Origin of the sequence: Sphingobium sp. LMA1-1-1.1, assembly GCF_040676365.1 — a bacterium.
GTDB lineage: Bacteria > Pseudomonadota > Alphaproteobacteria > Sphingomonadales > Sphingomonadaceae > Sphingobium.
In genome coordinates this window covers 54,408-109,485 of the sequence record NZ_JBEGHS010000074.1, presented here as the reverse complement: position 1 = coordinate 109,485, position 55,078 = coordinate 54,408, and the positions used below count along the sequence as shown (strand labels likewise).

The following is a 55,078-nucleotide window of genomic DNA, read 5'->3' as shown; positions in this document are numbered from 1 at the left end:
CCCTGCCCATGATGCAGCATCCCGCCCGGCGCGAACGCCTCCCGCAATCCCCGGATCAGCCGGTCGGCATAGCCCGCCTTGGTCGGTCCCACGGCGTCGCCGTTCCACTCGCCCGCATCGCCACCATCTTCGGCGACGAAGGTCGGCTCGCCCCCGGTCGTCAGCCGCACGTCCTGCGCTTGCAAGTCGGCATCGACCTGCGCGCCCAGCGCCATCACCGCGTCCCAGCGCGCGTCGGTGAAGGGCTTGGTGATCCGCACCGCCTCGGCAATGCGGCTCACCCCCATGGAGAAATGGAAATCGACCTCCGCCGGCTCGGCCATGCCGGTGATCGGCGCGGCGGAGCGGTAATGCGGCGTCGCGCACAGCGGAATATGCCCTTCGCCCGCGAACATCCCCGATGTCGCATCCAGCGCCACCCAGCCCGCGCCCGGCACATAGGCCTCGGCCCAGGCATGCAGGTCGACCACGTCCTGCGAAACCCCCTTCGGCCCCTCCAGCGGCTCGACATCGGCCACTAGTTGGATCGAATAGCCCGACACGAAGCGCGCCGCAAAACCCAGACGTCGCAGCAGTTGCACCAGCAGCCAGGCCGAATCCCGGCACGATCCGGTGCCGATCTCCAGCGTTTCCTCGGGCGACTGCACCCCGGCCTCCATCCGGATCACATAGCCCACCTGGCTCTGGAGCCGCCGGTTCACCTCGACCAGAAAGTCGATGGTCCGTCCCTCATAGCCCCTGTGGCTCTCCACCAGCGCATCGAACAGCGGCCCCTGGTCCTCCAGGTCGAAATAGGCGGCCAGGTCGGTCTTCAACTGCTCGTCATAGGCGAAGGGATAGTCCTCCGCATAAGGCTCCACGAAAAAATCGAAGGGATTGATGATGTCGAGATCGGCCAGCAGGTCGACCTCGACCGAGAAATGATCGATCGGATCGGGAAAGACGATCCGTGCCAGCCAGTTGCCATGCGGGTCCTGCTGCCAGTTGAGGAAATGCCCGGAAGGCTCGATCTTCAACGCATAGTTGGGGATTTTCGTCCGGCTGTGGGGCGCGGGCCGCAAGCGGATCACCTGCGGCCCGAGCCGGATCGGCCGGCTGTAGCGGTAGGATGTCAGGTGGTGGAGCGCGGCCTTCAGCATGAAGGCGATGAAACGCCACCCCCTGCTGCAATGCAATATGGAATCGTTTCGACAGCGCAGATTCTGGGGCGGCTTTCGACCTCACCGGACAGGATCGGCCGGATCGCTCTAGGGAACAAGGTCGATCCGCTCGGCATCCGGCAACACCGCGTCCAGCAGGAGCGAGCGATGACAGGCTGCCGCATCCCGCTCGAAGCACAGCACGGCGACCGGCTGCTCGGCCGCCATCTCCGCCAGTTGCGCCGCCTGCACCATCGCTTCGGGCAGTTCCAATTGCCCGGCATAGATTTCCGCCAGCCGCTGATGCTGCCCCTTGCGCGCCGCTTCCCGCCCGGCGGCGGGCGTTCCCAGCGCCTTCAACCCGACATAGTCGATCCCCGCCTCCCGCAGCCCGGCGGCAAGGATATTCTTCGAAAAACCCGGACGCCGCGACAGGGGAACCGCCCGCACGTCGGCCAGCATCGTGACCCCCGCCGCGCGCAGGGCCGCGATCACCTCGTCCTGCGTCGCGCCCTCATAGCCGATGGTGAAGATTCGCATGCCCCACAGGATACCGCGTTCCTGCGCAGGCAGGAACCCGGTCCCGCCGCCGGCCCAGCTTTCCCGACCTGCCGTTCAGCCGTCATCCTCCTCGGCCTGCTCCATCATCTCCATGAAGTCCCGCGCCGCATCCCGGTCCGCCGGGTCCTCGAACGCCTCGTCCAGATCGGGCGCAGCCCCCAGCAGGAACATCAGCGACCATAGGGCAAAGCGCCGCCGCTGGTCGGTCTCCAGCCCGAAATCGACGCGCATATGCTCGATCCCCGCCGCCAGCGCATCGGGCGTCAGCGCCTCCACCTCGCGCACCCCGAAATAGCGGTGCAATTGATCATCGAAATTCATGCCACCGCCTCCGGCAAGCCCCAGTCGATCGCCCCGCGTCCCTTCTCCTCCAGAAAGGCGTTGGCCTGCGAAAAATGCCTGCACCCCAGAAAGCCGTTATGCGCGGAAAGGGGGGAGGGGTGCGCCGCCTTCAGCACCAGATGCCGGCTGCGGTCGACAAACTCCGCCTTGCGCTGCGCATAGGCGCCCCACAGCAGGAACACCACCGGCTCCGCCTGCTGGTTGACCAGCCGGATGATCGCGTCGGTGAACCGTTCCCAGCCGCGCTTCTGGTGCGAGGCCGCCTTGCCCATCTCCACCGTCAGCACGCTGTTCAGCAGCAGCACGCCCTGCCGCGCCCAATGTTCCAGAAAGCCGTGGTGCGGCGGCGACAGGCCCAGGTCGCTCTGCAATTCCTTGTAGATGTTGACCAGGGAGGGCGGCGTGCGCACCCCCGGCCTCACCGAAAAGCACAGGCCATGCGCCTGCCCCTCGCCATGATAGGGGTCCTGCCCCAGCACCACGACCTTCACCTTGTCCAGCGGCGTCAGGTCCAGCGCCCGGAAATATTCGCTGCCCCTGGGAAAGACGCGCTTGCCCTGCGCCTTCTCCTCCTGAAGAAAGCGCTTCAGCTCCTGCATATAGGGGCTCGTGAATTCGTCGAGCAGCGGCGCGCGCCAGCTCTCGTCCAGCCTGATGGTGTCGTTCATGGCCCGGCGTGATGAACCGTCGGGCGAACCGCTGTCAACGCCTGGCACTTGCCCTTCTCCCGCGAATCGGGAAAAGAGGGCGCATGCCGCGCCTTCGTACCAAGCTGATCGCCTTCCTGGGGCTGTTCCTCGCCCCGCTGCCCACCGCCGACGCCTTCGGCCCCCGGCCCAATCCGGTCCAGCAGAGCGCCGAAGCCCGGCTGATGGCCGAATTCGCCCGCTTCGCGACGCTGACCGACGGCACCGTCGGCATCGCCGTGCGCGACCTCGGCACGGGCGAGACGCTCGCCTATAATGGCGATACGTTGTTCCCGATGGCCAGCACCTACAAGGTGGCGGTCGCGGCGAAGATCCTCTCGCTGCTGGACGCCGGCAGCCTCAGCCTGGAGGAACAACTGCCCCGGCTCGGCCGGCCTGTGCCGGTGCGCACCCTGCTGGAAATGAGCCTGACGCTCAGCGACAATGATGCGACCGACGCCCTGGTCGCCCGCGCCGGCGGCCCGCAGGCGGTGAACGACTGGGTCCATGCCGCGGGGATCAAGGGGCTTCGCGTCGACAGCAACACGCGTGACCTGCTCGCCCGCGCCAAGGTGCCCGGCACCGGCTTTGGTGATGAGGCCGCGATGGAATCGGGCCTTTCCTCCGCGCAGCGCGACGCGCGGGACATGCCCAATATCGGTTTTGCCGCCGATCCCCGCGACACCGCCACGCCGCGGGCGATGGACGACCTGCTGGGCGCGATCCGCCAGGGCCGGGTGCTCCAGCCGCAGACGAGCGCGCTGATGCTGTCGATCATGGAACGGTGCAAGACGGGCAAGGCGCGGCTGCGCGCCATGCTGCCGCCGGGCACGCGCATCGCGCACAAGACCGGGACGCTGAACGGCCTCGGCAACGACACGGGCATCGTGACCCTTCCGGACGGGCGCATGTTCGTCATCACCGTCTTCGTGATGAAGGATCACAGGGGGCATGAGATGCGCGACCGCATCATGGCCGAAGCGGCGCGGGCCGCCTATGATTATTTCCTGTTTGCCCCCGATCGGCACACGGCCTGACGCATCGATCTTAACTTCCATCATTTTTCCCATTACCCTTCGGCACCGGCAGGAGGGGATACGATGCAGGGAAAGGCGGCGGATTTCCGGGATTTTTGGCTCTATTATCTCCAGGAACATGCCCATGCGGGCACGCGGGCGATGCACTATGCCGGCACCAGCCTGACCGTGGCCCTGCTCGCCGCGCTGCCGGTTGCCGGGAAATGGTGGATGGTCGCCGCCATGCCCCTGGCGGGCTATGGCTTTGCCTGGATCGGCCACAGCCTGATCGAACATAATCGCCCGGCGACCTTCCGCTATCCGCTCTGGTCGCTGCGCGCCGACTTCACGATGTGGTTTCGTTTCCTCACCGGTCACATGGGTCGTGACCTCAGGCGTGCCGGCGTCCGCCCGGACGGCACCATCGATCCCGCCTTGCGCCGCGAACTCTGATCCCTCTGGCCAAATCCCTCCGCCCAGCCTCGCCGCTTGACCCCGACCGCCGCTCTGCCAAAAGGGGCCTCGCAATGGCCCTCACCGCCCAGTTCACTGGCCAATTCACTGGCCAATTCACCGGCCTCCCCGACCTGGCCAGTCTCGCGCCCCGCTGGCAGGCGCTGGAATCGCGCGCCGCCGCCAGCTTCTTCCTTGGCTGGACCTGGACCGGCGCCTGGCTGGAAAGCTATGCCGTCCGCCCCGAACTGCTCGCCGTCACCGACGGCCAGGGACAGGATATCGCGCTCGCCCTGTTCGGCCACAGCATGCAGCCCCGCCTGCTGGGCCGCAGCGCCACGCTGTCGCTCAACCAGTCCGGCGACGCCTCGGCCGACCGTCCCTTCATCGAATATAACGGCCTGCTGATCGAAGCGGGCAGGGAAGGGGAGGCGACCGAGGCCGTCCTTCGGGCGCTGCAGGGCCGCAATGACTGGCGCACCCTCCGCCTCGGCGGCATCGCCCCCGACGCGCCGCTCCTGAAAATCCCCGCCCGCCGCAGGACCCGCCTCGACCGCTCCCCGGTCTATCAGGTCGACCTGGAAGCCGTGCGCGCCGCCGATTATCTGTCGCTGCTCAGTGCCAACAGCCGCGGCCAGATCCGCCGCGCCCTCAAGGATCATGGCGGCGCGCTCCCGGCCATCGCCCGGGCCATGCCGGCCGACATCGAACCCTGGCTGGAGGAAATGCGCGCCCTCAACGCGGGCCGCCATGCCGACAATGCCTGGGACGACCCCGCCTTCCGCCGCTTCGCCGCCGCGCTCGCAACCCGAAGCGAAGCGGTCGAACTGCTCCGCTTCACCGATGGCGAAGGGGTGGTCGGCCTGCTGCTGAACTTCCTCCACGACGGTACGGCGATGAACTACCAGTCCGCCTTCGCCGCCCCGCGCAGCGGGAAGGACAAGCCCGGACTGCTCTGCCACGCCGCTGCCGTCGACCATTATGCCGCGCGCGGCCTTGCGCTTTACTCCCTGCTCGCCGGCAAGGACCGTTACAAGCAAAGCCTCGCCACCTGCGAGGAGGCGCTCGAATGGTGGCAGGTCGACCGCTTCAGCCCCCGTCTGGAGGCCGAAGCCGCACTCCGGAAAATCCTCAGACGCCCAGCTTGCGCATGATCCGATAGGCGATCCGCCGCATGCCCTGCGCCTCCGGCCGCGCCCCGATCCGCCCGACCGGCAGCCTGCGCCGCCGCAACAAGCCGTTCAGGCTGTGCAGCTCACCCTCCGCCACGCTCCGGTCCGACCGCCAGGTGACGGACAGGCTCACCGACACGGCCGGTCCGTTCTCCACGAAATGCGGCGCCTTCACCGGCACATGGATCGCGTCGCCCGGCAACAGCGTCACCGCCATGCCCCGGTCGCGAAACGCGTCCCGCCAGTCCAGATTGCGATGCCCCCCGGCATGAAAGGCCTCGCTCTGCACCGCCGGCACCAGTTCCTCGTCCCCCGCCGGGAAGACCGTCATGGTCTTCTCCCCCCGGATCTGGAGCAGGATATTATGCTCCGGGTCCATGTGGAACGGCGTCACGCTTCCCGGCGAGGACAGGAATATGAACGCCTCCCGATGCAGCATCGGCCCGGTTTCCCGCTCCACGATCGGCGCCAGCTCCGCCAGCGCCCGGTCCAGCAGCGCGCCATAATCGGCATCGCACTCGACATTCTTCAGCACCGCCCAACTGCCGTTGGTCTCGATGGTCCGGATGGTCTCGCCCAGCGTCAGCCCGTTGGAGGGCGTATCCTCCGGCCGCACCCCCAGGGGCAGCTTGCCCAGATTATATTCCACACGGTCGGCAGGCATGCGCTCCGCCAGCCCGGCCAGCGCCTCCAGCGTCAGCAGCGCATGCCCCGCCAACCCATGGCCCAGCTTCGTCGCCCGGTCGGGATAGGCAGCGGCAAAGGCCGTCCGCGCATCTTCCGAAAACACCGCCGCCTCGATGGCGCTCACCGCATTCATATCTGCTCCTCAATCCTGGCCCTTCAGGCGGCGCCCCAGCGCCTCGACCCCGTTCGCCAGCGCAAAGGCAATGCTCCGCCCCGGCCCGCGCAGCGCGATGCGATATTGCGCGATCGTCCGTCGCTCGGCCCACAGGCTGTCGATCATCGGATGGTCCGCCGCCGCGCAGCTATCCATCCATCCCATGCCCGGATCGCCCAGCACGGCCTGCAGGTTGGCGATCTCGATCAGCACGCCCGGCGAAAAGCGCCCCAGCGTCTCGTCAAAGGCGATCTTGAAGGAAAAAGCCCCCTCGCCATGCCGGAAATTGACCAGCATCGCGATCGCCCGTCCATCCAGGTCCATGCGCAGGAAATGCAGCCGCCCATTTTCGAACGCCGCCGCGCAGGCCGCGCGGAAGAAGGCCGCATCCTCGTCCCGGCAGGCGAGCGCCGATCCCTCGGCCCCCTTCCAGCCGGCAGCCTCCAGCGCCAGAAATTCCCCGCACCACGCGGCCAGCTCCGCCCCGTCGCCCAGCAACCGGCTCTCGACCCGGCCCATCTCGGCCAGCCGTTTCTGCAGGCGGCGCAATTCCTTGCGCTTCTTCGCCCGCACATGGGTTTCCCAATAGGCGTCGGCATCCAGTTCCGACCGCAGCATCGCCCGGTCATGACGATGCACCTCGCGCCGCCCGCGCCGCTGCTCCACGCACAGCGCCTCCAGCGCCGCCGCATTCGCCCCCGCCGCGTCCAGCCCGCGCAGATGCAGGAAGGCCGGCGCCCACGCCGCCCTGTCCAACTGCCCCAGCAATTCCCGCCAGGCCGCCACTTCGTCCCCCCGCCGGATCAACGGCGCGCCGAAGAAGCAGTGATCGTGCATCCAGTTGGTGACGCAGCGCAGCGGCAAGCGCCCGTGCCGCGCCGAAATCGCCACCGGCATCAGCCCGATCAGTTCGCCGTCCCGCTGCGCCTCCAGCACGCGGACGGTCGCGCCGCCCGCCAGGTGATCCAGCGCCGCGCACAGCATGTCGGGGATATAGAAGGCATTGGCCTCCGCCGCCGCGTCCGCCAGCACGGACCAGCGCGCACGCTGGTCCAGCGTCTCGACGCGCGCATTCGCCATTGCAGGATGGGAAGCCATGTCCATGCCCTGGCCTTAGCCGCCAATGATTAGGGAATGGCTAATCCGGAAGGACGACCGCTGCATGAGGCGGATCGCGCTCAAGCGAACATTAAAAAGCTTTCACTTGAACAATCGGGCGCGCGGTATCAGTTGACCGTCAGGCGGCGTTCGCGCCGTCCGATCCGCAATCTCCTTCCTTGAGGGACCAATGCCTGACAACGACCCTAGTCGAAGGACCGTCCCTCTGGGGGAGCTGGCGAACTGAAACGACTTCAGCTCACCGGCGCCGGCTCAGAGGGCACGGTCGCAAGAGGTGAGTCATGAACGCAGCAATCCGCTTTCTCGCCGCGCCGTTCCGCCGCGCGCACCATGTCCGCGACGTCAACCAGGTCTTTGACGAGCGCCTGACCTTTGGCGAGCGCCTCGCCGATCGCGTGGCTGCCGTCGGCGGCTCCTGGAGCTTCATCATCGGCTTCGGCCTGTTCCTGGTGGCGTGGGCCCTATTGAACACGGTCGTCCTTGTGGGTCATGCCTTTGATCCCTTCCCCTTCATCTTCCTGAACCTGATGCTCTCGATGCTCGCCGCATTGCAGGCGCCGATCATCATGATGAGCCAGAACCGGCAGGCGGCGAAGGACCGGCTCGACGCGCGCCTGGACTATGAGACGAATATTCGCGCCGAAGCGCAGATCGCGAACCTGCACGACAAGATCGACCTGCTCCTGGGCATGGCCGGCGAACCGACCGGACATCAGGCCGGCCAGGACCGCGCTGTCTGACGTCCGCACTCCATCCGTTCCCAGCCCCGCTTCCCGGCCCGCGCCCCAGGGGGCCGCAATCCGCCCTGCATCACAGGCCAGCATCACAGGCCAGCAATTTTAGCCACTATCACGAACCTTATGGGGAAAGCCCTTTACATCGCTTCCCGGATTGTCTGTGAAAGACTCCGACGCCAGGCAAGGACAGGAACCCGCAACCCATGACAATCCTCGTGACCGGCGCGGCCGGCTTCATCGGCATGGCCGTTGCGGACCGCCTGCTCGCACAGGGCCGGGCGGTCTTCGGCATCGACAATATGAACGACTATTATCCGGTTTCGCTCAAGCGTGACCGGATCGCCGCCCTGCAGGAGCGTCACGGCCGCCTGTTCACCTTCGCGGAGCTGGACTTTGCCGACATGGACGCGCTCCAGGTCGCGCTGCACGACCATCCCGTCGATGCGATCATCCATCTGGGCGCGCAGGCGGGCGTGCGCTATTCGCTGATCAACCCCCATGCCTATGTCCGCTCCAACCTGGCGGGCCATGTCAACATGCTGGAGGTGGCGCGGGAACGGCGGGTGCGGCACCTGGTCTACGCCTCCTCCTCCTCGGTCTATGGCGGCAATGACACGCTGCCCTTCCGGGTGGAGGACCGGGCCGATCATCCCGTCTCGCTCTATGCCGCGACCAAGCGGGCGGATGAATTGATGAGCGAGACCTACGCCCATCTCTTCCGCATTCCCATGACCGGCCTGCGCTTCTTCACCGTCTACGGCCCCTGGGGCCGCCCCGACATGGCGATGTGGATCTTCACCTCCAGGATCCTGTCGGGCCAGCCGATTCCCGTCTTCAACCATGGCCGGATGCAGCGCGACTTCACCTATATCGACGACATCGTCAGCGGCGTGGTCGGCTGCCTCGACCACGCGCCGGAGGATGACGGCGCGGCCAAGGCGGGGGGAAGCCGCTCGCCGCACCGGCTCTACAATATCGGCAACAACCGGCCGGAGGAGCTGATGCACCTCATCTCGGTCCTGGAGGATGCCTGCGGACGAAAGGCGGAGGTTGATTTCCAGCCGATGCAGCCCGGCGATGTTCCGGCGACCTTCGCTGATATCAGCGCAATCGCGCAGGACATCGGCTTTGCGCCGACCACCGGCATCGAAGTGGGGGTTCCCCGCTTCGTCGACTGGTATCGCGCCTATCATGGCTGATCATGGCGCAATGCAGCAGGGCGCGCCATAACTGCCTGTCGATCAAAAGGTTCCTCCATCCACCGAATAATTTGGCAACTCGTCGCTTTTCCATCCATTGTGGAGTTAATGGCGCGCAAATCATCATTCGCGCTTGCGAAATCGTTTGCCAATATTAGGGGAAGGAGCCTATTCCCGCAGCCGGGTACCGGTCATTCCGGATCGGTCGGGTCGCGAATGAGGTAGGACGGGACACCTTGGGAGGGTGGATCGTCACCGCTGTCGTCAGTCGGGAAAAGCCGGCGATGATGGCGGAAAAAAGGGCTTACGCGTGTCGACAGTAACGAAGATCGTGCCATTTGGCTCAGGCGGGCGCATTGCTGAAACAGCGCGCCGTACATTATCCATCGCTGCCGAAGGGCTGAGCGCCCTGGAAAACCAGTTCGACGACCGGGAATTTTCCGCGACCTTCCTGCGAATGGTCGGCGTGATCATGAGCGTGCGCGGCCGCCTGATCGTCACGGGCATGGGAAAGAGCGGCATCGTCGCGCGCAAGATGACCGCGACGCTGACCTCCACCGGCACGCCCGCCATCTTCCTGCATCCCGCCGATGCGGGTCATGGCGACCTTGGCATGGTGACGCCGGACGATGTCGTGCTGATGCTGTCCCATTCCGGCGAGTCCAACGAACTCGGCCCGATCATCCAATATTGCAAGCGGTTCGCGATCCCGCTGCTGGGCATGACGGCGCGTCCGCACAGCACCGTTGCGGCGTCGTCGGACATCTGCATGCTGATGCCCGACGTGAAGGAGGCCTGCCCCAATTCGCTGGCGCCCACCACCTCCACCACGATCCAGATGGCGTTCGGCGACGCGCTCGCCATCGCGCTCATGGAAATGCGCGGCTTCTCGGCGGACGATTTCCATAAATTCCACCCCAATGGCCGGCTCGGCGCGCAACTTGTGAAGGTGCGCGAACTCATGGCGTCCGGGCAAAACGTGCCGCGGGTGGAGGAGGACGCCTCCCTGCTCGACGCCACCATCGAAATGACCCGCGCCCGCCTGGGCGGCACGGCGGTCGTCACCGCCCAGGGCGAACTGATCGGCGCCTTCACCGATGGCGACCTGCGCCGCACCGTCACCGGCACCCGTCACATGAATGAGCCGGTGGGCCGCTACATGACGGTTCAGCCCGTCTCGGTCGGCCCGGAAGAACTGGCTTCCGAAGCGCTCCGCCAGATGCACGACCATAATATCACGCTGCTCTTCGTCTGCGAAAAGGGCCGTCTGGTCGGCGCCCTCCACATGCACGACCTGCTCCACGCGGGCGTCGCCTGACCAGCACCGGTGCCCCGGGAACGACCGCGCGCCCGCTCAGGCAAGGACCTGGTTTCGCCCTCAGGCTGCTGCGTCGGCTTGCTCGAAGCGCCGGGGCGACTTCCGGTCCGATCGGACCAGATCGCCGCTCCGGGTTGCTGCTTTCCCCCAACTTCTCGTCCAGGGATCGGCTCGGATCCTTTGGAAACCGCTCCAGCTATTTGAACCGATGACCATTTCCACGCTTGTCGTCATTCCCGCCCGCGCCGGCTCGTCCCGCCTGCCGCGCAAGCCGTTGCGCTTCATAGCCGGCCGCACGCTGTTGCACCGGACCATCGCCATGGCCCGCGCCGCCACGGCTGGCCTTCCGGACACCCAATTGCTCGTCGCCACCGATGACCAGGAAATCGCGGCCCACGCCCGCGCCGCGGGTTGCGACGCCGTCCTGACGGACAGCGCCATCGCCACCGGCTCCGGCCGCGCCCTGGCCGCCGCCCGCCAGTGCGAAACGCCGCCCCGCTTCATCGTCAATCTTCAGGGCGACAGCCCCTTCCAGCCGGAAGGCGCGCTGCGCGCCGTCATCGCCGCGCTGGAGGCGGGGGCAGCGGTCGCCACCCCGGTCATCGCACTCGACTGGCCTGCGCTCGATGCCCTGCGCGATCACAAGACGCGCTCGCCCTTCAGCGGCACCACCTGTGCCCGCGCGCCCGACGGCCGCGCCCTCTGGTTCTCGAAAACCATCATCCCCGCCATCCGCGATGAGCAGGCCCTGCGCCAAAGCCAGCCGCTTTCCCCGGTCTGGCGCCATGTCGGCCTCTATGGCTACACGCTCGACGCGCTGACCCGCTTCGAAGCCACGCCCCCCACGGCGCTGGAAAATCTCGAGGGGCTCGAACAGCTTCGCCTCCTCGAACTGGGCATCCCCGTCACGACCGTCCCGGTATCCCCGCCGCTCTTCGACAGCTCCGGCATCGACACCGAAGCCGACATCGCCCGCGTGGAGGCGCTCATCGCGACCCACGGCGATCCGGTTCCTCCCCTGGCGCCCTGATCCATGCGCCGCATCTTCATCATCCGCCACGGCAACACCTTCGAAAGCAGCGCCGATGCCCGGCGCATCGGCGCGCGCACCGACATTCCGCTGGTGGAAAGCGGCCACGCCCAGGCCGCCCGTCTCGGCGCCTGGTTCGCGGCCCAGGCTTTCCCGATCCGCCGCCTCCACAGCAGCCCGCTGCTCCGCGCCCGGCAAACCGCCGCCAGCATCGCCGCCGCCACCGGCCACGCCATGGACGGCCCGCTCCTTTGGCTCAACGAGATCGACCACGGCCCCGACGAAGGCCAGGCCGAAGCGCAGGTTCTCGCGCGACTGGGCGCCGAAGCCCTCGCTGCCTGGGACGAACAGGGCATCCCGCCCCGGGACTGGACCGTGGATGCGCCATCCCGCCTGACCGCCTGGAAACACTGGTTCGCGCAGGAAGGGGAGGGCGCCGACCTCCTCGTCACCAGCAACGGCGCCGCCCGCTTCGCGCTCCTGGCGCTGGGCCTGCCGCTCGCCAGCCTGAAGCTCCGCACCGGCGCCTTCGGAGAGCTGGCGATCGACGAAGCCGGCGTCCCCCAACTCATCCAATGGGACAACCGCCCCTAGGACGGATCGACACCATGAGTGGAAACGCTCTGGATTCCGTGTTTGCCGCGATTTCTTAACCAGCGATCGGTTCCGAATGCTTGGAAATCGCTCCAGGGAAACGTCATCCCCAGCGGAGGGCCCGCAGATCCGTCACTCTTTCCGCTGCGGCACCGTGAACGTGCCCGACACGCGCCCGCCCGACGCCCCGCCGGAAACGCCCGAGCTGCCACCACCCGCAGCCCGCCCGTCCACGGTCGATCGCCCGCTGGTCAGGTCGATCACCAGCCGCCCGCCGGTCAGCCGGTTCGTCCCCTGCGTCAGCGACACATTGCCCAGCATGGTGATCAGCTTGCTGTTGAGGTCGTAGATCGCGACATTGCCCTTCGCCGTCTGGTCCGCCTTGCGCACCACGACATTGCCGGACGCATCGATCCGGTCGATCTCCACGCCATTGGCTCCGGCCGCATTTCCCGGCTGGTTCCGGTAAGCCACCGTCATGCGCGCCGCATTCAGCGTCATGCCGGCCTGCGTCACCTCGACATTGCCGGACACCACGACGCGGTCGGCGCGGTCCTGCACCTCGATCCTGTCGGCGGTGAAGTTGACCGGCGCATTGCTGTCATGGTTCCTCAACACCTGGGCATCCGCCCCCGCATAAAGGAGGCCCGCCGCGCCCAGCGTACCCAGCGACAGCAGAAGAAGGGGCTTTCTCATCACCTTTGCCCTTTGAGACCATTTTGTTCGATACGCAAGCTCGCCCGCCCGTTCAGCGTTACCGTCCGCTGATTGAGGTCGGCCTCCAGATGGTCGCCGCTGAACGTCCCGATCGGTATCCGCCCGTCGACCCGCCCCGCGCTCTGCATCCGCCGCGTCGTGAGGTCCACGCCCACGTCCCGCGTGGTCAGCCGGTATCCGCCCTCCGACTGGAACTGCACCGGCCCGTCAATGGCGACCCGCTCGGTATCCATGTCGTACCGCCCCTTCTGCGCCCGCAGCAGCGCCTGCCCGTCGGACAGCAATATCCGCGCCGACATGTCGTTGAGGTCGACGATCGGCTCGCGCGAACTCTTCTGCACCGCCGACCCGGCCCGCAGGGAAAAGGGCTGCCCCTTGCTGTCCTCCCCGCGATAGAGCGCCTCGGTCACGCGCATCCGCTCCTTCGCCACCTCGACCTTGTTCTTGTCGAGCACGAAGCTGACCTTGTCCCCCCCGGTAAAGGGCGCCGTCGCCAGCATCGCCGCCAGCACGCCCACCGACACCGGCAACCAGTTCTTGAGCAGCCCGACCAGCCGGTCATGGCTCCCCCCCGGCCGCGCCCAGTGCCGGCGCACATTGCGTTGCTGATCGGCCTGAATCGACATGGGTTTAGCCCTCACATATGCGCGAAGATGTCGATCTCCGGCCATCCCGCCAGGTCCAGCTTGGCCCGGTGCGGCAGGAAATCGAAACAGGCCTGCGCCAGTTCCATCCGCCCCTCGCGCACCAGCCTCTTGTCCAGCTCGGCCTTCAACGCATGCAGGTACCTGACGTCCGACGCCGCATAATCCTTCTGCGCGTCGGACAGCGCGGGCGCGCCCCAGTCGCTCGACTGCTGCTGCTTGCTGATCTCCTGCCCCAGCATCTCGCGCACCAGTTCCTTCAGGCCATGCCTGTCGGTATAGGTCCGCACCAGCCGCGACGCGATCTTGGTGCAATAGACGGGCGCTGCCACCACGCCCAGATAATGGCGGATCGCCGCAATGTCGAAACGCCCGAAATGATAGAGCTTCAGCCGCGCCGGATCGGCCAGCACCGCGCGCAGGTTCGGCGCGGCATAATCGCTGCCGGGCGAAAAGCGCACCAGATGCTCGTCGCCCTTCCCGTCGCTGATCTGCACCAGGCACAGCCGGTCGCGTGGCGTGATCAGCCCCATGGTTTCGGTGTCGACGGCGATCGGGCCGGGGGCCAGGACGCCCTCGGGCAGATCCTCTTCGTGGAAATATACGGTCATGATTCTTCCTCTATGGCCAAAGCGGCCGGTTCGCAATCGCCCCTTGGCGACCGGGAACGAAAGGCGCCCATTCCCTCCCGGACCGGCGAATTTGACGCCTTTTGCCAGCCTCAAAAATCATTCGCCTGTCCCTGAAAAGTTGATATAGTGATTCCCAAACCGCGTACTGGCGGTGGATTCTGCATGTCATTCGCCCGACATGTTTGTCCGGTTTAGTCTGGGGCGAAGCGAAAGTGACCAACAGGGCATGAGTTTTGATAGAGGTCGCCGCGGCGGGCGCGGCAAGGACAAGCGCGACGGTTTCGGCGACGACAGTTTCTATGGTGGTGATCGCGGCGGTTTTGGCGGTGGTTTCGATCGTGGTGGTTTCGGTGGTGATCGTGGCGGCTTCGGCGGTGGCGACCGCTTTGGCGGCGGCGGCGGCGGTTTCGGCGGTGATCGCGGCGGCTTCGGCGGCGGCGGCGGTGGTGGTCGCGGCGGCTTCGGCGGCGGCGGCGGTGGTGGTTTCGGCGGCGGTGGCCGCGGCATGCCCGCCCAGGTCGTCGGCGAAGGCACCGGCGTCGTAAAATTCTTCAACGGTCAGAAGGGCTTTGGCTTCATCGTCCGTGACGATGGCGGCGAAGACGTGTTCGTCCACATCAGCGCCGTTGAGCAGGCGGGCCTGACCGGCCTCGCCGAAGGCCAGCCGCTCGGCTTCACCCTGGTGGATCGCGGCGGCAAGGTGTCGGCCACCGATCTCAAGATCGAGGGCGAACCGCTCCCCGTCACTGATCGTCCCCGCGAACCGCGCGAACCCCGCGCCGGTGGCTTCGGCGATCGTCCGGGCGGCGGCGACCGCGGCCCGCAGCGCCAGCTTACCGGCGAACGCGCCAGCGGCACGGTCAAGTTCTTCAACGCCATGAAGGGCTTCGGCTTCATCCAGCGCGACGACGGCCAGCCCGACGCGTTCGTTCATATCAGCGCAGTGGAACGCGCCGGCATGAGCGCCCTGAATGAAGGCGATCGCCTCGACTTCGAACTGGAAGTCGACCGCCGCGGCAAATATGCGGCCGTCAACCTTCAGACGAAGGCCGACTAAAAACAGCCCGCCCGCTTTCGCGGAGAGGATAAAAGGGGTCGCCTGCCCGGCGGCCCCTTTTTTGTTTGTGTCTTAAACATAAATGCGGGGCAGCTTTGCGCCAATTGTTGCCATTCAACTCAAATTCTCCCGCGTTCGGAATCGGACATTCAAATTATGACCGGGGCCGGAAGGAGAATAGCAAGCTCCGGGCAGCTGCCTTGGGATACCCTCAAGCACTGCGTGATTATAAAGTGAATCAGGTATGGGATTTCGTGCTGAGGCGGTATGCGTGACAGATGGCGACAGATAGCGATAACGATTGGCGGGACAAAGACGAGGCAGGCAAGGTGCGCGCGCGGTTCGATTTCGAGATCGAGCCAATTCGATCAGATAGAACAGACCAGACCGTAACCGTCCGCGTTCAGCCCAGCAGGCGGCGTTATTCGATAGTAGAAGTGAACGGTGAACGTCACTATCTCGACAAATTCCTTCGCGTGATAATTCCAGAAGAAGCCGTTAAGGAAATGGCCGTCGCGCAGTTCGGCGGCTTGCCCATGATTTACAATCCACCGTCCATTGAATCCGCCCGCGAATATGCTTCTGTAAGACACGGTGCGATCGCCGCCGAGCTTCGCGGTGGAAGTTACGTCGCGCCGACAGAGAAGGCGCGCCCGCAATCGCAACTCTCATTTGCAGGAGGCACGCGCTTCCTTACCTTTCTATCCGTGGATATTTGCGGAAGCAGCGGCCTGCGTCGCCGCAATCCCGAAGCCTTCGAGCGCGCATACGACATTTTTTTGAGGGAGCTTGCCACCTCCGTCGGTCACTTTCACGGTGCGATCCTCAAGACGACTGGCGACGGCTTCATCGCCACCATCGACAGCGAGGGCTACACGACCCAATGTGACAATACCGTCGATCTTGGGCTTACATTCCTTGCGGTTCTGCGGGGGTCCGTAAACCCCGCTTTGGAGGCGGCTGGATTACCCTCACTTAGCATACGGGTGGGAGCTGATTGTGGCGCGGCGCGTCTGCGGAAAATCACTGTACCCGCAACGGGCTTTGAAGCGCCGGAAGTGGCAAGTGATGCGCTCAACCGCGCCGTCAAAATCGAACAAACCGCTGCCGCGAACGAATTGCGGATTGGACGCGGTCTCTACGAGCTCGTGCATGTGCAATGGCTGGAGCGGTGTGAAGAAGTCGAATTCGACGGCAACGACGTTGGCATAGAAGGCTATCAGGTCTACAGGGTGAAATAGCTGTGTCCGATCCAAACAAACTCACACGAGCCTACCATATAAAACAGGTGGCACGGAATCTAGCGGCGGTGGACAAAATCCGCGAGCGCAGTCAGGTTGCGGCAGGGCGGGTTATTCCATCCAGCGGCGACCTTCCGCTTCACGCAGGACGCCGCATTGATGCCACGGTGATGTTCTTGGACATCAGCAAATTTTCGAGCCGCCCTTCTTGGACAGATATGGAGCAAGAGAACAATCTCCGCGTCCTGTCGCTGTTTTTCAGCGAGATGATCCGTATCGTTCTGGATTATGGCGGCACTGTGGAGAAGAACACGGGCGACGGCCTGATGGCCTATTTTACCCGCAACGCGGCAAGCGGCGTTACCTCACAACAGACCGCCGTCGCCGCCGCCCTCACGATGTTCTCCGCCGCAAAGACCATTGTAAACCCGCTTATCCAGAAAGCGGGTCTTATCCCACTCGATTTCAGAATTTGCCTCGATCACGGCCCGATAACCATCGCGCAGGTGGGTGTCGCCCGCGATTTCAACGGCATAGTTGCTATAGGGACGACGGCAAATATCGCGAGTAAGATGCTGGCCTTCGCCGATCCGAATACGATTTTGATCGGGACAAAAGTGTACGAAGGTTTGCCCGCCGTCTGGCAATCTGAGTATGCTACTTTCAAGACGGCAGAGACGGGCTGGTTCTACACCGACAATAACGTGCCTTACGCCTTCTGGCTTTATCACGGACGATGGAACATTCCGACAGCATGACCGACCAAAATCAATCTGCCAGCGCCGAACATATGGCCACGCTGATCGTGGAAGAGGTCCGAAGCGCACCATCGCTGGCTGTACCGGAAACAGGCCGCGGGGAAATCGTGCCATCGTGCATATCACCTCTAGAAGGATACCACGCGGACTTCGCGGCTTTTCAAGAAGAGTATGTCAGAAATTACATATCGCTGGCCGATACGAAGGCCGCGTGGACGTTTACAATTGCCTCTGGTGTTTTGGTGTATCTGATCGGAACTAATAGAATCAAAGACGCGCTTTTGGCACCTGTATTGTCATGGCACTACGCTTCGCTTATCGTCTCTGTCCTCCTCCTCGTGATTTCGGCATTCTTTTCTTTCCGCGTGGTCGCGCCAAGGCTGGCTTCGAAATCGGGTGAGGGAATTGTGTTCTTTGGATCGGTCGCCGCGAAAGACGATGCCGCAAGCTATGTCAGCGAAGTGGCCGCACATGATTCGGCCGAAATCACGGAAGCGCGTTTGAAACACTGCTTCGACGTGTCCAAGGTCTGCGACGGAAAATATGCTTCTCTCAAGAAGGCAATCTGGTTCGGGCTTCCCGCGTTGGCGGCTAGTTTGGTGGCCATCCTTTTAAATACGTAACGGCTTATGCCCTAGCTTCATAAGCGGGAATTCCTGATCGCGATCGCCGACGCAGCCGCATTTCACACAAGCTGACATTCCCACTGCCGCATCAGAACGGCGTATGTCACTCAGGAGTTGTCGCGGTAGCTGTCAGCTTTCGCCGTGGAGGCGCTCCGAAGCGGATATTCTCCAATCGGCCACTTCAAACCCGCCGGAACGGAAACGGCGCCACCGTCCGCTCATAGCCATGCAAATCCAGCGCCCGCGTCACCGGGGGCAGGGCGCGATCCGGACACCCCCGCCGCTCGCACAAATGGCAGGTCGGCCCCACCTGCGTCGCCGCGCCCTTCTCCAGGTCGATCCCGTCGGCATGCACGATCCGCGCCCCATGCTTCGCCTCGCAGCCGAGCGCGATAACGGACCGCCCCCGCGCACCGCCCTCCCTGGGCAGCCCCACGGTCAGGCTGATGAAGCGCCGCCCGTCCATCGTCTCGATCAATTGCGGGAGCACCGCATCCGGCGCCTGCGCCTCATGCGCATCCCAGCGCGGGCAGCTGCCCCCCAGCCGCGCAAAGGGCCACGCCTCCCCGTCGAAGCGCTTGGACATGATGCCCGCCCGGTCCACCTTCGCCATGAAGAAGGGCACGCCCCGAGCCCCCGTCCGCCCCAGGCTGGTCAGCCGATGGGCAAGCTGTTCCATCGACACGCCAAAGCGCGCCCGCAGCAGCGGCAGGTCGTGCCGGCTCTGCTCCGCCGCCTTGGCGAAACGGTCATAGGGCATGATCAGCGCCGCCGCCGCATAGTTGGTGAGCGCGATCCCCGCGAGCCGGCGGCTGTCCTCGTCCGGCGGCCCCGCCCGCGCCACCTGCGCGGCGATCATGTCCGCCAGTTCCTGCGCGCAAAGCTGGTAGGCGACCGCGAACAGCCGCCCCGAAGAGGCCAGCCGCTCGCTCAGCAACAGCCGCCGCCGGTGCATGTCATAATGGCGCAGCGTCCCCGCCAGCACATCCTCCCGCACGATCTGCACGGCCATGCCGTGCCGCTCCTTCAGCCGCGCCCGGATCCCCGCCTGCACGGCAGAGGGATCGTCGCCCAGCTCCCCCGCCAGCGACTCCGCCGCCGCGTCCAGTTCCGCGAAATGATTGCCCGCCCGCGCTATCGTCTCGCGCAGCCAGTCGATCGGCGCATGCAGCGGCGCCACGCTCCCCGGCGCCCCGGCCGATCCCGCCGCCACCTGCTCCGGCAACCGCCGCAGATCGCTGAGCGCCCGGTAAAAGCGCCCGATCGCCTCGCTCACCCCCGGATAATTCTCCGCGACCTCCAGCACTTCGTCCTTGGCGACGCCGATGTCGCGCACCAGCGCATCGGACAAAATCTCCCCCAGCGCGCTCGCGGCTCCTTCCTGCGTGCTGGCGACGAAATCGCGAATGTCGATGTCATAGACATTGGCCAGCCGCAGCAGCATCTGCGCCGTCAACGGCCGCTGGTTGCGCTCCAGATGGTTCAGGTAACTGGGCGATACCCCCAGCTCCTCCGCCATCCGCGTCTGGTTGAGCCCCAATTCCCGCCGCAAAACCCGCAGCTTCGGCCCCAGATAGAGTTTCCGATCATCCGCCATACTGTCACTATGTCAAAAAATGACAATATGAACAAGTCACCGCATGACACCGCCTCACTAATCGCCCTTCATTGACCGACAGGTTCATGGTTTGATGCGTCATCCCAACGGAAAGGAAGCCCCATGGAAACGACCCAAGCACCCCAGCCCGCCCGCTCCCGCGCGGTTTTCTCGCCGGAGGATTTCGGCCTGATCCGCACCGCCATCGCCCATTATCTGCGCGAGGTTCAGGACCAGCCGGAATCGGTCAAATACGCCAATCTCTACCACCGCCTCGGCCGGGTGGGCTGATCATTTCGAGGTTCAGGAGAGGGAAGGGCGCGGCGGAAAAACCGACCGCGCCCTTTTCCCGTCAGAAAAGCCGCGTCAGCCCGTAAAAGGCCGCGCCGATCGCCGCCGCCGCCGGCAGTGTCACCACCCAGGCGACGATGATGCTCGACGCCACGTTCCACCGGACCGCCGACAACCGCCGCGAAGCCCCCACGCCCACGATCGCGCCGGTGATGGTATGGGTCGTCGATACCGGCACGCCCAGATGCGTCGCCAGGAACAGCGTCAACGCCCCGCCCGTCTCCGCGCAAAATCCCTGCCCCGGCGTCAATCGCGTGATCTTCGATCCCATGGTGTGGACGATCTTCCATCCGCCCAGCAACGTCCCCATGCCCATCGCCGCCTGACAGCTCAACACCACCCAGAAGGGCACATGGAATCCGCCCGTCAGCATGCCTTGCGAATAGAGCAGCACCGCGATGATCCCCATCGTCTTCTGCGCGTCATTGCCGCCATGCCCCAGCGAATAGAGCGACGCCGACACAAGCTGCATCTTCCGGAACACCCGGTCCGCCCCCTGCGGCGTGAAGCGCCGGAAGATCCAGCTCACGATCAGCACCAGCAGCAATGCCAGGACCAGCCCGATCGCAGGCGACAGCACGATGGCGGCGCTGGTCTTGAACACCCCGCTCCATACCACTGCCGAAGCCCCGGCCTTGGCGGTCCCCGCGCCCAGCAATCCGCCGATCAGCGCATGACTGCTGGAGGAAGGGATGCCCAACCCCCAGGTGATGAGGTTCCAGGCGATCGCCCCCATCAGCGCGCCGAAAATCACGGCCGGATCGATGATGCTGGCATCGACAATGCCCTTGCCCACCGTCTCCGCCACATGCAGCCCGAAGAAGAGGAAGGCGATGAAATTGAAGAACGCCGCCCACGCGACCGCATATTGCGGTTTCAGGACCCGCGTCGATACGATGGTCGCGATCGAGTTGGCGGCGTCGTGCAGCCCGTTCAGGAAATCGAACAGCAGCGCGATGCCGATCAGCGCGACCAGCAGCGGAAAGGCGAGTTGGGCTTCCATATGTCTGCGGCTCTTGTCTTCTCTGGCCGGATCAGGCGTGGTCGATGACCAGGCCGGAAATCTCGTTGGCGACGTCCTCGAACCGATCCGTCACCTTCTCCAGATGGCTGTAGATTTCGTTTCCGACGACGAAATCCATCGGATTGCCCTGCCGCGCCTGATTGTAGAGCGCTTTCAGTCCCGCCTCATGCAGGATGTCGGCATGCCCCTCCAGCTTCACCAGCCGTTCGGTCAGGTCATGCAGCCGTGCCGAATTGAGGTTCAGTGAACGCAGCAGCGGCATCGTCTCCGCCGTGATCCGCGCGCATTCGACGATCAGCGCGCTCATGTCCTGCATCTGGGACGGAAATTCCGTCACCTCGAACAGCGCGATAGCCTTGGCCGTCTGGTTCATCTGGTCGATGGCGTCGTCCATCACCCCGATCAGTCCGGTGATGGCGCTGCGATCGAACGGCGTCACGAAGATGCGGCGCACATCCTGCAGCACTTCGCGGATGATGTCGTCCGCCTCATGCTCCCGGTCCGAAATCTCCTTGATATGGGCATCGATGTCCGGCCCGCCCTTCAGCAGCTTGGCGAGCGCATCAGCACCGGCGACCAGGGTCGCAGCATGATCCTCGAACTGCTCGAAAAAGCGCCCTTGCTTGGGCATCAGCGCGTGAAACCAGCGCAGCATTCCAGTCCTTTCGCTTTGCCATTCCTTGACCCGCAGCAACGTCCGCACGAACAGGCCCGGATCACGGGGTGGTTCGCGGAAAGCGGCGATGATGGATTGCAGATCGGGTTCGTCGACAGCCTTTGCAGCTTCGGCAACCGGGAACCATCGCAGTTCCCGCTGCCCTTGTTCGGGCCATTGCGACAACTGGCCCGTCACCGCAAGCGGGAAAACCTCGACAGTCGCCTCTTTCGTGTCGCCCCGCCGCCGCTTCTTGTCATAGCGATAGCGGCCGAGCGGCGCAGGGCAGGCAATGCCGTGAATGCCCGCCTCTTCATAGGCCTCTAGCTCGGCGGCGCGATGGCCGGCCATGCCCTTGATGCGATTGCCCTTGGGGATCACCCAGCGGCGGGTATCGCGCGAGGTGATCAACAGGATCCGCATCGACCCGTCAGGGCCGGTCGAATAGGGAAGGGCGGCGATCTGACGCATTCAGCCGCCCTTATACGCCCGCTGGCGCATCCGATCGAGTTTTGCCCACCCCTGGTCCATCCGCGCCTTGTAACGAAATCGTCACATTGCGCAATCAAGCAGGTTATCAGATCGAAAGCCGCGCCGTCAGCCGGATATCCCGTCCCGCCAGGGGGGCGTAGTCCTTCAGGAAACTGGCCGCCCGCCGCGCCTCCACATCGAAGATATTGTTGGCGGAAAGGGTGATGGTCGTCCGGCCGTTGCCCTTTATCGGCTTGAAGGACAACGATGCGTTGACCAGTGTGAAGCCGTCGGTCGGCGTTTCGGTGTCGGTGATGCGGTTCTGGGCGAAGCTGCGTTCGACTTCGCCGCGAACGCTCAGCCGATCGCCCTGCAGTTCCAGGCCGCCCAGCAGACGCAGCGGAGGTATGCGCGGCGCCGGGCCGGATCCGACGATGGTGGCGCGCACATAATCTGCCACGCCGTCCAGGTTGAGGGCATAGCTGCCGATCTGCCCCAACTTCACCGTGCCTTCCGCTTCAAAGCCGAGATAGCGGGCATTCGCCTGCAGATTCTGGTAGCAGGGGAAGGATAGCGGTTCGCCCCCATTGGCGGCCATGCAGACGCCGTCATCGACCCGCACATCGTAGATATAGCCGTTGAACCAGTTATGATAGGCCGAGAGCGAGAGCGTGTAGCCATCGCCCTGGCCGCGCAGCGTGCCTTCGATGCCCCAGCTCTTTTCCAGTCCGAAATCAGGATTGCCGAGTTCAAAGGCTTGCGTTCCGGCGTGATTGCCGCGGGCAAACAGCTCTTCGGCCGAAGGAGCCCGCTCCGTACGGGACAGGTTCAGTCCGACGCGCCAGCCGGGCACGAGTTCCTGACTGACACCCAGTGAGCCGGACAGCGCATTGAAGCTGCGATGATAGGCGGGGTTGAACAAGGTCTCGTCCGCATCCGCTGCGACGCGCGTATGTTCATAACGGCCGCCCAGTTCGATCCGGGTGGTGCCCAGGTCGAAGGACTGCAGCGTGAAGAAGCCCAGTTGCTCCGTTTCGTTGCGCGGCAGGAACTTTTCCTCCCCCTCGACATGGAAGTTGCGCGCGAAGAACTGCGCGCCGATCGCGCCGTCCCATCCGCCGCGCTTCGCCTGCACCAGTTCGAGCCGCGATTCGATCGACTGGTTGTAGAATGTCGTGCCGACCTCGCCCGTCTCCTCGATCTCCTGATGCTGATAGTCGGCGAAGCCGGCGCGGAGGCGGATGGATTCCAGGAAGCCGCCATTGACCGGCAATTCGGCGCGCAGATCGGCACGATCCTGCTTCATGTGCAACCGCACCTTTTCCGCTTCGCCATCGGCATCGAGCGAATAGCGGACCGGCACGCCGTAGAAATTGTCGGTATGCGCGACCGAAAAGCCCAGATTGCCGCCATCGGTGATGAGCGCCGCGCCGCCCGCCACTTCCCAGGTTCGCGCTCCGCTGTTGGGCAGCTTGCCTCTCAGGCTGGCGAGGTCGCGGATTGCCGGATCGCCGCTGGCAGCCGCCTGTGCCCGCAGCGCGGGGGTCAGGATGTAGTTGCCGGTGTCCAGGTCGCCGCTTCTGGAATAGCTGCCATCGAAATGGACAACGAACTTGTCGCCAATGGGCGCTTCGATCTCGCCCGATCCGGTGCGTTCATGGGCGGCGCTGCCATAGGTGGCGATGCCGTCGATGTGGATCGGTTCGTCCGGCACGCGGCGGGGAATGCGGCTGTCGATCACATTGACTACGCCGCCAATGGCTGAGGAACCGTAGAGCAGGGCGGCGGGTCCGCGCAGCACCTCTATGCGATCGGCGGTGAGGGGGTTGATCGCCACGGCGTGATCGACAGAGGTGTTCGAGACGTCGAAGCTGCCTATGCCGTCGGTGAGGATGCGCACGCGTTCGCCCTGGAAGCCGCGCAGCACGGGGCGCGATGCATTGGGGCCGAAGGAGGTCGCGGATACGCCAGGCTGGCGGGCGAGCGTGTCGCCGATCGTCGGACGCAGCGACCTGGTCAGCTCTTCGCCGGACACGACCGACGTACCTGAAAGAATATCGCCTTGCCGGCGGGGAATGATGGCGGTGACGACGATGTCGGCCCGCTGATCATGATAACCCTGGGGAGAGGAGTCCGATGCCGGAGCCTGGGCCATGGCGGGCAAACTGGCAGACAATGCGGAGAGGGCGCAACCGGCACGCAACAGTGCGGAACGATACATTCGGTTCGTCATCCTTCATGATTGGGAAGAAGATGGTGCCCTCCTATCTGAAATGATATAGCATATCAACATCGCACGAGCCGGATTTGATCCATCGCGCCCGAAACGGTTTGAGTGCACCGCGAGAAGCAATCAGAGAAAGAGAAATTCCGCGAGCGCCGCGGCGGCGGCGGGGCTTTCGCTGCCGACAGCCTGTCGCACTTCGATGGCTGGCAACGGCTGTTCGAGTGCAATCCGCCTGATGCCGGTCATTCGTCCAAGATCACGGGCGAGCGGGCCGAAGGCGGCAAAGCAGCCGGCGCCTTCGCGCAATATGGTCATGATGTCGAACAGATTGTCGGTCTCCAGCACCGGATCCCCCAACCTTATGCCACTGCGCAGCAGCGCCTCGTCGATGATCCGCCGCAGGCTGTTGCGCGGTTCCATGGCGAGCGTCGGGATTGCGGCAAGCTCAGTCGTGGCCACACTGTCGCGGCGGGCGAGGGGGTGATCGACGCCCGCGTAAAGGTTGATCTGTTCTGACCAGCCATAGCGGGAGGGGGGCTCGTCCGTTTCGCCCAGGGCATAGAAATAGGCTATGTCGGCCTTGCCTCGCCGCAGCGACCAGGCGGCTTCGTCCGCCAGGTGGATCGTCAGGTCGAGCGTGATCGCTATGTCGTCATTCGCCGCCTCGAAAGCGGCAAGCGCATCCTGGAAATGGCCGAAAACCGGGGCTGGGGCCGCCAGGACGATGTTTTGCCTTGAAGGAGGGGATTCGGCCAGCGGCGCGGCAGGCGACGGCGATGTCATGTCGTTGGCCTGGTCGACCTGCCAGTTTTCCGGCTGGTCCTGCGACAGCAGCGTCATGGCTTCCGCTGTTTTTCGGCCGGCCGGCGTCAGGTGGGGATTGCCGGCAAGATCGTCGAACAGGCGATAGCCGAGGCGCAGTTCCAGCGAGGCCAGATCGCGGGCGACATCGTCGGCCGAAACGCCAAGATCACGGGCGCAGCGCAAGAGGCTGCCCGATGCCACCATCTGCGCGAATATATCCAACTGGCGCAGGGAAGGCGTGGCCATGAGCCCCTGATAGTGCAAATATCGTGCGGGGTTAAGGCGGATATTGGGTGAATATCTCTTTGCCATATTGACGAGGGCCGCCCAAAGATGGCAGGGCGCTCAGCCTGACGGGCGGGTATAGCTCAATGGTAGAGCACTAGCCTTCCAAGCTTGTGATGCGGGTTCGATCCCCGCTACCCGCTCCATTCCCGTCATAGAGGCTCCGTCCACGGCATGGGCGACATCGTCAATCTTCGACAGGCGCGCAAGGCGAAGGCTCGGGCGGATCGGGAACGGCAGGCGCATGGCAATCGCGTGAAGTTCGGTCGCACGAAGGCGGAACGCCAGATTGAGGCAGCGGAAGAAGAACGCAAGAAGCGCTTGATCGATGGCGCGCGCCGCGATCGCAGGGATGATGATACCAAATAAAGCTTCACTATTCCTGAGCGATTGGCACGAAGATGGAATACGAAATCTTCGGAAAGAAGATGAACAGCTGTTAATTTTTCTGCTCGATCGATCATTCTGTCCGTGATTTGGCTCGACTGATCCGGAATAGGCTGCAGCCGTTGCGTTTAAACCCGCAGCTCACGGGTTTAACATTCGCTATGACTGGACATATTCGCTCACTTCGCCCCGCCAGGGCCGCGATTGCCGCTGTTCTGGCTATCAGTTCGCCTACGCTGTTCGCGCAGACGGTCATTCCGCCTGCGCAACCGGTGATCGTCGATCCTCCCGTCGCACAGACGCCGCCGGCAGCTTCGCCTGCTCCGGTTTTCGCGCCTTCCCAACCGGTGGTCCAATCGACGCCTTCGGTCGAGCAGCGGTTGGACGCGGCTATTACAGCGTCGCAAGCGGAGGAGGCGCAGGCCGTTCCTGCCGCAGCCCCGGTGAAGCGCAAGGCGCCCCGGCCCGCTGCCCGCACGATAGCCCGCACCGAGCCCGTTGCGGCCCCACAACGTTCCGAGCCCCTGACACAGCGTGAAGCGCCGTCCCCTGCACCATCTGCCCCTGCGTCATCTGCGCCATTAGCTGAGGCGGTCGCGCCGGCTGCACCCGCTGCGCCGGAAAGGCAGGCACCGCCCGCATCGTCGGAGGCCCGGAGCGATCCCGCATTGCTTTGGGCGTTGGGCGGCGGCTCCTTGCTGATGATCGGCCTTGCCGGTGCTGCGCTGATGCGCAGACGCGCGCATCGTCAGGAAGTGGAGCATTGGGAGGGCGAGATTATCCAGCCCGAGCCTGTGCAGGCTGCCCAGCGACCTGTTCCGGCCATGCCCTTGATGACGCCGTCCCCTGCGGTCGCACCGGTGCCAAGCGAGGAGGAAAGCACCTTGGAGGCGATGGTGGCTGCACCGCCCAGCGCGGAAAACCCGTTCCGCACCCATGCCAAGCGCAGGACCAGAGCAAAATTCCTGCTGGCGCAGCGGCAGAAGCAGGTTCAAACGCCGATAGTCGCGGAAAGCTTGGCTCCGACCGAATCGCCCCGGCCCGCGAGGGCGGCCACGCAGACGGTGTATCGCTTTGGTTCCGACCGTCGACGCGAGGGTGTCTTCAAGCCGCGGACAAGCTGAGTCCGATTGGATTCCTTGAGGAAAGGGGATGCCGGTCCCGATCGGTATCCCCTTTGTCATGCAATAGTTCCGCCGATCCAGTTGCGCTGGATCGTTCGGCCTGATACCGGCCCGCCGGTAATTGCATGGCCGCCCAGGCCCGCCTCAAGGAAAGTTGCCCATGTCCGACAAGATCAACCGCATCGTTCTTGCCTTCTCAGGTGGGCTGGATACCAGCGTGATCCTGAAATGGCTGCAACAGACCTACCAGTGCGAGGTAGTGACCTTCACTGCCGATCTGGGGCAGGGCGAGGAACTGGAACCGGCACGTGCGAAGGCACGGCTGATGGGTGTCAAGGAAGAGCACATCTTCATCGACGACCTGCGCGAAGAATTCGTGAAGGATTATGTGTTCCCGATGATGCGCTCCAACGCGCTCTATGAAGGGCTCTATCTGCTCGGCACATCCATCGCCCGCCCGCTGATCGCCAAGCGCCAGATCGAGATCGCGAAGCTGATTGGCGCGGATGCGGTGTCGCACGGCGCGACGGGAAAGGGCAATGATCAGGTGCGCTTCGAGCTTGGCTATTACGGCCTTGCCCCCGACATCAAGGTGATCGCCCCCTGGCGGGAATGGGATTTGACCAGCCGCACCAGGCTGATCGAATTCGCCGAAAAGCACCAGATCCCGATCCCGCGCGACAAGCGCGGCGAAAGCCCCTTTTCGACGGATGCGAACATGCTGCACACCTCTTCGGAGGGGAAGGTGCTGGAAGATCCGTGGGAGGAAACCCCGGACTATGTCTATTCGCGCACCGTCAATCCGGAGGATGCGCCTGACGCGCCGGAATATATCACCATCGATTTCGAGCGTGGCGACGGCGTGGCGATCAACGGCGTCGGCATGAGCCCGGCGACGCTGCTGGAAACGCTCAACGAATATGGCCGCAAGCATGGCATCGGCCGGCTCGACCTGGTCGAGAACCGCTTCGTCGGCATGAAGTCGCGCGGCATGTATGAAACGCCGGGCGGCACCATCTATCATCTGGCGCACCGGGGCATCGAGCAGCTGACGCTCGATCGCGGCGCCGCGCATCTGAAGGATGAACTGGCGCCGCGCTACGCCGAGCTCATCTATAACGGCTTCTGGTTCTCGCCGGAGCGCGAAATGCTGCAGGCGGCGATCGACCACAGCCAGGAGAAGGTGACCGGCACGGTTCGCCTGAAGCTCTACAAGGGCGGTGTTTATGTCGTTGGCCGCAAGTCGCCTTATTCGCTGTACAGCGAGAAGGTCGTGACCTTCGAGGATGATGCGGGCGCCTATGACCAGCGCGACGCGGCGGGTTTCATCAAGCTGAACGCGCTTCGCCTGCGCCTGTTGGGCCGTCGCGACCGCTGACCGCCTTCCGTCCCCGGCGTCGCTATTGTTGGTGCGCCGGGGAAAGGAAGACAGGCATGGTTCGCGATACAAATTGCGACATTTATCGGGCCTGATGACAAAGTTGCGGGACAAAACTCCCCGATAAGCGTTTTCAAGGACGGCGGAGCGCCGTTCGTGACAGATGCTTTGAAGGAAGACTCGAATGATCCGCAAATTCATGACTACGGTGGCGCTGGGTTCGCTGTTCGTTGGCGGGCTGGCGGCCAGCCATCTCGCCTTCGCGCAGGATGGACCGCCCCGCGCCGGCGGCCCTCGCGGCGGTGGCATGCTGATGATGGCCGATGCCGACAAGGACGGCACTGTCACCAAGGCGGAACTGACGGCCGCGCTGGATGCCCGCTTCGCCAGGCTGGACGTCAACAAGGACGGCAAGATTGATCAGGCGGATCGCGATATCCTACGCCAGCAGCGGCTCGATGCGCGCTTTGCGGCTCTGGATACCGACAGGAACGGTCAGATCAGCAAGGCGGAATTCGTCGCCGGGCATGAGGGCCGGCAGGACCGTATCGGCGGCCATGGCGGCCCGGATCGTGGCGGCTGGGGTCATCGCGGCCCCGGCATGCGCGGCGGCCCGGACGGTGGAATGGCGAAGGACGGCGTGATCACCAGGGCGGATTTCATGGCGCGCCCCCTCGCCATGTTCGACAAGGCCGACACCAACCATGACGGCAAGGTGACCGCAGAAGAGATGAAGGCTGCGCGGCAGGCGTTCCGCGATGGTTGGAAAGACCGCAAGGGGCCGCCCCCGCCGCCCGCCGATTAAGGGCTGGGTCGAAGGCGTCGATGGCGCCTTCGGCCTTCCCACCTGCTTCCAGCCATGACAAGAACCGGACCATGAGCGAACGACCCCATTTGCTGCTCGTCGACGACGAGCGCTCGATCCGCGAGCCGCTGGCGCAATATCTTGTCCGCAACGGCTTTCGCGTGACGGCCGTCGAAAACGCGGCGGAAGCACGGATACGCCTTAAAGCCAATGCCATCGACCTGGTCATTCTGGACATCATGATGCCGGGCGAGGACGGGTTGTCGCTCTGTCGCCATATCCGGGAAACGAGCGAGATTCCGGTCATCCTGCTCACGGCGAAATCGGAAGAGACGGACCGCATCGTCGGGCTGGAAATGGGGGCCGACGATTATGTGCTGAAGCCCTTTTCCCCGCGTGAGCTGGTTGCCCGCATCAAGGTGATCTTTCGCCGCGTGGCGACCGGTGGGCAGCGCGTCACCGCGACCGATGGCGCCACCTATGCTTTCGCCAACTGGTTGCTCAAGACGCAGGAGCGCACGCTGGTCGACGGCGAGGGCGTAGCGCTGCCGCTGTCCACGGCGGAATATAATCTGATGCTGGCCTTCGCCACCCGGCCCAATCAGGTGCTGAGCCGCGACCAGTTGCTGGACATCACCCAGGGGCGGGAGGCCAATGCCTTCGACCGGGCGATCGACAACCAGATCAGCCGCCTGCGCAAGAAGATAGAGCCTGATCCCAGGAACCCGACCCTCATCAAGACGGTGTGGGGCGGCGGTTACACCCTGTCCGCGGACGTGCGCAAGCTGTGAGGCGGCTGCGCCTGTGGCCGCAGGGCGTCGTCGGCCAGATCATCATCCTTGTCGCGCTGGCGCTGTTCGTGGCGCAGGCGATCAATTTCACCCTGTTGCTGCGCGAACGTCAACGGATCGAGCTTACCGCGCAGACGGCTCCTGGCGTCTTTCGCATCGTCGACGCGCTCGACAGCCGGCCGGACCAGCGCGGCGGGGATGAGGCGGACCGGCGAGGACGGGTGCGCTTCCTGGACGCTGCCCCGCCGTTGCAGGGCCAGTCCCGACCGGACGTGGAGCGTCGCGCCAGGGCGATGTTCGACGATGTCGGGCTTTCGGTCCGCTCCATCCATGCGGCCGAACAGCCGCAGTTGCTGCCCCTGCGGCGCTGGGACAATTTCCGCATGCGCGCGGGCGGAGACAGGCATGGTCATGTGCATGTGACCCGCCTGGCCATGGCCGTCGAATATCAGCCGGGAAAATGGGCGCTGACGCAGACACGCATCGGCGACCGGCCGCCACGCTTTGGCGGCTGGCTGGTGGGGCAGACGCTGATCCTCTACGCGATCGTGCTGCTGCCGCTGCTGTGGGTCGGTCGCAGGCTGGCGCGGCCATTGAAGCAGTTGACCGCCTCGGCGGAACAATTCGCCCTTACCGGATCGGCCGATGCGGTGGAGGAGCGCGGCCCCGGCGACGTGCGGCAGCTCACCATGGCCTTCAATGCGATGCGCAGCCGCATCTTCGCGATGCTGAACGAGAAAGACCGGATGCTGGGCGCGATCGGCCATGACCTGCGCACGCCGCTGGCCTCGCTGCGCGTGCGCACCGAATCGGTGGAGGACGAGGGCGAGCGCGCCCGCATGTCCGAGACGATCGAGGAGATGAACCGGATGCTGGAGGATATCCTCTCTCTCGCCCGCGCCGGGCGCAGCAGCGAAGCCCGGCAGAAGGTGGACCTGTCGGCGCTGGCCGATGCCGTGGTCGAGGATTTTCTGGAGCTTGGTTCCCCGGTCGACCTGGCCGACAGTGCGCGCGCGGTGGCCAATGTCCGTCCCCAGCAGATTCGCCGCGCCCTGCGCAACCTGATCGAAAATGCCATCGTCTATGGCGAGCGGGCGCATGTTTCGGTCGAACGGGCGGACGGCGCGGTCCGGTTGATCGTGGCGGATGACGGGCCAGGCATAGCCGAGGAACGGATGGCGGAAATGATGGAGCCCTTCACCCGGCTGGAGGGCTCGCGCAACCGGGAAACGGGCGGGGCGGGCCTGGGGCTGGCGCTGGTGCGGGCGATCATGATCGAACATGGCGGCGCGCTGAAACTGGCCAACCGCGCGCAGGGCGGGTTGGAGGCAAGCCTGGTCCTGCCGGCCTGAAAATGGCTGTTTTCCGCCGAAGTTCACAGTGTATGCGCGCGCGTGCCTGCGCGCGCATAGGCGTGGTGGGCGGGATATGAACGTTTCAAAGAGGGGTGGGCGATAGGCCCGCCAGCGTGCAATAGGACAGGCAGAACTGGCATGTTCGGAGGAATAGGATCTTTTGTTGGGCTCCTGTTGCCCCTGGGTCACACAGGCTTTGGCGAGTGTCCTTGGCCGGGAGCGGCGGTGGCAGGTGGATCGGGATCCGGCACGTGCCTGTCGATTTCGCTATTGGGCAATGATATCGAAAGTCCCCAGGCCAATAGCGGGCCGATCACCGGATCAGGATGAAAATGAAACAGGGCTTCCGCAGAAAGAGCAGCGCTCTCGACAAGAGGGATTGTTGAGGTGGACACCGGCCGGCTGAAGATCAAGTTGCAGCTTCATTGCGGGAGCAGCTTTGCGATGGGGCCGGGCAAGGCGGCCCTGCTAGAGGCGATCAAACGGGAGGGCTCGATTTCCGGAGCCGGCCGTGCGCTTGGCATGAGCTACCGGCGTACATGGTTGCTGGTGGACGAGATGAACCGCTGTTTTGCGGAAAAGCTGGTCGAAACCTTGTCGGGCGGTGGACGCGAGCGCGGCGCGCGCGTCACGGAACATGGTCTGGCCGTGCTTGCCGCCTATCGCGCCTTGGTCGAGGAAGCCTCCGCGATAACCCGAAGCCCTGCCTATTCCGAACTGACGAAATTGTTGCTGGCAGCGCCGCGCAACGGCGAGGCCGAAGGCTCCCCCGACTGACCAGCCCCTGATCATCGCGATTCCCCTTTGTCGCGACTTGCAGTGCCAATCCATCACTATATACGGCGGGATATAGAGATTCGGGTGGCATTTCCAAAAAGGGGGGCATTCATGCATTTATCCGCGCGTGCGCTGGCGTTCGGCCTGGGCGTTCTGACTATCGTCGCACCGGCCTGGGCCGAGGTTCCCGGAGCGCCGGATGCAACGCCGGATGCAGGGGCCGAAAGCGCAGAATCGGGTGGCCTGCCGCAGATCATGGTCACTGCCCGGCGGCGCGTGGAAGACAGCCAGTCCGTGCCCGCGGCGATTTCCGTCGTTGACGGCAAGCTGCTCGATCAATCCTATACGGTGAACACCGGGCAACTGAGCCTGCTTGTCCCGTCGCTCAATTACAGTTCGGCAAACCCGCGCAACACCGCCTTCACGATCCGGGGGCTCGGCAGCAGCGTCGTGGCGGTCAGCCAGGCGAATGACGGGCTGGAGCCCGGCGTCGGCTTTTACGTCGATCAGGTCTATCACGCACGGCCCGCCACTGCCGCTTTCGACTTCACCGACATCGACCGGATCGAGGTGCTTCGCGGCCCGCAGGGCACGCTGTTCGGCAAGAACAGCACGGCAGGAGCGATCAGCATCACGACCAAACTGCCGACCTTCACGCCCGAAGCGCAGGAGGAATTATCCTATGGCAGCAATGATTTCCTGCAGGCCAAGGCATCGGCGTCGGGGCCGATCACCGATAGCCTCGCCTTCCGCCTGTCGGGCCAGTCGACCCGCCGCGATGGCGTCATCCACAATGTCGTGACCGGGCGCGACCAGAACAGCATGGGCAACCAGGCCGTTCGCGGCCAGCTTCTCTACAAGCCTTCCGAAGATTTCCAACTGCGCCTGATTGCCGATTTCACCAATTTCGAAAGCGCATGCTGCACGCAGGTCTATGTCCGGGTTGCGCCGACGCTGAAGGCGGCGGCCCGCCGATATGCCGCGCTGGCGGCCAATGTGCCGGGCGGACCCTATGCGCCGCCCAGCCTCAACCCTTATGACCGGCTGACCGACATTGATGCCGCCCTGGGCGTCAAGACGAATGAGGGCGGCGTTTCGGCCATCCTGGACTGGAAGCTGGGGCTGGGCACGCTGACATCGGTCAGTGCATGGCGGTTCTGGAACTGGGACGCGGCGAACGACCGCGACTATACCGGCATCCCGATCCAGCTCGTCCAGCACATCCCCTCCCGCCAGGACCAATATAGTCAGGAGTTGCGGCTGGCCTCCAATGGGGAGGGGCCGTTCAGCTATGTCGCTGGCCTCTATTTCTTCCGCCAGAAGATCACGGGCCGTCCCATTTCCATCTATGGTCCGCGCGCGGCCTATTGGTTGCTGTTCGCGGATTCGAACCTGCTTGACGGCTATGGCACCGACGGACGCACCGATTTCCGCTCCGACAGCTATGCCGCCTTTGGCGAGGTGAACTGGCGGCCGACGGATCGCCTGACGCTGACGGGCGGGCTTCGCTATACCTATGAGGAGAAGGAGGGCGCCTATGACAGCTTCACCTTCGGCGGCCCCGCCAATGTGACGGCGGCCCAGCGCGCGAGCCAATTGTCCATATTGCGCGGGCAGAGCTATGCCGCCAGCGACAAGGACGGCGATGTCACGGGCCGCGCCAACATCGCCTATCAGTTGAGCGAGGATGTGCTTGGCTATGCCAGCTATGCGCGGGGCGGGAAATCGGGCGGGATCAACATGTCGGGCCTGCCGCTGAACAACAACAACCAGCCCGCGCTGAACACCGCCGTCATCAAGCCGGAGAAGAACAGCGCTTATGAGATTGGCCTCAAGACGAGCCTGTTCAGCCGACGGCTGATCGCCAATATCGACGCCTATTATATGAGCGTGCGGGATTTCCAGACGAACGTCACGGATACCGGCGCGGCTGCGGCCTTGCGCACCTATCTCGCCAATATTCCCAAGGTCAGGGTGAAGGGCGTCGAAGCGGATATGATCGCGCTCGTCACGAAGGATCTGCAATTGCGCGCATCGGCGGCCTATGCGGACGGAAAATATATTTCCTATCCGAGCGGCCCCTGTCCGATCGAGGCGATCGGAACCGGAACGTCCGCCTGCGACCTGAGCGGCAGGGGCCTGTCGGGCCTGCCCAAATGGTCCGTGACATTGGGGGCTGATTATAGCCGGTCGGTGGATCTGTTCGGCAGGAAGGGCGCGTTCTTCCTTCATGCGGATTCCAGTTCGCGAACCCGCGTCTTCGGCGATCCCACGGCGTCGGCCTACACCGTCATCAAGGGCTATACGGTTGTGAATGGCAGTGTCGGTCTGCGCGCAGGGAACGGATTTGAAATCGCGTTGTTCGCGCGCAACCTGTTCGACAAGGACTATATGCAGAACCTGACCATCCAGGCGGGCAATTCAGGGCTGATCGTGGGAACGCCCAGCGACCCGCGCACGATCGGCCTGACCCTGCGGATGCGGCAATGATGCCTTCGATATGAAGGTCGTGGGTGTCATCGCGTCCAAGCCTGCCCTGGCACCCTGGACGCATTGAGCCGGACAGTCCGGCTCAATGCTTGCCGGGCTTGTTCGATGTCCCCGGCGCCGTCGGATTGATCAACTGCGCCCCTGCGGGCAGGCTGGTGCCGCCCATGTCGAGCTTTTGCGCTTCGGTCCGAGCCAGGGTCTTTGGATTGTCGCGCTCCTTGATGGCTGCCTTCGTCTCTGCGTCGAGCTGCGAGTCCGCGTCGCCGCCGTTCGCGCCGGCGCTCCAACCCAGGATGATCGACATGCGGCGGTTGCGCGGGTCGTAGACATCGCCCTTGGCGAAGGGTTCGCGGTCGGCGACGCCCTCTATCCGGGCGAAGCGGTCATTGCCGATGCCGCTCGCCGCCAGCGCCTTGCGCGTTGCTTCGGCGCGGGCGGAAGAGAGCATCCAGTTGTTCATCGTCTGGCCGGCGCTGTAGGGCAGGCCGTCGGTATGCCCGCGCACGATCAGCGGATTGGGCATGGTCCTGATCGTCGCCGCGACCTCGTTCACCAGTTCGCGCGCCTGCGGTAGCAGACGATCCGTGCCCATGGCGAACATCGCGAAGTCCGCCTCGTCGATCAGGTCGATGCGCAGTCCTTCCCGCGTTTCGGTGAAGCGGATGTTCTTCAGCAGTTTCCGGATGGCCTGGCGGCGGGCCATGCGCGCCTCCAGTTCCTTCTTGATCGATTCGAACCGGGCCCGGTCGGCGGCCTTGGTGGCCTTGCCGCCCTGGTCCTTGGTGCCCGACGCGTCGCGCGGCATGGTGATGGCCATATTGCCCTGACCGCCGGTGGTCGGGTAATTTTCCTTGCCCATCATGCTGTCGCCGCCGAACATGCCGTTGGCGCCTGCGGAATTCTCCTTGAGCTGCACCAGGGTCGGCGTGAAATAGTCGGCCAGGCCCTTGCGCTGCTTTTCCGTGGTCGCGCCCAGCAGCCACATCAGCAGGAAGAAGGCCATCATCGCCGTCACGAAGTCGGCATAGGCGACCTTCCACGCGCCGCCATGATGGCCGCCATGGCCGTCGACGATGATCTTCTTGACGATGATCGGCCGTGGTTCGGGCTCGTTCGCGCCGCGCTTCTTCTCGGCCATGGCTTATTTGCCCCGCATGCCGTCGAACACTTCGGCAAAGGCCGGCTGGTTCGCGTGGGTCAGGCTGGAACGGGCGGCCTCGATCACCAGCGGCTGCGGGTGGCCGTGCAGCGATGCGACGATGATCTGCTTGACGACATGGTACATGGAACCGTCGGCCTCGATCACGGCGCGGCAGCGATTGGCGAAGGGGTTGACCATGCCATAGGCAAGCAGAACGCCCAGGAAGGTGCCGACCAGTGCCGAACCGATCATGCCGCCCAGGATCGCCGGGGGCTGGTCGATGGAACCCATGGTCTTCACCACGCCCAGCACCGCCGCGACGATGCCGAGGGCAGGCAGCGCGTCGGCCAGTCCCTGAAGATTGTCGGCGGGACGCAGCGCTTCGTGGTGATGGGTCTTGAGCGCATTGTCCATGACCTCCTCGACCGCGTGCGGATCGAGCGTGCCGGAGGAGACGACCACCAGCCGCAACGTATCGCTGATCAGGTGGATGAGCGTCTTGTCACCCATCAGGCGTGGATATTCGGAGAAGATGGTGGAGCTTGCCGGATCCTCGATATGCGGTTCCAGCGCCACCGGGCCTTCGACGCGGAGCGTCTTCATCAGCTTGGAGACGAGGAAGATGCAGTCCAGGAAATCCTGCTTCTTGTATTTCGGGCCCTTGAAGACCTTGCCCAGGCCGCCGCCCAGCGCCTTCAGGTCGCTGCCCGAATTGCCGATGATGAGCGCGCCGACGGCCGCGCCGCCGATGATGATCATTTCATGCGGCAGGGCGTGCAGAACCGGGCCGATGTCGCCGCCTGTAAAGATGAAGCCGCCAAATACCATGGCGAGCAGCACGACCAGGCCGATGATTGCGAACATGATTATCCCCGAATTCCGCCCGAAGGCACCGTCTTGACCGAGCATCGCATGAAAGACGCTCTCGATTGGTTAATACGGCTTGGCGATGCCGAGATTTAGGGCGCCGGTCGAAAAATCGATCACGATGATTTCGAAGAGGAAGGGGCGCCCGTTCAAGAGCTTGGCCGCGAGATTGCTCTGCGCGCCTGGAGAGCGCCGGGTCAAACCGGACGCAGGACGCGCGCTCCGGGTTTTGCATCGTTCCAGGCGGGAAACCGGTTCCCGCCTTTCGGTACGATATCTTATTTGAGCAGGTCGAACAGATTCTGCTGGTTGATCCGGGCAAAGGCGGACTGGGCTGCCTCAAGCTGGAGCAGCTTGGCCGAGACCGAGGAGATCACATCCTGAAGATCAGTCGATTCCAGCCCGGAACGCCGTTCCTTGAGGTCGAGGTCGACATTGGTGAGACGCGTGCCGATCACGTCCAGCCGGTCGCTGCGCACGCCCTGCTTGGTCTGTTCCAGGACGACGTGGTTCTGGGCCGCCTTGATCGCGTCGAGCCCGGCCGCGACGTCGCTGTCGGTGCCGCTTTGCAGGGCGGTTATGCTCTGGTCCAATATGGCGTCGAGCGTCATCGGCGTGCCGTTGACGTCGATCCCCTCCGACACTTCCTGCCGGGTGCCGACCACGGCGAGATTGAGGCCGCGGCTGACCGGGACCAGCACGCTCTGTCCGTCGTCGAAGGCGGGGACGCCGCTGTAATCCTTCTGGTTGAGCAGCGAATCGATGGTGGAGCGGATCGTCGTCATTTCCTGGACGATGGCCGTCTTGTCGGTGGCGTTGAGCGATCCGTTGCGGGCACGGGTCATCAGTTCCTGCGCGCGCGTCAGCAGGGAGTTCATCTCGCCCAGATTGGCCTCGGCCGTGTTGGCGCGGGCCGTGCCGGTGCTGATGTTGGACTGCCAGGCGGCCTGTTGCGCCTGCTGCCGGCCGATGTCCGACACCTGCACCCAGGCGAGCGCGTTGTCCGACGGCTTGTTCAGCGTCACGCCGGTCGAGATCGCGGTCTGGCCATCGACGATGTCCTGCGACAATTTCTGCTGACGGCGAATCTCGGCCAGAAGGATCTTGTTGGTGATGCCGACCATGGTCCCGTTGCTCCCGTTCAGATGATCTGCAGAATGGCGTCGACAGTTTCCTTCGCAACCTGAAGGATCTTGGCGCTGCCCGAATAGGCCTGCTGGATGCGCAGCAGTTCGGCCGCCTCCATGTCCAGGTCGACGCCGCTGACCGCCTCGCGCGCGGCCACGGCCTGGTCGCTGCGGTTTTGCGCCGTGGTCTGTTCCGCCTTGGTGGAGGAAAGGAGGTTGGCGTGCGTCGCGATCAGGTTGGTCCAGCCTTGCTCGACACTGCCATTGCCGCGCAGCACGGTCGATACCGTCAGCAGATTGCCGTTGGGGGTGCCGTCCGTCGCCTTGGTGGCAAGCTGCGCCGGATCGCTGATGAGGGCGGTCACGGTCGCGGCCGTCGTTCCGGACAGCAGCGGCCCGCCGGCGGTTCCCGCATCGGTGCGGCCCTGCGCATGCCAGTTGTTCATGTTCGTGACGAACTGCTGCGCCAGCGTATCGAGACTGGTGCGGCGCTGCGAGACCGTGTCGGCGGCCGAGAACAGCCCGCCCAGCGTGCCGCTTGTCGGTGCGGCGAGAGCGGTGCCGCCGCTGGTGGCAAGCGAAAGCGTGCCGTTGGCGTTGGCGGTGAGGGCCAGCGGGGTGGCGCTGCTGCCCTGCACCAGCGTCTGTCCGTTCAGCATCACCTGCGCCTGGTCATGCGTGCCGAAGCTGATGTCGACATTGAGATTGGTGGACAGGGTGCCCAATGCCGCGTCGCGACTGTCGAGCAGCTGCGCATAGGCCGATGTGCCCGGCTGCGCGCGCAGCAGGCTGTTGTTGATGTCGGCGAGGGCAGAGAGCGCCTGGTTGACCGTCGTCACCGAGGACTGCGCCTCGGTCGCGATGCCGTTCGACACCTGGCTCAGGTCGGCCGAAGTCTGGTTGAAGGCCTGGGCGACGCGCCCGATGCTGTCCAGCGTCGTCACGCGCAGGGAATTGTCGCTTGGGCTCGCGGCCAGCTTGTCCATATTCTGGAACATGCCGGTCATGAGCTGGCCGACGCCGGTTTCCGTGTCGTTGAGCGCCGTTTCCGAATCGGTCAGCCAGCGCATCCGCGAGACCGCGCTGCCCAATTGCATGTTGGTGTAGCGCACGGTCGCGTCGAGATAGGGATCGGTCGCGCGGTTGACGCTCTTGACCTCCGTACCGCCGAAATTGGCGCGGGAGATGTAGACGGCCATGGTCGCGGTCGAGGAGCCGGATTCCATCGTCGTCACCGACCGGCGGGAATAGCCTTCGGTGCTGGCATTGGCGATATTTTCCGAAATCGCCGCCATGGCGCTGCGATAGGCCTTGGTACCCGACGCGCCGATGATGAAGAGGTCGCTCATTCGCCCTTGCCCATATTGGTGGCGGGTGCGGCGGCGGGTGCAGGGGCGCCGACCTTGGCGCCGAACTGGCGCATCAGCATCTCGGCTATGCCCAGCGTGCCCCGGCTCGCCATGCTGTCGGCGGTGCGGGCGTCGGCCATGTCGCGGAACTGGTCGGTGGCGCTGGAATCGCTGATGCCCTCGGCCAGGCTGGCCGAGCGCATCGCGCCCATCATCTGGCGCAGGAAGATCGCCTCGAACTGCTGCGCCGCCTTTTCCAGCGCAGCCTTGTTCTGCGTCCCGCCCGGCTGGCCCGTCGCCGTTGAAGTCCCGTCTATCCGCATCACAACACCACCAGTTCAGCCTTCAGCGCCCCGGCCTGTTTCAAGGCTTCCAGGATCGCAACCATGTCCGCGGGGGAGGCGCCGATGGCGTTCACCGCTTTCACTATATCGGCCAAAGAGGCTCCACCTTTAAAATTGATCATCGGTTTCTTTTCCTGATCGATCGAAATCGAACTGGATTGCTCGACCGCCGTCTGCCCTTGCGAGAAGGGTGCGGGCTGGACCACGCGGGGCGATTCGTTGACGCTGACGGTGATCTTGCCATGCGCGATCGCGGCGGGATGGATCTTCACCGCGCCGTTGATGACGACCGTGCCGGTGCGGGCGTTGACGATCACCTTCGCCGGGGCGTCGGCGGGCGAAACCTCGATATTCTCGATCATGCCCATCATCATGATGCGGTCTGAAGCGCCCGGCGCGGCGTCGATCGTGACCGACACGGCGTCCATGGCTTTGGCGCGATGGTCGCCATAGGTCCGATTGATGCCGTCCGCGACCCGAAGGGCGGTGGTGAGGTCGGCTTCGGACAGGTTGAAGGTGAGGGTGGGTGCGGTGTCGAAGCCGGTCGCGACCGCGCGTTCCACCGTCGCGCCGCCCGGAATGCGGCCGGCGGACGGAACGTTGACCGACACCTGGCTGCCGTCCGCGCCGGAAACGCCGAGGCCGCCGACGGCGAGGTTGCCCTGCGCCATGCCGTAAATCTCGTTATCCGCGCCGCGCAGGGGCGTCATGATCAGCGTGCCGCCGCGCAGCGACTTGGCCTTGCCCAGCGCGGAGACGGTGACGTCCAGCCGCTGGCCGGGCTTGGCGAAGGCGGGCAGGTCGGCGGTGACCAGCACGGCCGCCGCGTTCTTGAGTGCGGGGTTGATCCCCTGCGGCAAGGTGAGGCCGAAGCGCGAGACCACGCCCTTCATGCCCTGGGTCGCATAGTCCAGGCTGTCGTCGCCCGTGCCGGCAAGGCCGACGACGATGCCGTAGCCGGTGAGCTGGTTGGGACGCACCCCCTGGAAGGTGCCCAGATCCTTGATCCGCTCGGCATGGGCCGGAACGGTGAAGAGGGCCATGAGGGGCAGCAGGAAGCGAAACAGCAGGCGGGTCATGGCGCGCATGTCCATCAGAAGGGGCTGATCATGGAGAAGAAGCGCTGCAACCAGCCCTGGCGGCTGGCGCGGGCGATTTCCCCCTTGCCGGTGTAGATGATCTTGGCATCGGCCACGCGGGTCGAGGCAATGCGGTTGTCGGGGCCGATGTCGGCCTGGCGGACGAGGCCGCTGATCTGGATGAACTCGTCGCCGCGATTGAGCGTCAGCGCCTTTTCGCCCTTCACCAGCATCGTGCCGTTGGGGTAGGTCGCCGCGATCGTCACGGTGATCTCCCCATTCAGGGCATTGGACTGGGTCGCGGCGCCCTTGCCGGTGAAGCTGTTGCTGCCGCTGGAGCCGATGTCGCTGGCGGAGAATATCTTGGAGAGCGGCCCGGTGCTGGGCGGCGTCAGCGCGATGCTGCCGTCGCGGCTGGTGTCGGCGCTGTTGCTCTTGGTCGCCTGCGTCCTTTCGACCAGGACGATGGTGATGATGTCGCCCACGCTGGTCGCCCGCGCCCCGCTGGTGAGCGGGGTATAGCCCATCGACGCCTGGAAGATCGAGCCGTTGGCGGGCGGAGCGGCTGGGGCGGCAACCACCGTGGGGGCATAAAATTGCCGTTCGGCGTCGCGCTTCTTGCCGGCCATGGCCGGGGAGGCGGAAAGGGCCGTCGCCAAGAGGAGGAAAATGGCCGTTCTGCGCATCGCTATGCTCACAGCTGCTGGTTGACGTACTGGAGCATTTCGTCCGTCGCCTTGATCATCTTGGAATTGACCTCATAGGCGCGCTGCGTCTCGATCATGTCGACCAGTTCCTCGACCACATTGACGTTCGAGGTTTCGAGATAGCCGGAGCGGACGACGCCGCGCCCGTCCAGCCCGGCGACGCCGACCTGCGGCGTGCCGCTGGCGGCGCTTTCCTTGAGCAGGTTGCCGCCCACCGCCGTGAGCCCGCCCGGATTCATGAAGCTCGCCAGTTCGATCTGGCCGAGCTGGGTCGGTTCGGTCTGCCCCTGAAGCGTGGCGGAGACGGTGCCGTCATTGCCGATGGTGACGCTGGTGGCGCCTTCGGGAACCGTGATCTGCGGGATCAGCGGCAGCCCTTCGCTGGTGACGACGACGCCTTCGGCCGTGGTCGTGAAATTGCCGGCGCGGGTATAGGCGATCGAGCCGTCGGGCTGCTGCACCTGGAAATAGCCCGAACCCTCTATCGCCATGTCCAGCGTGTTGCCGGTCTGGTTGAGCGTGCCCTGGCTGTTGATCTTGGCCGTGCCCTGCATCGCCACGCCGGAGCCGAGGTTGAGGCCGGTGGCGAACTTGTTCTGGCTGTCGCTGTTCGCGCCCGCCGCCACGATCTGCTGATAGGCCAGCGTCTCGAAATCGGCGCGGTCGCGCTTGAAGCCGGTGGTGTTGACGTTCGCCAGGTTGTTGGCGATCACGCGCATCTTCGTGTTCTGCGCGTCTAGGCCGGTGCGGGCGACATGAAGGGCGGCGTTGGTCATCGTCTATCTCCGTGAGGCAGGCTCATCGCATCATTAAAAGCAAGAGCCGTGCCAGATCAGTCATCAGTCCAGCCGCATCAGCGATGCGCCGCCGTCGTCGAGCTGCTTGGCGGTGTCGATCATCTTGACCTGGGTTTCCCAGGCGCGGCTCGCCTCGATCATCTGGACGAGGGCCGACGTGGCGTTGACGTTCGATCCTTCCAGCGATCCGCCGGTCACGCTGGCGAGCGGATCGTCGGGAAGGGCGCCGCCATTGACTTCGCGAAACAGGCCGTCCGTGCCCTTGGCTATGCTGGAGCCGACGGGACTCACCAGCTTCAGCTTGTCGACCTGTTGGGGATTGGCGGGATCGCCGCCCTGGGGAACGCCCCAGATGCTGCCATCCTTGGCGATGGAAACGCTGTCCATCTGGGGCAGGGTGATCGGGCCGCCATCGCCCAGCACGGGCATGCCGTCGCCGGTGGTGAGCAGGCCGCTGTCACTGACCTTCAGGTCGCCACGGCGCGTATAGGCTTCGCTGCCGTCCGCGGCCTGAACGGCGAGCATCGCATCGCCGTTCATGGCCACGTCCAGTGGATTGCCCGTTTCCGTGACCGCGCCTTGCGCCATGTCGGCGGCGATCACCTGTTCGGATGCCTGTGCCCGCGTGTCGAAGGTATCGCCCTTGATCCAGCGTGTCTCGGCATTCGCGATTTCCGCGCGGAAGCCGGTGGTGTTGACGTTCGCCAGATTGTTGGAGATCGCCGCCTGCCGCGCCATCGCGCCGCGCATCGCGGTGAGTGCCGTGTTGACGAGCCTGTCCATGGGGGATTCCTTGATCCGTGGGCTTTTTCAAAAGATGCTCAGCCTGGCGAGGCGAACTGTCAGCTCCGCATGTTCACGATGGTGGTCGAGAGCGTATTGGCCGCCTCGATCGCCTTCGAGTTCGCCTGGAAGTTGCGCTGGGCCGAGATCAGGTTGACCAGTTCTTCGGTGATGTCGACGTTCGACCGTTCCAGCGCGCCCGAACGAACCGAGCCGAACAGGCCGCTATTGCCGGTCCCCAGCATCGGCGTGCCGCTGGCGTTGGTGGCGGTCCAGTGGGCGTCGCCGCTCTGGCGCAGGCCTTCCTGGCTGTTGAAGGCGGCGATCGCGGTCGCGCCCAGATAGACGGTCGATCCGTCGGCATAGACGCCGGTGATCTTGCCTTCTTCGGTCACGCCCACGCTGGTGAGCTGGTTGCCGGTGCCGCCGTCGGGCCAGTTGGTCGGAATCTTGAGGTCGGTCAGCGAGGCCGGGGTCAAGGTGCCCGTGACCGTCGGAGCGCCGGTGGTGGGGTCGAGCGGGATCACCTGAAGACGCGCGCCGGTGGTGTCGACCACATAGCGATCCTCCTGGACCGAGAAGGCGCCGTTGCGGGTGTAGCCCACCTGATTGTCGGCGCTGCGCTTCACCGTGAAGAAGCCCTCGCCGGTGATGGCAAGGTCCAGCGTCTTGTCGGTGGTCTCGATCGTGCCCTGGGTGAATTGCTGGTCGATCCCCTGCGAGCGCACGCCCTGACCCGCGACCTGCGTCGTGGTCTGCATCGGCGCGGCGGCGAAGATGTCGCCGAACACGGCCTTGCTCTTCTTGAAGGCGGTCGAGTTGACGTTGGCGACATTGTTCGCGGTGGTCGCAAGGTCGGTCTGGGCGGCCTTCAGGCCGGAAAGCGAGATGTAGAAGGACATGGCGTTGCTCCTTGGGTGAAAGGAATTTGGGGGTGAAAGGAATTTGGAAGGTGAAAGGAAACTGCTGCGGATCAGGCGAGGGAGATGGCGTCGGCCGGCGAGTAGGTGCCGAGCGGCGTGATGAGTTTGGATGCACTGCCGTCGGCGGGTGACTGCACGGCGGCGATGGTGGCCCAGCTCGCGACGCGGCTGGGGGAAGCGCCGTTGACCCTGATCTTCAGCGCATCGGTGGCGATGGTGTTGCCGGCTTCATCCTTGCCGTTCCAAAAGAAGTTGACGTCGCCCTTGGCCTGGTTGCCCAGATCGATCGTCTTCACGACATTGCCGTTGCCGTCGATCAGGTCGACCGAAGCGCCGCTGGTGGCGTCCGCGAAGCTGACCTGGCCCATATATTGGCCGGCGGCATCGGGGGCGGCGATGTTGCTGTTTACCAGCATCGACTTGCCGATCCAGCTTGCTGCATCGCCCAGGCGCGATCCGGTGAGCTGAGAGGCCAGGCCCTTCAGCGTCTGGTTCATTTCCGCAATGCCGCTGCTGTTGGTGATGGTCGCCATCTGGGCCACCATCTGCGCGTTGTCGACGGGTTCGAACGGGTCCTGCGTCTGCATCTGCGCGGTCAGCAGGCGCAGGAAGTCCGCCTGCCCCATTTCCGACTTTCCCGTCCCGACATTGGCATAGGGATTGTAGATCGAAAGACCCGCGCTATCCGTTGCGGTGGTGGTCGTCATTTGCCGATCCTTATGGTTTCGAGCATCAGGGACTTGGCGGTGTTCAGCACCTGCACATTGTTCTGGTACATGCGGGCGGTCTCGATCATGTCGACCAGTTCCGCACTGCTATCCACGGCGGCCTCCCAGACATCGCCACTCTTGTCCGCCAGGGGATGGTTGGGATCGTGGCGCTTGGTGGGCTGGGCATTGGTGGTGACGACATTCTGCACCTTGACGGTGGAGACGCCGGGGCTGTCGGTGACCGACTGGAACACCGGCTTGATCGCGCGATAGGCCTCCGCCGCGCTGCCGGTGACGTTGCCGGCATTGGCCATGTTGGATGCCGTGGCGTTCAACCGCACGAGCTGCGCGCTCATGGCGCGGCCGGCGATGTCGAAGACGTTGAGGGGACCTGAACCGCTCATGCTCATTCTCCCTTGAGCGCACGGGTGATGGTGTTGATGCGGCCCTCCAGGAAGGAGAGGGTCGTGCGATACTTGACGGCGTTTTCCGCGAACAGCGTCTGTTCGGTGCTGAGTTCGACCGTATTGCCGTCAAGGCTGGGTTGCAGCGGAACGCGATAGCCCATGGAGTCGTCGACAGCGCTGGACACGTCGGCGGCCGACTTGCCCTGTTGCGTGGTGGCCTCCTTGAGGGCGGATTCGAAGTCGATGTCGCGCGCCTTGTATCCCGGCGTCGAAGCATTCGCGATATTGGACGCGAGCAGGGAAAGGCGCTGCGAGCGAAGCGCCAGCGCCTTTCCATGGATCCCGAACAAACCGTCTTCCAGCGACATTTTCGTCTTTCCGTTTTTTCGCCCCACAGGGCCTAAAACATTCGTCTCCCCCGCCGTTCTGAGGCCTGATGGCGTGAACCACGGGTGATCCAGCCTGATATTCGCAAGAGCCGTGCCAATTTGCGTGGGTGACGCATCGGCATGACGGCCAATGGCGGAAATCAGCGGGATTGGGTGGTGATGGCGGCAAGGGCGGCAAAATTTTGCCGACGGGTGGCAGCGCTTTGCCGTCGGTCGGCCGGGCGTGAGCGGGGACGGAAAATGATCGGGATCATGGCGCATTTGTTCGACCCCTTGACCATGCTGGCCATGGTTGCGGGTGTCGGGCTGCTGGCGCTGTTCCAGAATGGCGTGCACGGGCTGGGGCGGGCCTTTGCCGCACTTGTACCGCTGTTACGCGCCGATCCGGCAAGGGACCGGGATAGCGCGCGGGCGGCCATGCTGAAGATCGATCAGGTCGCGCAACTGCGCGGCCTTGCCTGCACCGACCGGGTGAAGACCGCCAATCCCTATCTGACCGAAGCCGCGCGCCGGCTCGCCAATTGCGAGAAGACCGAGCAATTCGAACTCTGGGCCGCGCAGTCGCTGGCCGACCGGGCTCAGCGCCACGGCGCCGCCTGCAAGGTCTGGCTTTCCATCGCCGATGCCGCGCCCGCGCTGGGCATGGCGGGAACGATCATCGGCCTGGTCGGCATGTTCGCAGCGATGGACGATCCTGCCGCGCTGGGGCCTTCCATGGCGCTGGCGCTCCTCACCACCTTCTATGGCGTGGTCATTGCCAATGTCGTCGCGGCGCCGATCGCGATGCGGCTTGCCGACCTGTCGGAGCGGGAACTCGCCTGGCAAAAGGAGGTCACTGACCGCATGGCCGCCATCGCGCGGCGCGAAAATGTGCCGACGCGTCGCGCTTCGATCCGCGAGGTGGCATGAATATCTCCGCCCTTGCCGGGGCACGGCGCGGCCGGTGGGCGATCAGCTTCGCCGATCTGCTGCTGTTGCTGCTCGGTTTCTTCGTCATGCTTCAGGCGAGCGGCCAGCGGCGCGACGCCATGCTGGCGCAGGTGCGGCAGCAATTTGGCGGCCAGGCGAGCAGCCCCATGGAAATCCGCGCGGCCGAATTGTTCCTGCCCGGTGAAGCCTTGCTGACGGAACAGGGGCGCGCGCGGCTGAAGATCGTGGCGGATCGCTATGCCCGCGGCCGTGAAGGGCTGGAAGTGAGCAGCCATGGCACGGATGCGGCGCGTCAGCGGTTCGACGGCTGGGATCTGTCGGCGGCGCGGCTGGGTGCGGTGGCGCGGGCGCTGAAGGCGGGGGGAATCGCGGGCGACCGGCTGGTGCTGCGCGGGCTTGACCAGCTGGATGGCGCGGACGGCAAGGGGCAGATGATCCTGATCACGCCCGATGTCCGCCATGATCGCTGAGGCCCGCTCCGGGAGTATCGGCCATCGCCATGTTCCAACATGGCACGAATATTGCGTCGTTGATGGTCAATCCTGTCCGCTTTTCGGAGAGACACCGTGACGCATTTGCCCAAGATCCTCCTTCTGGCGCTGTCCGTTTCAGCATCCAACCCGGCGCTGGCGCAGCAGAAGTTCGAGAATCTGGATCGTATCGACAGCCTGGTCGCGATGACAGTCGGCGCCAATCTGGGCGAACCGGGCGGCCCGATGGCGCCGGTCGACCGCCGCCTGCGGCTGGCCGCTTGCCCGACCACGCCCAGCGTGGACGGGCCGCTGTTCGGCGCGGCGATCGTCAAGTGCGACGCGCTGGGCTGGCGGATTCGCGTACCGCTGGTGGCGGGTGGCGCCGCGGCGGCGTCAGGCCCGGTGGCGCGCTATGCTCCGGCGATGCGGGCCATGCCGAAGGACGCCGTGGTCCGGAAGGGCGATCCGGTGCAATTGATGGCCGGCAATGCCGCGTTCAGCGTGTCGCGCATGATGATGGCGGACGAAGACGGCGCCGTGGGCGAAACGATTCGCGTGCGGGAAGACCGCAAATCGCCGCCGATTCTGGCGCAGGTCGTGGGAATGGGAATTGTTCGTGTTCCGGGATTTAACAATTTTTGAACCCGGCCGTATATAGACTGTGCGGGACGAATGAAGGATTGAAACGATGATCAAGTCTGTCGGCCAGAATATCAGCGCCGCCATAGAGGCAACCCGCCTGAAGGAAGGCGGCAAGACCGCGCGCGCTTCTTCGGTCGGCTCGGCCGCGACATCCGCCTCTTCGACCGGCTCGGCCAGCCCGGCTGCCCGCATGGCGGCGGAGGGGGCCCCGATCGACATGGATCGCGTCGCCGCGATCAAGGCTGCCATCGCTTCGGGCAATTATCCCGTCGATCCGGCGGCGATCGCGGATCGCATGCTCGCGCTTGACCTGCCGACGGCTGGCTGACCCATGCCGCTCGGCCTTGCAGCGCTGGACGAGTTGAACGCGGCTTTCGAAGAGCTGCGCGGGGCGCTCGACGGGGTCGACCCGACTGCCATCGAAACGGCAGGCCAGCGAATCGCCAAGGCGGCGGCGGCCGTGCGCGCCATCGGAGTGTGGCGGTCTGACGAGGCGGTGAAGGACCGGCTGAAGGCGCTTGCGCCGCTGATGGAATCCGCCCGGATCCGCACGAACCTGCTGGCTGACCATGCCAGCCAACGACTCGCGATCCTCGCGGCGCGGGGCGCGGAGGCGGCACCGCTGGTATATGGGCGCTAAATAGGCGTCATTGCTGTTGTTTGACGAGGCGCCCGCGAGGCGCCTTTTTTCATTTCCGGTCGGCAGCGCGCTCCGACATGACCAGAGCAGCAATCAAATTATGAGCACGCGTTAACCAAATCTTGGCACGTCACTTGCTCTAATGACCCCCGGTACCAACGGGGATTGATCGAACCAGTGTCGGTTTTTGCAGACATCGCAGGAACAGGGGCGGCTACAACGGGCAATCGCGTCACGAACGCGATCGCCATGGCCAGCCGGCGCACCGGCGTGGACTTCGCCTATCTGCTCGGTCAGGCGAAGATCGAAAGCAGCCTCAATCCCACCGCCCGTGCGACCACCTCTTCCGCGACCGGGCTTTACCAGTTCGTCGATCAGAGCTGGCTGGCGGTCATCGACCAGCATGGCAGCGAATATGGCCTGGGCTGGGCCGCCGACGCGATCAGCCGGGGCAACAACGGCCGCTATTATGTGGCCGATCCGGACCTTCGCCAGCAGATACTCGACCTGCGCAAGCATCCCGAAACCGCCTCTGTCATGGCCGCCGAACATGCCGCCGACAACAAGGCGACGCTGGAACAGCGCCTGGGCCGCGAGGCGGAGCCGGTCGACCTCTATATGGCCCATTTCCTGGGCGTCGGCGGGGCCAGCAGGTTCCTGTCGATGAACGACCGCGCGCCCAATGCGGCTGCGGCGGCCATGTTTCCGGCGGCGGCCCGCGCGAACCGTTCCATCTTCTACGACAAGCAGGGCAATGCCCGCAGCTTCGCGGAAATCCGCGACCGCTTCGCCGCCAAGCTCCAGAAGGGCTTCGATTCGGTCGGCGGTGGCGCGATCCAATATGCCGACGCCTCGCTGCCCTCCGGCGCGAAGGCGGTGCAGCCCGCCGACTATGTGCGGATCGAAACCCAGCGCCTTGCAAGCGCGGCCGATGTGACAGGCATCCGCCCGCAGCCGCAGACGGCGCGCCTCGCCTATCTCATGCTCGCCACCCTCGGAAGGTAACGGCCCCTTATGACTCCCGCCCAAGTCAAAGCGAAGATCTGGATGAGCGCCGCCAAGGGGGCCGTGCTGCCCATCGCGACGCTGATGGTCGTGCTGTTCATGATGGTGCCGGTGCCCGCTATCATGCTGGACATCGGGTTCATCACCAACATCATGATCTCGCTGGCGGTGCTGATGGTTGCGCTGAACGCGGCGAAACCGCTGGATTTCTCCAGCTTCCCGACGGTGCTGCTGTTCGCGACGCTGCTGCGATTGGCGCTTAATGTCGCGTCGACCCGCGTGGTGCTCGTCAACGGGCATGAAGGCACGGATTCCGCGGGCCATGTCATCGAGGCCTTCGGTCATTTCCTGATCGGCGGCGACTATGTCGTCGGCATCTTCGTCTTCGCGATCCTGATGATCATCAACCTGGTCGTCATCACCAAGGGCGCGGGCCGCGTGTCGGAAGTCAGCGCCCGCTTCACCCTGGACGCCCTGCCGGGCAAGCAGATGGCGATCGACGCCGACCTCAACGCCGGCCTGCTGACCCCGGAAGAAGCCAAGGTCCGCCGCCGCGAAGTGGCGACCGAGGCCGATTTCTACGGTTCGATGGACGGTGCCTCGAAATTCGTGAAGGGCGATGCGGTCGCGGGCATATTGATCCTCGCCATCAACATTGTCGGCGGCATCATATTGGGCGTGGTCAGCCACAAGCTCAGCATCGGCGAGGCGGCGCAGACCTATATCATCCTGGCCATCGGCGACGCGCTGGTGGCGCAGATTCCAGCGCTGCTGCTGTCCATCGCCGCCGCCGCCATCGTTACCCGCGTCGGCAGCGAGGACGATCTGTCGAACCAGATCACCAGCCAGTTCGGTTCGGGCAAGGCGTGGATGCCGGTCGCGGCGATCCTGACTTTCCTGGGCATATTGCCCGGCATGCCTCACATGGTCATCCTGCCCGCCGCGGCTGTGGCGTGCGGCATTGCGTGGCACCTGCGCAAGTCGAGCCAGCGCAAGGCGGCCGAACCCGAAGCGGCCCCGCCGCCGCCCAATCCGGCGCTCATCGAATGGAACGACGTGTCGGACGGCGCGGTGCTGGGGCTGGAGATAGGCTACGGGCTGATCAGCCTGGTGGACGAGCGCAAGGGCGCGCCGCTGATGGCCCGGATCACCGGCATCCGGCGCCAGCTTTCGAAGGAACTGGGCTTTGTCGTGCCGATGGTCCGCGTGAAGGACAATCTGGCACTGGAGCCCAATCAATATCGCATCACGATCGCCGGGGTGGTCGTGGGCGAGGACGAGATTTTCCCCGACGATCTGCTCGCGCTCGACAGCGGCGCACTGGAGGGCACGGTGTCCGGCCGCGAGGCGAAGGACCCGACCTTTGGCCTGGACGCTGTCTGGATTTCGCCCGCCAAGCGCAGCGAAGCGGTGGTTGCGGGCTATACGGTGGTCGACCCGCCGACGGTGGTCGCCACCCATCTCAACCAGCTCATCGCCATGAACGCCAGCGAGATGTTCGGCCTGGACGAAGCGCGCAAGCTGCTCGACAATCTGAAGGACGCTGCGCCGCAACTGGTCGACGGCCTGACGCCCGGCCTGCTGAACCTCACCCAGATCAGCGCGCTTTGCCGCGCCCTGCTGGCGGAGGGCATCCCGCTCAAGGACTTCCGCCGCATCTGTGAGGCGATGGTCGATGCTGCGCGGCCGGACATGACCCTCGACCAGTTGGTCGAAGCGGTGCGCCAGCGGATCGGTTCGCTGATCATCCAGGGGCTGGTGCCGGTGAAGATGCCGCTGCCGGTGATCACGCTGGACGGCGATCTGGAAGCGCTGCTGGCGCAGGCGATGCGGGTCGCGGGCGATGCCCGGCACCCGATCGAGCCCGCGCTGGCCAACCGCATCATAGAGGCGGTGATCGCCGCCGCCCGGCCGCTGCTGGGGCAGGCGCGTACTTTCGCCATCGTCACCTCGCCGGTCGCGCGCCGGGCGCTGGCCCGACTGTTCAAGCCGCATCTGCCCGAAACGCCGGTGCTGTCCTTCCTGGAAATCCCCGACGGCAAGGGCGTGGAAGTCGTCGCCGTGGTCGGCGGCGAACAGCGGCCCGCGCCGCGCCATGATCCGCTGCCTGCTCGCGAACGCGTTGCATAGGCCGGGGAGATGAAGAAGGGCCTATGTCTTTATTTTGCCGCGATTTCCGAGCCGGGGAATGTTCCATTTCCCTCGAAATCGCTCTGAGGAGCCTGACCAATGTTCATGAATAGGGTCGTCGCCGGTTCCGATGCCAACACCTATGGCCGGTCCGCCCATGCCAATTCGCCCGAAAGGCTGGCGCGCCAATATATGCCGCTGGTGCGCAAGATCGCCTGGCATATCCATGGCCGGGTATCGAGCGCGATCGAGATCGAGGACCTGCTCCAGATCGGCATGGTCGCGCTGGTCGAGGCTGCGAACGGCTTCGAGGATCGGGGTCTGGGCTTTGCCTCCTATGCGCAGATGCGCGTGCGGGGGGCGATGATCGACCATCTGCGCCGTCAGGCGACGATGACGCGTTCCGCCATGGCCCAGCGCAAGCAGCTGACCGCCATCCGCAACCGGCTGGAGCAGAAGCTGGGCCGTGCGCCGCTGGAGGCGGAAATGTCGGCCGAGATGGGGCTGGACGCCTCCGCTTACCGCGAATTGGCCGATAGCTGCGAGATGGTGCAGCATAGCAGCATGGACGAGGTCTATTCCGACCAGTCCATGTGGTTTGCCGATGTCGAGGACCGCGCCGACGATGTGATGGAGCGCGAGTCGCTCAAAGGCGCGCTGGCGAAATATATCGGGGAACTGCCGCAGCGGGAGGCTCTGGTGCTTCAGCTTTATTTCGTCGAGGAACTGAACCTGGACGAGATCGGCTCGACGCTGGACATCGGCGCCGCGCGCGTCTGTCAGATCAAGAAGGCCGCGCTCGACAAGCTGCGCGAGAAATTGCGGGATTGGGACTGAGCCCTGTCCGACGCCTCCATGCCTGCCTTCGCAGGAACAAGGTGTTCTGACCGCTAGCCGTCATTGGCCACGTTGGACAATCCTTCGAAGGGCGGCCTTGCATTGTCCAACTGCAACTGCCGGTAGCGCGTCTTCTGGTAATTCTGCGTGCGCCACCACGGTTCCGCCACCTGGAACAGCCCACTTTTCGCGACATGCGTGCCCAGATCCTTGCGCGCGGTGAAGGCCGCGAAGAAGGGCGCCAGCGCAAGGCCCGCCACCACAGGTATGATCCAGCCAAGCGAGGTATCGGACTTCACCGCCAGCAGCGTCAGTCCCGCGCCCAGCAGCATATGCCATTTGAACAGCCAGATCGCGGGCAGCATCCGCATGCCGTCCCGGTCGCGGGTCTGGCCGTTCCAGCTGCTCTTGCGGCCCATCAATATGCCGAACAGGTTGATGGTCTGCGTCAGCATGCTGATCGGCGCCATCAGGATCGACAACGCAATGTCCGCGATCACGCCGCGCATCATGCGCACCCCGCCGCCAAAGCCGATGCGTCGCGCCGGATCGGCCAGCGCCCAGAGCAGCGCGAGCAGCTTCGGCCCGAACAGCAGCACCGCTGTCAGCGCGAGCAGTCCGCCCGACGGCAATATCGCGCTGGGCGGCCACACGCCCGCCGCCGCGCCGCCCAGCACCACGAGCATCAGGGCCAGCCATAGCGGCGACGTGCAATAGGCCGACGCTCCGACGAAAAGCTGGAATTTGCTGACCGGGTGCATGCCCCTGATCTTCGAAAGCAGCGGCACATGCTGGATATTGCCCTGGCACCAGCGGCGGTCACGGGTGGCGAGGTCGGGCAGGGACGGGGGAAATTCCTCGAAGCTGTCGTCGGCCATGACGATATGCACGTCCCAGCCGCGGCGGCGCAGCAGCGCGGCCTCGACCATGTCGTGGCTCATGATATGCCCGCCAAAGGGCGCGCGTCCGGGCAGTTCGGGCAGGCCGCAGCTCTGCGCGAAGGCCCTGGTCCGCAGGATCGCATTATGGCCCCAGAACATGCCTTCCGATCCCGCCCACCAGATCATGCCGGCGGCGGAAATCGGGCCGAACAGGCGGCTGGCGAATTGCTGCCACCGGGCGAACAGCGTCGATGCGCCGACGATCGACGGCACGGTCTGGATCAGGCCGACATGGGGATGCCGTTCCATGTCGGCGGCAAGGCGCGCCATGGTCTGTCCGCTCATCACACTGTCCGCATCAAGCACGATCATATGGTCATAGGCGCCGCCGAAGCGTTCGACCCATTCGGCGATGTTACCCGGCTTTCGTCCTATGTTGAGCGTCCGCCGCCGATAATGAACCGGGCGGGAAAAGCCCCGGCGCATCTTGAGATAGGCGACGCGCTCCTTCTCTCCATTTTTCGGGTTCGAATCGGACAGGATGAAAAATTCGAACCGCTCACCGCCCATCACCTGCGCGAGCGAGCGCTCCATGATCGAGAGGCGGGCGAGCACATCCTGAAAATCCTCGTTGCAGACCGGCAGCAGCACGGCGGTCCGGCCACGCAACGGCACCGTGGAGCGGGCGCGATAGGGTCGCACGCCCTGGCCGCGCCCCACGGTCAGCAGCAGGAAACCAATGAGGCTGGTGGCGAAGCCAAAGGCAATCCACGCGAAAAGCGGGATGAACAGGGCCAGATACACGCCTTCCCATGGCGATATGCCGTCAAGGCCGATGGAGCGCCGCATCTCATGCGCGGCCATGGAGGCGGGCAGCAGCGCCAGCAGCACGACCAGCGTGCGACGCGCCCACAGGTCGATGTTGAACGGACGATGCGGCAGGTCGCGGGGCGCCGCCGCGAAATCCTGCGCGGGCATGGCCAATGGCCGCTCCGGAGGGAGATGTTCGAAGGCCCTTGCAGGCGTCGATCCGCTGGCCCTGTTGCTGTGCACGCCGCCCGTTGCCTTCATACCGACCCGTTTCGCCAGAGGTTCGGGCCGAAACCCGTCATTCAGAACCAACTTGGCTTTGGCTGGTTCCCTGGAGCATTTTCAAGTTGACCGTTTACGATCGACGGCCCGGAAAATGCGGCATCAAAAGACCAGAGCGTTTCCGCTCATAGTGAAAACGCTCTAGCATGCCTGTCATTCAGGCGCCCAGCGGGTAATGCACATATTCGCTGAACGGGCGATTGCCGGCCCTGAGCTGGGCGCGGATATCGGTCGCCTTGCCGCGATCCCGACGGATATCCAGGACCATCCGGAACATGTCCTTCTGGTGCAGGACCGGATAGCCGGCCTTCTTGACCAGGGTTCCACCGGCCAGATCGACCCAGATGTCGGGCTGCGTTCCTGTCGGCACCCCGGAGAAATCGACGAGAAAGCGGTCGACTCCTGCCTCGCCCGATTGGCCGGTCCAGATATTTTCGACCGTGGCGAGGCCGGCGGAGGCCGGCGCGCGCGCCGCCGACCAGTCAAGCCGGTAGCTTGCCTCTATCCGGTTGCCGGCGCGGGTGGGCGCGGCGGGCGTCCAGTAGGCCGCGACATTATCGGTATATTCGCTGTCGGTCGGGAAGGCGTAAAGCCGCACCTCCCCGGCGCCCAGCGGTTTGCGGCTGGTCGTCCACAGGGAAGGGCGCCGTTCGTAGAAGACCCCGTCATCCTGATAATGATCGAAATTCCGGTCGCGCTGGAGCAGGCCGAAACCCTTGGGATTGCGTTCCGCAAAGACATCGACCCGAGGCGCGGAGGGATTGACCAGCGGGCGGCAATGGACGGTGCCATCGGCGCTGGCGATGGACAGCATGTCGGAATCATGGATTTCCGGCCGCCAGTCGGTGCGGGTGCGCCGGTCGGCCTGATCGTACCAGAACATGCTGGTCATCGGCATCAGTCCCAGTTCCGCGACCGCCTTGCGCGTGAACAGCACGGCATCGACATCCTGCCGCACGCCCTGCGGCGTGAGAGTACTGGCGAAGCGGAAGGCGCCGGTCAGGGACGCGCTGTCCATCAGCGCATAGACGGTGACGCTGCTGCGCCCCGTCCGCTCCAGCCAGAAATGCGTGAAACGGGGAAATTCCTCCTTGCCCGCGATGCTGGTATTGATCGCCACGGCGCGGGCGGACAGGCCGAACTGCCTTTCAGCGGGCGCCCGGAAATAGGTGGCGCCCAGAAAGGACAGCCAGTCGCCGTCCCGTGCCGCGTTCATGATGCGAAAACCGGCAAAGCCCGCATCGGGGCCGAGATTGCGCACCGCATTGCCGGCTGGCGCGTCGAACATGTCGGGGTCGTAGCGCAGTGGCGTGGCGCGGCCCTGTTCCACCAATGCGATCTCGACCGGCTGCTGCACCGTGCTGCTGAGCGGGAACAGGCGGATGCCGGTGTCGTCGCCCCGGTCGTTCCAGATCGTCCGTT

General features: G+C 64.7%; 58 protein-coding genes and 1 tRNA gene (2 of these 59 only partly in view). 30 read left to right on the top strand and 29 right to left on the bottom strand.

What is annotated here, in order from left to right:
* The 4 genes from MRBLMA1_RS22190 to ung form a co-directional block, all read right to left on the bottom strand.
* Nucleotides 1-1,139, bottom strand: partial view of a DUF2126 domain-containing protein gene (locus tag MRBLMA1_RS22190; RefSeq protein WP_363740015.1) — the 5' portion only. It extends 2,191 nt beyond the left edge of the window; only the first 1,139 of its 3,330 coding nucleotides appear in the window; the start codon lies at nt 1,137-1,139; the stop codon falls past the left edge of the window.
* A 108-nt stretch (nt 1,140-1,247) separates the two neighbouring features.
* Nucleotides 1,248-1,679 carry a DUF488 family protein gene (locus MRBLMA1_RS22185; RefSeq protein WP_363740014.1) on the bottom strand — a complete coding sequence of 144 codons (432 nt, stop codon included), beginning with the start codon at nt 1,677-1,679 and terminating at the stop codon, nt 1,248-1,250.
* Nucleotides 1,680-1,754: 75 nt separating this feature from the next.
* Nucleotides 1,755-2,021 carry a hypothetical protein gene (locus MRBLMA1_RS22180; protein ID WP_363740013.1) on the bottom strand — a complete coding sequence of 89 codons (267 nt, stop codon included), beginning with the start codon at nt 2,019-2,021 and terminating at the stop codon, nt 1,755-1,757.
* Entirely contained in the window at nt 2,018-2,710 is a 693-nt protein-coding gene (gene ung / locus MRBLMA1_RS22175; RefSeq protein ID WP_363740038.1) for a uracil-DNA glycosylase, read from the bottom strand. Before ung ends, MRBLMA1_RS22180 begins: the two co-directional genes overlap by 4 nt.
* 83 nt (nt 2,711-2,793) lie before the next feature.
* Between ung and MRBLMA1_RS22170 the strand changes: the two genes are divergently transcribed.
* From MRBLMA1_RS22170 to MRBLMA1_RS22160, 3 genes are all read left to right on the top strand, one after another.
* Entirely contained in the window at nt 2,794-3,765 is a 972-nt protein-coding gene (locus tag MRBLMA1_RS22170; RefSeq protein WP_363740012.1) for a serine hydrolase, read from the top strand.
* A gap of 63 nt (nt 3,766-3,828) precedes the next feature.
* Complete coding sequence (locus MRBLMA1_RS22165; RefSeq protein WP_363740011.1) at nt 3,829-4,197, top strand: DUF962 domain-containing protein; 369 nt, start codon at nt 3,829-3,831, stop codon at nt 4,195-4,197.
* A 74-nt stretch (nt 4,198-4,271) separates the two neighbouring features.
* Nucleotides 4,272-5,351: a GNAT family N-acetyltransferase gene (locus MRBLMA1_RS22160; RefSeq protein WP_363740010.1), complete on the top strand. Its 1,080-nt coding sequence runs from the start codon at nt 4,272-4,274 to the stop codon at nt 5,349-5,351.
* Here MRBLMA1_RS22160 and MRBLMA1_RS22155 read toward each other — a convergent pair.
* Nucleotides 5,329-6,189 (bottom strand): cupin-like domain-containing protein, encoded by an 861-nt coding sequence (locus MRBLMA1_RS22155; RefSeq protein WP_363740009.1) that lies wholly within the window; start codon nt 6,187-6,189, stop codon nt 5,329-5,331. The two genes, MRBLMA1_RS22160 and MRBLMA1_RS22155, sit on opposite strands and share 23 nt — an antisense overlap.
* A gap of 9 nt (nt 6,190-6,198) precedes the next feature.
* Nucleotides 6,199-7,314, bottom strand: coding sequence for a GNAT family N-acetyltransferase (locus MRBLMA1_RS22150; RefSeq protein ID WP_363740008.1), 1,116 nt, complete (start codon nt 7,312-7,314; stop codon nt 6,199-6,201).
* Nucleotides 7,315-7,610: 296 nt separating this feature from the next.
* Between MRBLMA1_RS22150 and MRBLMA1_RS22145 the strand changes: the two genes are divergently transcribed.
* The 5 genes from MRBLMA1_RS22145 to MRBLMA1_RS22125 all read left to right on the top strand — a co-directional run bounded on the left by MRBLMA1_RS22145 (nt 7,611) and on the right by MRBLMA1_RS22125 (nt 12,207).
* Nucleotides 7,611-8,069: a DUF1003 domain-containing protein gene (locus MRBLMA1_RS22145; RefSeq protein ID WP_363740007.1), complete on the top strand. Its 459-nt coding sequence runs from the start codon at nt 7,611-7,613 to the stop codon at nt 8,067-8,069.
* A gap of 200 nt (nt 8,070-8,269) precedes the next feature.
* Nucleotides 8,270-9,265: an NAD-dependent epimerase/dehydratase family protein gene (locus tag MRBLMA1_RS22140; RefSeq protein ID WP_363740006.1), complete on the top strand. Its 996-nt coding sequence runs from the start codon at nt 8,270-8,272 to the stop codon at nt 9,263-9,265.
* Between the two features lie 310 nt (nt 9,266-9,575).
* Nucleotides 9,576-10,583: a KpsF/GutQ family sugar-phosphate isomerase gene (locus tag MRBLMA1_RS22135; protein ID WP_363740005.1), complete on the top strand. Its 1,008-nt coding sequence runs from the start codon at nt 9,576-9,578 to the stop codon at nt 10,581-10,583.
* 208 nt (nt 10,584-10,791) lie between these two features.
* Nucleotides 10,792-11,613 (top strand): 3-deoxy-manno-octulosonate cytidylyltransferase, encoded by an 822-nt coding sequence (gene kdsB / locus MRBLMA1_RS22130; RefSeq protein WP_363740004.1) that lies wholly within the window; start codon nt 10,792-10,794, stop codon nt 11,611-11,613.
* Nucleotides 11,614-11,616: 3 nt separating this feature from the next.
* Nucleotides 11,617-12,207 (top strand): histidine phosphatase family protein, encoded by a 591-nt coding sequence (locus tag MRBLMA1_RS22125; protein ID WP_363740003.1) that lies wholly within the window; start codon nt 11,617-11,619, stop codon nt 12,205-12,207.
* Nucleotides 12,208-12,339: 132 nt separating this feature from the next.
* On the opposite strand, the gene MRBLMA1_RS22120 is transcribed toward MRBLMA1_RS22125, so the two are convergent.
* From MRBLMA1_RS22120 to MRBLMA1_RS22110, 3 genes are read right to left on the bottom strand one after another with little or no spacing between them, the layout of a single operon-like run.
* The gene (locus MRBLMA1_RS22120) at nt 12,340-12,903 is read right to left on the bottom strand and encodes an LptA/OstA family protein (RefSeq protein ID WP_363740002.1); all 564 of its coding nucleotides are present in this window, start codon (nt 12,901-12,903) and stop codon (nt 12,340-12,342) included.
* Entirely contained in the window at nt 12,903-13,550 is a 648-nt protein-coding gene (gene lptC / locus MRBLMA1_RS22115; protein ID WP_363740000.1) for an LPS export ABC transporter periplasmic protein LptC, read from the bottom strand. Before lptC ends, MRBLMA1_RS22120 begins: the two co-directional genes overlap by 1 nt.
* 11 nt (nt 13,551-13,561) lie before the next feature.
* Complete coding sequence (locus tag MRBLMA1_RS22110; RefSeq protein WP_363739998.1) at nt 13,562-14,179, bottom strand: ribonuclease D; 618 nt, start codon at nt 14,177-14,179, stop codon at nt 13,562-13,564.
* Nucleotides 14,180-14,426: 247 nt separating this feature from the next.
* On the opposite strand from MRBLMA1_RS22110, the gene MRBLMA1_RS22105 reads away from it, so the two are divergent.
* The 4 genes from MRBLMA1_RS22105 to MRBLMA1_RS22090 all read left to right on the top strand — a co-directional run bounded on the left by MRBLMA1_RS22105 (nt 14,427) and on the right by MRBLMA1_RS22090 (nt 17,879).
* The gene (locus MRBLMA1_RS22105) at nt 14,427-15,257 is read left to right on the top strand and encodes a cold-shock protein (RefSeq protein WP_363739996.1); all 831 of its coding nucleotides are present in this window, start codon (nt 14,427-14,429) and stop codon (nt 15,255-15,257) included.
* Nucleotides 15,258-15,535: 278 nt separating this feature from the next.
* Nucleotides 15,536-16,498: a hypothetical protein gene (locus MRBLMA1_RS22100; RefSeq protein WP_363739994.1), complete on the top strand. Its 963-nt coding sequence runs from the start codon at nt 15,536-15,538 to the stop codon at nt 16,496-16,498.
* 68 nt (nt 16,499-16,566) lie between these two features.
* The gene (locus tag MRBLMA1_RS22095) at nt 16,567-17,256 is read left to right on the top strand and encodes an adenylate/guanylate cyclase domain-containing protein (RefSeq protein WP_363739993.1); all 690 of its coding nucleotides are present in this window, start codon (nt 16,567-16,569) and stop codon (nt 17,254-17,256) included.
* Nucleotides 17,253-17,879, top strand: a complete 627-nt coding sequence (locus MRBLMA1_RS22090; protein WP_363739992.1) for a Pycsar system effector family protein — start codon at nt 17,253-17,255, stop codon at nt 17,877-17,879. Before MRBLMA1_RS22095 ends, MRBLMA1_RS22090 begins: the two co-directional genes overlap by 4 nt.
* Before the next feature lie 184 nt (nt 17,880-18,063).
* Here MRBLMA1_RS22090 and MRBLMA1_RS22085 read toward each other — a convergent pair whose 3' ends face one another.
* The gene (locus tag MRBLMA1_RS22085) at nt 18,064-19,479 is read right to left on the bottom strand and encodes a helix-turn-helix domain-containing protein (RefSeq protein WP_363739990.1); all 1,416 of its coding nucleotides are present in this window, start codon (nt 19,477-19,479) and stop codon (nt 18,064-18,066) included.
* A gap of 123 nt (nt 19,480-19,602) precedes the next feature.
* Between MRBLMA1_RS22085 and MRBLMA1_RS22080 the strand changes: the two genes are divergently transcribed.
* A complete protein-coding gene (locus MRBLMA1_RS22080) occupies nt 19,603-19,770 on the top strand; it encodes a hypothetical protein (protein WP_166666390.1) in 168 nt (55 codons plus the stop codon).
* A gap of 61 nt (nt 19,771-19,831) precedes the next feature.
* Here MRBLMA1_RS22080 and MRBLMA1_RS22075 read toward each other — a convergent pair whose 3' ends face one another.
* From MRBLMA1_RS22075 to MRBLMA1_RS22060, 4 genes are all read right to left on the bottom strand, one after another.
* The gene (locus MRBLMA1_RS22075; protein WP_363739988.1) at nt 19,832-20,833 is read right to left on the bottom strand and encodes an inorganic phosphate transporter; all 1,002 of its coding nucleotides are present in this window, start codon (nt 20,831-20,833) and stop codon (nt 19,832-19,834) included.
* A 31-nt stretch (nt 20,834-20,864) separates the two neighbouring features.
* A complete protein-coding gene (locus MRBLMA1_RS22070) occupies nt 20,865-21,980 on the bottom strand; it encodes a DUF47 family protein (RefSeq protein WP_363739986.1) in 1,116 nt (371 codons plus the stop codon).
* Nucleotides 21,981-22,086: 106 nt separating this feature from the next.
* On the bottom strand, nt 22,087-24,201 hold the full coding sequence (locus tag MRBLMA1_RS22065) for a TonB-dependent receptor (protein ID WP_363739984.1): 2,115 nt from the start codon (nt 24,199-24,201) through the stop codon (nt 22,087-22,089).
* Between the two features lie 132 nt (nt 24,202-24,333).
* Nucleotides 24,334-25,257, bottom strand: a complete 924-nt coding sequence (locus MRBLMA1_RS22060; RefSeq protein ID WP_363739982.1) for a LysR family transcriptional regulator — start codon at nt 25,255-25,257, stop codon at nt 24,334-24,336.
* 111 nt (nt 25,258-25,368) lie between these two features.
* On the opposite strand from MRBLMA1_RS22060, the gene MRBLMA1_RS22055 reads away from it, so the two are divergent.
* The 9 genes from MRBLMA1_RS22055 to MRBLMA1_RS22015 all read left to right on the top strand — a co-directional run bounded on the left by MRBLMA1_RS22055 (nt 25,369) and on the right by MRBLMA1_RS22015 (nt 34,403).
* Nucleotides 25,369-25,442, top strand: a tRNA-Gly gene (locus tag MRBLMA1_RS22055).
* A 28-nt stretch (nt 25,443-25,470) separates the two neighbouring features.
* Nucleotides 25,471-25,665, top strand: coding sequence for a DUF4169 family protein (locus tag MRBLMA1_RS22050; protein WP_363739980.1), 195 nt, complete (start codon nt 25,471-25,473; stop codon nt 25,663-25,665).
* 713 nt (nt 25,666-26,378) lie between these two features.
* Nucleotides 26,379-26,807: a hypothetical protein gene (locus MRBLMA1_RS22045; RefSeq protein ID WP_363739978.1), complete on the top strand. Its 429-nt coding sequence runs from the start codon at nt 26,379-26,381 to the stop codon at nt 26,805-26,807.
* Between the two features lie 160 nt (nt 26,808-26,967).
* On the top strand, nt 26,968-28,185 hold the full coding sequence (locus MRBLMA1_RS22040; RefSeq protein WP_363739976.1) for an argininosuccinate synthase: 1,218 nt from the start codon (nt 26,968-26,970) through the stop codon (nt 28,183-28,185).
* A gap of 184 nt (nt 28,186-28,369) precedes the next feature.
* Nucleotides 28,370-28,990, top strand: a complete 621-nt coding sequence (locus MRBLMA1_RS22035) for an EF-hand domain-containing protein (RefSeq protein ID WP_363739975.1) — start codon at nt 28,370-28,372, stop codon at nt 28,988-28,990.
* A gap of 71 nt (nt 28,991-29,061) precedes the next feature.
* Nucleotides 29,062-29,781, top strand: coding sequence for a response regulator (locus MRBLMA1_RS22030; RefSeq protein ID WP_363739973.1), 720 nt, complete (start codon nt 29,062-29,064; stop codon nt 29,779-29,781).
* Nucleotides 29,778-31,133: an ATP-binding protein gene (locus MRBLMA1_RS22025; protein WP_363739971.1), complete on the top strand. Its 1,356-nt coding sequence runs from the start codon at nt 29,778-29,780 to the stop codon at nt 31,131-31,133. The genes MRBLMA1_RS22030 and MRBLMA1_RS22025 overlap by 4 nt, the downstream gene beginning before the upstream one ends.
* 390 nt (nt 31,134-31,523) lie before the next feature.
* On the top strand, nt 31,524-31,913 hold the full coding sequence (locus tag MRBLMA1_RS22020; protein ID WP_363739970.1) for a winged helix-turn-helix domain-containing protein: 390 nt from the start codon (nt 31,524-31,526) through the stop codon (nt 31,911-31,913).
* 111 nt (nt 31,914-32,024) lie between these two features.
* Nucleotides 32,025-34,403, top strand: a complete 2,379-nt coding sequence (locus tag MRBLMA1_RS22015; RefSeq protein ID WP_363739969.1) for a TonB-dependent receptor — start codon at nt 32,025-32,027, stop codon at nt 34,401-34,403.
* An 82-nt stretch (nt 34,404-34,485) separates the two neighbouring features.
* Here MRBLMA1_RS22015 and MRBLMA1_RS22010 read toward each other — a convergent pair whose 3' ends face one another.
* The 13 genes from MRBLMA1_RS22010 to flgB form a co-directional block, all read right to left on the bottom strand.
* Entirely contained in the window at nt 34,486-35,541 is a 1,056-nt protein-coding gene (locus tag MRBLMA1_RS22010; RefSeq protein WP_363739967.1) for a flagellar motor protein MotB, read from the bottom strand.
* Nucleotides 35,542-35,544: 3 nt separating this feature from the next.
* A complete protein-coding gene (gene motA, locus MRBLMA1_RS22005; protein WP_007682571.1) occupies nt 35,545-36,408 on the bottom strand; it encodes a flagellar motor stator protein MotA in 864 nt (287 codons plus the stop codon).
* 281 nt (nt 36,409-36,689) lie between these two features.
* Nucleotides 36,690-37,535: a flagellin gene (locus tag MRBLMA1_RS22000; RefSeq protein WP_363739965.1), complete on the bottom strand. Its 846-nt coding sequence runs from the start codon at nt 37,533-37,535 to the stop codon at nt 36,690-36,692.
* A gap of 17 nt (nt 37,536-37,552) precedes the next feature.
* Nucleotides 37,553-38,887 carry a flagellar hook-associated protein FlgK gene (flgK, locus tag MRBLMA1_RS21995; RefSeq protein ID WP_363739963.1) on the bottom strand — a complete coding sequence of 445 codons (1,335 nt, stop codon included), beginning with the start codon at nt 38,885-38,887 and terminating at the stop codon, nt 37,553-37,555.
* The gene (locus tag MRBLMA1_RS21990; RefSeq protein WP_363739960.1) at nt 38,884-39,210 is read right to left on the bottom strand and encodes a rod-binding protein; all 327 of its coding nucleotides are present in this window, start codon (nt 39,208-39,210) and stop codon (nt 38,884-38,886) included. Before MRBLMA1_RS21990 ends, flgK begins: the two co-directional genes overlap by 4 nt.
* Nucleotides 39,210-40,310 carry a flagellar basal body P-ring protein FlgI gene (locus MRBLMA1_RS21985; RefSeq protein WP_363739957.1) on the bottom strand — a complete coding sequence of 367 codons (1,101 nt, stop codon included), beginning with the start codon at nt 40,308-40,310 and terminating at the stop codon, nt 39,210-39,212. The genes MRBLMA1_RS21990 and MRBLMA1_RS21985 overlap by 1 nt, the downstream gene beginning before the upstream one ends.
* A gap of 14 nt (nt 40,311-40,324) precedes the next feature.
* Nucleotides 40,325-40,996, bottom strand: coding sequence for a flagellar basal body L-ring protein FlgH (locus MRBLMA1_RS21980; protein ID WP_363739955.1), 672 nt, complete (start codon nt 40,994-40,996; stop codon nt 40,325-40,327).
* Between the two features lie 8 nt (nt 40,997-41,004).
* Nucleotides 41,005-41,793 (bottom strand): flagellar basal-body rod protein FlgG, encoded by a 789-nt coding sequence (gene flgG / locus MRBLMA1_RS21975; RefSeq protein ID WP_363739952.1) that lies wholly within the window; start codon nt 41,791-41,793, stop codon nt 41,005-41,007.
* Nucleotides 41,794-41,856: 63 nt separating this feature from the next.
* Nucleotides 41,857-42,597 (bottom strand): flagellar basal body rod protein FlgF, encoded by a 741-nt coding sequence (locus tag MRBLMA1_RS21970; RefSeq protein WP_133653839.1) that lies wholly within the window; start codon nt 42,595-42,597, stop codon nt 41,857-41,859.
* Nucleotides 42,598-42,656: 59 nt separating this feature from the next.
* Nucleotides 42,657-43,499, bottom strand: a complete 843-nt coding sequence (locus tag MRBLMA1_RS21965) for a flagellar hook-basal body complex protein (protein ID WP_363739949.1) — start codon at nt 43,497-43,499, stop codon at nt 42,657-42,659.
* Nucleotides 43,500-43,570: 71 nt separating this feature from the next.
* The gene (locus tag MRBLMA1_RS21960; protein WP_363739946.1) at nt 43,571-44,227 is read right to left on the bottom strand and encodes a flagellar hook assembly protein FlgD; all 657 of its coding nucleotides are present in this window, start codon (nt 44,225-44,227) and stop codon (nt 43,571-43,573) included.
* Nucleotides 44,224-44,634, bottom strand: coding sequence for a flagellar basal body rod protein FlgC (flgC, locus tag MRBLMA1_RS21955; protein ID WP_363739944.1), 411 nt, complete (start codon nt 44,632-44,634; stop codon nt 44,224-44,226). Before flgC ends, MRBLMA1_RS21960 begins: the two co-directional genes overlap by 4 nt.
* Before the next feature lie 2 nt (nt 44,635-44,636).
* On the bottom strand, nt 44,637-45,005 hold the full coding sequence (gene flgB / locus MRBLMA1_RS21950; RefSeq protein ID WP_363740037.1) for a flagellar basal body rod protein FlgB: 369 nt from the start codon (nt 45,003-45,005) through the stop codon (nt 44,637-44,639).
* Between the two features lie 261 nt (nt 45,006-45,266).
* Here flgB and MRBLMA1_RS21945 point away from each other — a divergent pair, with 261 nt between their 5' ends.
* The 8 genes from MRBLMA1_RS21945 to MRBLMA1_RS21910 all read left to right on the top strand — a co-directional run bounded on the left by MRBLMA1_RS21945 (nt 45,267) and on the right by MRBLMA1_RS21910 (nt 51,683).
* A complete protein-coding gene (locus MRBLMA1_RS21945) occupies nt 45,267-45,935 on the top strand; it encodes a MotA/TolQ/ExbB proton channel family protein (protein WP_363739941.1) in 669 nt (222 codons plus the stop codon).
* On the top strand, nt 45,932-46,426 hold the full coding sequence (locus MRBLMA1_RS21940; protein ID WP_363739938.1) for an OmpA/MotB family protein: 495 nt from the start codon (nt 45,932-45,934) through the stop codon (nt 46,424-46,426). The genes MRBLMA1_RS21945 and MRBLMA1_RS21940 overlap by 4 nt, the downstream gene beginning before the upstream one ends.
* Before the next feature lie 96 nt (nt 46,427-46,522).
* A complete protein-coding gene (locus MRBLMA1_RS21935) occupies nt 46,523-47,071 on the top strand; it encodes a flagella basal body P-ring formation protein FlgA (protein ID WP_363739936.1) in 549 nt (182 codons plus the stop codon).
* 46 nt (nt 47,072-47,117) lie between these two features.
* Nucleotides 47,118-47,399 carry a flagellar biosynthesis anti-sigma factor FlgM gene (gene flgM, locus MRBLMA1_RS21930; RefSeq protein WP_363739933.1) on the top strand — a complete coding sequence of 94 codons (282 nt, stop codon included), beginning with the start codon at nt 47,118-47,120 and terminating at the stop codon, nt 47,397-47,399.
* Between the two features lie 3 nt (nt 47,400-47,402).
* The gene (locus MRBLMA1_RS21925) at nt 47,403-47,711 is read left to right on the top strand and encodes a hypothetical protein (RefSeq protein WP_363739931.1); all 309 of its coding nucleotides are present in this window, start codon (nt 47,403-47,405) and stop codon (nt 47,709-47,711) included.
* 177 nt (nt 47,712-47,888) lie between these two features.
* Nucleotides 47,889-48,716 (top strand): lytic transglycosylase domain-containing protein, encoded by an 828-nt coding sequence (locus MRBLMA1_RS21920; protein WP_363739928.1) that lies wholly within the window; start codon nt 47,889-47,891, stop codon nt 48,714-48,716.
* Nucleotides 48,717-48,725: 9 nt separating this feature from the next.
* Nucleotides 48,726-50,846: a flagellar biosynthesis protein FlhA gene (gene flhA / locus MRBLMA1_RS21915; protein WP_363739925.1), complete on the top strand. Its 2,121-nt coding sequence runs from the start codon at nt 48,726-48,728 to the stop codon at nt 50,844-50,846.
* A 99-nt stretch (nt 50,847-50,945) separates the two neighbouring features.
* Entirely contained in the window at nt 50,946-51,683 is a 738-nt protein-coding gene (locus MRBLMA1_RS21910; protein ID WP_363739923.1) for a sigma-70 family RNA polymerase sigma factor, read from the top strand.
* A gap of 53 nt (nt 51,684-51,736) precedes the next feature.
* Here MRBLMA1_RS21910 and mdoH read toward each other — a convergent pair whose 3' ends face one another.
* Both mdoH and MRBLMA1_RS21900 read right to left on the bottom strand, forming a co-directional pair.
* Complete coding sequence (mdoH, locus tag MRBLMA1_RS21905) at nt 51,737-53,635, bottom strand: glucans biosynthesis glucosyltransferase MdoH (protein ID WP_363739920.1); 1,899 nt, start codon at nt 53,633-53,635, stop codon at nt 51,737-51,739.
* 178 nt (nt 53,636-53,813) lie between these two features.
* On the bottom strand, nt 53,814-55,078 hold the 3' portion of the coding sequence (locus MRBLMA1_RS21900) for a glucan biosynthesis protein (RefSeq protein ID WP_363739918.1). The gene runs 247 nt beyond the window's last position; only the last 1,265 of its 1,512 coding nucleotides appear in the window; its start codon lies beyond the right edge, outside the window — the gene reads right to left on this strand; the stop codon is at nt 53,814-53,816.

Coding starts and splice junctions, on each gene's coding strand:
- MRBLMA1_RS22185 (WP_363740014.1), bottom strand. CDS start 1,679: ATGCGAATCTTCACCATCGGCTATGAGGGCGCGACGCAGGACGAGGTG.
- MRBLMA1_RS22180 (WP_363740013.1), bottom strand. CDS start 2,021: ATGAATTTCGATGATCAATTGCACCGCTATTTCGGGGTGCGCGAGGTG.
- ung (WP_363740038.1), bottom strand. CDS start 2,710: ATGAACGACACCATCAGGCTGGACGAGAGCTGGCGCGCGCCGCTGCTC.
- MRBLMA1_RS22170 (WP_363740012.1), top strand. CDS start 2,794: ATGCCGCGCCTTCGTACCAAGCTGATCGCCTTCCTGGGGCTGTTCCTC.
- MRBLMA1_RS22165 (WP_363740011.1), top strand. CDS start 3,829: ATGCAGGGAAAGGCGGCGGATTTCCGGGATTTTTGGCTCTATTATCTC.
- MRBLMA1_RS22160 (WP_363740010.1), top strand. CDS start 4,272: ATGGCCCTCACCGCCCAGTTCACTGGCCAATTCACTGGCCAATTCACC.
- MRBLMA1_RS22155 (WP_363740009.1), bottom strand. CDS start 6,189: ATGAATGCGGTGAGCGCCATCGAGGCGGCGGTGTTTTCGGAAGATGCG.
- MRBLMA1_RS22150 (WP_363740008.1), bottom strand. CDS start 7,314: ATGGACATGGCTTCCCATCCTGCAATGGCGAATGCGCGCGTCGAGACG.
- MRBLMA1_RS22145 (WP_363740007.1), top strand. CDS start 7,611: ATGAACGCAGCAATCCGCTTTCTCGCCGCGCCGTTCCGCCGCGCGCAC.
- MRBLMA1_RS22140 (WP_363740006.1), top strand. CDS start 8,270: ATGACAATCCTCGTGACCGGCGCGGCCGGCTTCATCGGCATGGCCGTT.
- kdsB (WP_363740004.1), top strand. CDS start 10,792: ATGACCATTTCCACGCTTGTCGTCATTCCCGCCCGCGCCGGCTCGTCC.
- MRBLMA1_RS22125 (WP_363740003.1), top strand. CDS start 11,617: ATGCGCCGCATCTTCATCATCCGCCACGGCAACACCTTCGAAAGCAGC.
- MRBLMA1_RS22120 (WP_363740002.1), bottom strand. CDS start 12,903: ATGAGAAAGCCCCTTCTTCTGCTGTCGCTGGGTACGCTGGGCGCGGCG.
- lptC (WP_363740000.1), bottom strand. CDS start 13,550: ATGTCGATTCAGGCCGATCAGCAACGCAATGTGCGCCGGCACTGGGCG.
- MRBLMA1_RS22110 (WP_363739998.1), bottom strand. CDS start 14,179: ATGACCGTATATTTCCACGAAGAGGATCTGCCCGAGGGCGTCCTGGCC.
- MRBLMA1_RS22105 (WP_363739996.1), top strand. CDS start 14,427: ATGAGTTTTGATAGAGGTCGCCGCGGCGGGCGCGGCAAGGACAAGCGC.
- MRBLMA1_RS22100 (WP_363739994.1), top strand. CDS start 15,536: ATGGCGACAGATAGCGATAACGATTGGCGGGACAAAGACGAGGCAGGC.
- MRBLMA1_RS22090 (WP_363739992.1), top strand. CDS start 17,253: ATGACCGACCAAAATCAATCTGCCAGCGCCGAACATATGGCCACGCTG.
- MRBLMA1_RS22085 (WP_363739990.1), bottom strand. CDS start 19,479: ATGGCGGATGATCGGAAACTCTATCTGGGGCCGAAGCTGCGGGTTTTG.
- MRBLMA1_RS22080 (WP_166666390.1), top strand. CDS start 19,603: ATGGAAACGACCCAAGCACCCCAGCCCGCCCGCTCCCGCGCGGTTTTC.
- MRBLMA1_RS22075 (WP_363739988.1), bottom strand. CDS start 20,833: ATGGAAGCCCAACTCGCCTTTCCGCTGCTGGTCGCGCTGATCGGCATC.
- MRBLMA1_RS22070 (WP_363739986.1), bottom strand. CDS start 21,980: ATGCGTCAGATCGCCGCCCTTCCCTATTCGACCGGCCCTGACGGGTCG.
- MRBLMA1_RS22065 (WP_363739984.1), bottom strand. CDS start 24,201: ATGTATCGTTCCGCACTGTTGCGTGCCGGTTGCGCCCTCTCCGCATTG.
- MRBLMA1_RS22060 (WP_363739982.1), bottom strand. CDS start 25,257: ATGGCCACGCCTTCCCTGCGCCAGTTGGATATATTCGCGCAGATGGTG.
- MRBLMA1_RS22050 (WP_363739980.1), top strand. CDS start 25,471: ATGGGCGACATCGTCAATCTTCGACAGGCGCGCAAGGCGAAGGCTCGG.
- MRBLMA1_RS22040 (WP_363739976.1), top strand. CDS start 26,968: ATGTCCGACAAGATCAACCGCATCGTTCTTGCCTTCTCAGGTGGGCTG.
- MRBLMA1_RS22035 (WP_363739975.1), top strand. CDS start 28,370: ATGATCCGCAAATTCATGACTACGGTGGCGCTGGGTTCGCTGTTCGTT.
- MRBLMA1_RS22030 (WP_363739973.1), top strand. CDS start 29,062: ATGAGCGAACGACCCCATTTGCTGCTCGTCGACGACGAGCGCTCGATC.
- MRBLMA1_RS22015 (WP_363739969.1), top strand. CDS start 32,025: ATGCATTTATCCGCGCGTGCGCTGGCGTTCGGCCTGGGCGTTCTGACT.
- MRBLMA1_RS22010 (WP_363739967.1), bottom strand. CDS start 35,541: ATGGCCGAGAAGAAGCGCGGCGCGAACGAGCCCGAACCACGGCCGATC.
- motA (WP_007682571.1), bottom strand. CDS start 36,408: ATGTTCGCAATCATCGGCCTGGTCGTGCTGCTCGCCATGGTATTTGGC.
- MRBLMA1_RS22000 (WP_363739965.1), bottom strand. CDS start 37,535: ATGGTCGGCATCACCAACAAGATCCTTCTGGCCGAGATTCGCCGTCAG.
- flgK (WP_363739963.1), bottom strand. CDS start 38,887: ATGAGCGACCTCTTCATCATCGGCGCGTCGGGTACCAAGGCCTATCGC.
- MRBLMA1_RS21990 (WP_363739960.1), bottom strand. CDS start 39,210: ATGCGGATAGACGGGACTTCAACGGCGACGGGCCAGCCGGGCGGGACG.
- MRBLMA1_RS21985 (WP_363739957.1), bottom strand. CDS start 40,310: ATGACCCGCCTGCTGTTTCGCTTCCTGCTGCCCCTCATGGCCCTCTTC.
- MRBLMA1_RS21980 (WP_363739955.1), bottom strand. CDS start 40,996: ATGCGCAGAACGGCCATTTTCCTCCTCTTGGCGACGGCCCTTTCCGCC.
- flgG (WP_363739952.1), bottom strand. CDS start 41,793: ATGACCAACGCCGCCCTTCATGTCGCCCGCACCGGCCTAGACGCGCAG.
- MRBLMA1_RS21970 (WP_133653839.1), bottom strand. CDS start 42,597: ATGGACAGGCTCGTCAACACGGCACTCACCGCGATGCGCGGCGCGATG.
- MRBLMA1_RS21965 (WP_363739949.1), bottom strand. CDS start 43,499: ATGTCCTTCTACATCTCGCTTTCCGGCCTGAAGGCCGCCCAGACCGAC.
- MRBLMA1_RS21960 (WP_363739946.1), bottom strand. CDS start 44,227: ATGACGACCACCACCGCAACGGATAGCGCGGGTCTTTCGATCTACAAT.
- flgC (WP_363739944.1), bottom strand. CDS start 44,634: ATGAGCGGTTCAGGTCCCCTCAACGTCTTCGACATCGCCGGCCGCGCC.
- flgB (WP_363740037.1), bottom strand. CDS start 45,005: ATGTCGCTGGAAGACGGTTTGTTCGGGATCCATGGAAAGGCGCTGGCG.
- MRBLMA1_RS21945 (WP_363739941.1), top strand. CDS start 45,267: ATGATCGGGATCATGGCGCATTTGTTCGACCCCTTGACCATGCTGGCC.
- MRBLMA1_RS21940 (WP_363739938.1), top strand. CDS start 45,932: ATGAATATCTCCGCCCTTGCCGGGGCACGGCGCGGCCGGTGGGCGATC.
- flgM (WP_363739933.1), top strand. CDS start 47,118: ATGATCAAGTCTGTCGGCCAGAATATCAGCGCCGCCATAGAGGCAACC.
- MRBLMA1_RS21925 (WP_363739931.1), top strand. CDS start 47,403: ATGCCGCTCGGCCTTGCAGCGCTGGACGAGTTGAACGCGGCTTTCGAA.
- flhA (WP_363739925.1), top strand. CDS start 48,726: ATGACTCCCGCCCAAGTCAAAGCGAAGATCTGGATGAGCGCCGCCAAG.
- MRBLMA1_RS21910 (WP_363739923.1), top strand. CDS start 50,946: ATGTTCATGAATAGGGTCGTCGCCGGTTCCGATGCCAACACCTATGGC.
- mdoH (WP_363739920.1), bottom strand. CDS start 53,635: ATGAAGGCAACGGGCGGCGTGCACAGCAACAGGGCCAGCGGATCGACG.